The sequence below is a fragment of the Rhodoplanes sp. P11 genome, assembly GCF_964266735.1.
Taxonomy (GTDB): domain Bacteria; phylum Pseudomonadota; class Alphaproteobacteria; order Rhizobiales; family Xanthobacteraceae; genus Rhodoplanes; species Rhodoplanes serenus.
Window position 1 is genome coordinate 279,970 of sequence record NZ_CAXWGY010000001.1, and the last position, 55,304, is coordinate 335,273.

A 55,304-nucleotide genomic window follows, 5' to 3' on the forward strand; every position below is an offset into this window, starting at 1 on the left:
CCGAACAGCACCGGGCGAGAGGAGATTGCGTCCGACATGATCATGTTAGCGCGACGACGCGCCGGAGCCAGCGCCGTGCGGCGCCCGCCCGGGTCGGATCGACAGATCGGCGCGCGACAAATCAGCGCGACGGCGCCGCCACGCCGTGCCGACGATCACGCGATGGCGCCGGCAGGGGAGCCGATCCGTCGCGATGTATACATGGTGTGGCAAGCTCGGAGCTGGCCGCCCCGGCTCCGCTTTCACTGCGGGCGCAGCATGCCCCAGCCGATCCGCACCAGCGGCAGCCGGCCCTGGATCGGGCGGACGAAGGTGCGCGGCACCTCGGCGACCAGATCGGGGAAGCGCGCCTTGATGTCGGGCGGCACCGTGGTCGAGGTGTCGGCCGCTGGCCACACCACGAGAACGCCCCGGCGGCGCAGCTCCTCCGGCGTCACCCAGGGGGTGCGCTCGGGCGCCGCGTCGACATAGAAGCTCGGTCGCGACGGCGCCGCGATCGCCACCAGGCTGGCGAGCCGCGGCTCGCCAGCCACGATGGCGAGCGGCTTGCCGGTGCGCCGCTCGAAGGTCTCGCCGAAGAAGCGGCCGATGGCGTTCGCCGGCTGGGCGATCGGCACGTCGGTGGTCACCACGAAGGGCAGCACCGCCACGGCGGCCGCGGCGATCACCGGCGGGGCGACGAGGAGCACGCTCCAGGCGGCACTCGTGAGCCCCTGGCGCTGGAGCACAACGGTGTTGCCGGCCAGCACGACGAGCGCCAGGCCCGACAGCACCACATAGGGGCCGAGCCCGCCGATCGGGCCGTGGTCGCCGACGACCGCCCCGGCCAGCACGGCGGCGAGCGGCAGCGCCGTGGCGAAGAACAGCACGAAGCGCCGCTCCAGCGCCGTCACCGGCTTGCGCACGAAGGTCGGCGCCTTCTCGCGCGGCGGCCGGAAGCCGACCGCGATGGCGATCAGCACCAGGGCGCCCGCATGGGCGAGAACGAGGCCGCCGAGCAGCCGGCCGAGCTCGGTGACGATGTCGACCGCGGTGGCGGCGGCATCGCCCCGGCGGGCCGCCCACACCTCCCAGATGCCCGAGAGGTCCACCCACAGGAGGTGCGGGAACACGATGACGGCGATCAGGAACAGCGCCACCCACGGCTCGATGCCGAGCAGCATCTCGCGGCCGCGCCGGCTCGCCACGGTGAACACCGCGACGGCGGCGAGCAGGATCAGGCCCGCATAGGTGGTGAGCAGCAACAGCGACAGACCCACCGCCAGGACGTACCAGGCGCTGCGCCGCCCCTCGCCGATCACCCGCCAATAGTGGCGCAGCACGAACACGGTGAGCGGCATCGCCAGGATCGGCGGGCCGAAATCGGGCGTCGGCACGGTGAGCACCACCACCCCGACCATCAGCAGCACCGCGAAGGCGGCATGCTGCGGCCCGACGATCACCCGCCCGAGCGTGAACACACCCCACCAGGTCAGCACCACGCAGACCTGCGACAGCAGGTAGACGCCCGGCGCGCCGGCGATCACGAAGGCGATCTCGGCGAGCCAGCTCGCCAGCGGCGGCCCCCAGAACGAGCCGAGCTGAAATTCGTGGCCGACCGCGATGATCAGCGGCAGGTTGCCGGGCGGCGCCGCATAGAACAGCGTCGGCACGAGCCACCACAGCAGCGCCTGCACCAGCGCCGCCGCCAGCACGACGAGGCGGGGATTCGCCCGCACGAGTTCGACGAACAGGGAGACGTGGAGCATCGGTGGCGGATCGGCGGGTTGGACGTCGGACCGGGCGGCGATCACCGGAGCCGGGCGACGTCGACGTCCCGCAATCCGGCTGCGTGGGGCCGTCGGGAGAAGCCGGCCGTGCCCAGGGTGGTAGCAAACCGCGCTGCGCCGCGGAAGCGATCCGGTGGGTCGGCGCCCGAAAGATCCTCACGGGGGGCCGTGCGCGCCGCGCCGTCACCCACGTCTCGGTCGGCAGCTCTCAGTCGGCAGCCGCCACGAGGGCCGGCTCGGGCACGGTCGCCTCGGCCGCCGCCGCGGAGATGTCCGCCTGTGCGGCCGCCGCCACCGCGGCGGGCGGGCGGCCGCAGACGGCGGCCACCGGGGCGAAGGAGCGCCGGTGATGCACCGTCGCCCCGAGCCGGACGAGTGCGCGGCCGTGCTCCGGCACCCCGTAGCCCATGTGGCGCTCGAAGCCGTAGCCCGGATGCGCCGCGCCGACCTGCGCCATCAGGCGGTCGCGGGTGACCTTGGCGACGATCGAGGCGGCCGCGATCGACAGCACCAGGGCGTCGCCCGACACCACCGCCTCGCAGTCGCAGCCGGCCTCGATGCGGTCGCAGCCGTCGACGAAGACGAGGCGCGGCGTCACCGGCAGGGCCCGCACCGCCCGCGCCAGGGCCCACAGCGAGGCGCGGCGGATGTTGTCGCGATCGATGCGGGCCGGGGCCGCCAGGGCGACGCCGACCTCGGCGACCGCGCAGATGCGCGTGTAGAGCGCGGCGCGCTTCTCCGCCGTCAGCTTCTTCGAATCGTCGAGACCGCGCGGGATGCGCTTCGGATCGAGAATCACGGCGGCGGCCACCACCGGGCCGGCGAGCGGGCCGCGGCCGGCCTCGTCGCAGCCGGCGACCGGCCACACCCCGCGCCTGAGCGCCGCCCGCTCGCGCGCGAAGGTCGGCCCCGGCGGCGGCTCGGTGAGCGGCAGGCGGGGCGCGGCATCGACGGAGCGGCGATCGGGTCGGCGACTCATGGCCGGCATGGTGGCGGCTCGGCGCCGCCGCCGCAACTGGCCGCCCAGGGTGGTGGATGAGAGGTCGTCGATCCTATATGGTGTACGGTCACTGGAGTGGTGCGATGACAACCAAGGCGCGCAGCGGCGAAACGCTCCGTCCGGCCGGCGGCGAGCCGGTGATCATCCGGCGTGAGCTGCCCGGCAAGGTCGTGGTCCGCACCTTGCGGCCGGACGTCTTCCGCAGTGCGCTCAGGGCCGCCGAGACCACATTGCGGGCCCAGCGCCGAGCGCCCCGCCTCACCGACAAGAAATGAGCGGTCCAGACCGGAAGTCATACAACACCGTCTACGAACGGCTGGTTCAGCGAGACGACGACCTTGTCGGCCTGATCGCCTACGCGCTCTACAAGCAGCACAAGCGGGATTGGCTGGTCGAGCACCGCGAGCGTCAGGGACGCGACCCGAACGACGACGAGCTGAAGGCGTATCTCACGGCCCAGCAGCTCGACCGCATGATCCAGATGTATCGAGAACGGGCGGAAACCGTACTGAACGAATTCGGCGATCAGATCCTCCAGGAGGCCACCCCCGAGATTCAACGGGCGGCTATTTCGGCCGAGATCGCCACGTCGCTCGCATGGTGGCGGCAGCTTCCGACCGGCATCGCGTCCGCATTCGCCTACTCGCTCCTGCTTGTCGGCCTCACCCTCGTTCTGCGTTTCGCCGGCGTGGACGTGCTCGGCATTCTGACCGCCGTCGGCCGTCCCTGACGGACCGATCGTGCCTCGCGTGGGACTGCGATCGGCTCGGCCGGAACCACGGCCCCCCGCGCCGGGTTGGTTCCTCCGCGGCCGGCACCCTCCCCCCGCCGCTCCCCGCCCGGAGGCCCGCGTGACCACCGACCGACCGCTCCGCCTGTTCGAGACGACGTCGCGGCTGGTGTTCGCGGCGATCGCGGCCGTGCTGATGATTCTCGCGCTGGTGCTGGCCGGAGACGCCATCGTGCAGTGTCTCCTGGCGTTCGCACGCGGCGAGGACGTCGGCGATGCCGCCCTCGCCGGCATCGGTTACGCGGTGGTGGCGGTCGCCACCTTCGAGATCGCCAAGTATCTGGTCGAGGAGGAGGTGATCCGCGGCAGCGAGAAGCGGGTCGCCGCCGAGGCACGGCGCAGCCTCACCCGCTTCATCGCCACCATCGCCATCGCGATCTTTCTGGAGGCGCTGGTGGTGGTGTTCCGGGTCGGCAAGGAGCAGGTGCCGCAGCTCGTCTACCCGACCCTGTTGCTGATCGCCGGCATCGTGGTGGTGGTCGGCCTCGGCGTCTATCAGCGGCTCAGCGCGTCGGTGGAGGACGCAGTCGAGGCGCGCGACGCCGCCGAGGAAGACGCCGAGACCAGCACGGCGGAGAGCCGTGGGGCGGAGCGCACCGCCGGGCGGGGGCGCGCGCCGGCCCGCGGCAGGCGGGCGTGAGCCGGGCGCGCAGCGTCAACGCAAGCGGCCGTCATCGGACGCCGTCATCCCGCATCCCGGCCGCCGTCAGCGCGTCTCGTGCAGCACCGGCGAGCTCGGACCGCCTCGGTATCGGTGAGCATTGCGCGGCGTCGCCTTGGGCTGCTCGGCCGCCGGCTTCTGCGGCTGGCTCGTCATGGTGTGAGTCATCGTGTGCGGCACCGGGGTCTTCGGGCCGCCCTGATACTGATGCGCGTTCTGCGCCATCGCCGGCAGCGTCAGCAGGCCCGACACCAGCACGGTCGTCACCACGGTCGATATCTTACCGATCATTGTCTGATCCTCCTCGATCGCCCGATGGCGATCATCAAGGAGTTCGCGGCCGGCCGCCGTAACGTTACAGCGAGTCTCGACACGGCCGACCGGCGGACTGCGGTGCGGCCCGAGGATCAGAACAGCTCGAGCTGGCGCGCCGTCGGATCGCGGGGCGGCACGAAGTGCTCGGTGGTCAGCGGCGTGCGCGACAGGTTGAGGCCGAGGCGCGCGCAGGCGGTCTCGAAGCGGCGGCCGAGCATCCAGGCATAGGGGCCGGAGCCGGTCATCCGGCGCCCGAAGGTCGCGTCGTAGTCCTTGCCGCCGCGCATCTGGCGCATCAGGGTGAACACCCGTCGCTCGCGATCGGGATAGTGGGTGCGCAGCCAGTCCTGGAACAGATCGCGCACCTCCAGCGGCAGCCGCAGCAGCACATAGCCGGCGCTCTCGACGCCGGCGGCGGCCGCCGCGTCCAGGATGCGCTCGATCTCGGCGTCGTTGATGGCCGGGATCACCGGCGCCACCATCACGGTGGTGGGCACGCCCGCCTCGGCGAGCCCGCGCAGGGCTGCGAGCCGCCGCGGCGGCGTCGGTGCCCGCGGCTCCATGGTGCGGGCGAGACCGCGATCGAGAGTGGTGACCGACAAAGCGACCCGCACCAGCCGGCGCTCGGCCATCCTGGCGAGAATATCGACGTCGCGCAGGATCAGATCCGACTTGGTGACGATGCCGACCGGATGGCCCGCCGCCTCCAGCACCTCCAGGATGCGCCGCATCAGCCCGGTCTTGCGCTCGATCGGCTGATAGGGGTCGGTGTTGGTGCCGATCGCGATGGTCTTCGGCGCGTAGCCCTTGGCGGCGAGCTCACGCGCCAGCAGCTCCGGCGCGTCCGGCTTCATGAACAGCTTCGATTCGAAGTCGAGGCCCGGCGACAGGCCCAGATACGCATGGGTCGGCCGCGCGAAGCAGTAGACGCAGCCGTGCTCGCAGCCGCGATACGGGTTGATCGAGCGGTCGAACGAGATGTCGGGCGACTCGTTGCGGGTGATCACCTTGCGGGCGGTATCGGTGGCCACCGTGGTGGTGAAGGGCGGCAGCTCCTCCAGGCTCTGCCAGCCGTCGTCGAAGGCGACGCGGGCGAGCGGCTCGTAGCGGCCGGTCGGGTTCGACACCGCGCCGCGGCCGCGGCGCCGCTCGGGCGCGATGGCCGGGACCGGCCAAGCCGGATCGAGACCAGCCGGATCAGGGCGAGCCGGATCGGGGCGAGCCGGATGAAGACCGGCCGGATCGGAACGACGGCGAAGGGCGGGGGCTGCGCTCATGGGCTCAATGTAGGCGACGACCTGAACAAAGCAAGAACAAATCCGTGTGAGCGTTGCCTCGTGCGCACCCTCTACGTTCAGCCGGCCCAACAGTGCAGAGCCGGCGTGATCTCCCGGCGTTACCGTGCTACGGACGGCGCAGAGAGGTCGCACCCCACCATGCTGAGCGTCGTCATCCCGGCCCGTGACTGCGAACGGGCGCTGGTCCGCACCCTCTCGGTGCTGGTGAGCGGCGCCGTCGCCGGCACGGTCCGCGACGTGGTGGTGGCGGAGGGCGGCTCGCGCGACGAGACCGCCAAGGTGGCCGAGATCGCCGGCTGCACCGTGCTGGTTTCCACGGCGCCGCTCGATCATCGGCTGCGCGAGGCGGCGGCCGCGGCCCGCTCGGCCTGGCTCATGTTCCTGCGCCCCGGCACGATGCCGGACGGCGGCTGGATCGAGGAGACGACCCGCTTCGTCGAGGCTGCCGAGCGGCGTGGCCAAATGGAGACCGCCGCGGTGTTCCGGGCCGAGCCGGCCGCACCCGCCGGCTCCGTCACCGGCCAGGCCTGGGCGGTGCTGCGCGACGCCCTGCGGCGCCGTCCGTCGCCGGATCAGGGATTGCTGATTCACCGCCGGCTCTACGACGCGGTCGGCGGCCACCCGGCGGCGGACGATCCCGAGGCCGCGCTGCTGGGACGGCTGGGCCGGCGGCTGGTGCGGCTGCGCAGCACAGTCATCCGTCCACCGGACGAGCCGATCGAAGTTAGTTGACCTGGTCAACTATTGATGGGACGCTCACGGCCTTCCTTCGCCCGGAGGGCCGCCATGACCGTGCTCCCGACCACCATCGCCCCGTCCACCACGCCGCCGACCACTGCGGCGCCGGCCGCCGCCCGAATCGACTCCGTGCGGCGCTTCAATCGGGCCTACACGCGCCGGATCGGCCTGCTCCAGAGCGGCATGGTCGGCACCGCGTTCTCGCTCACCGAGGCGCGCGTGCTCTACGAGATCGGCCGCGCCCCCGGCACCACGGCGACCGCGATCGCCGGCGCGCTCGGCCTCGACCACGGCTATCTGAGCCGCATCCTCAAGCGGTTCGAGAAGGCCGGCCTGGTCGCCCGCAACCCGTCGCCGGACGACGCCCGCCGCAGCCTGCTGACGCTCGGCCGGGCGGGCGAGACGGCGTTCGCCACCCTGGATCACCGCTCCGCCGCGAAGGTGGCGAGCCTGCTGGCCCCCCTCGCCGAAGCCGACCAGCAACGGCTGGTGGAGGCGATGGACACGGTCGAGAGTCTACTGGCGTCGGAGCCGCCCGCGTCCCCGGCCCTCGTCCTGCGTTCCCACCGGGCGGGCGACATGGGCTTCGTGCTGGCGAGCCACGGCGCCAGCTACGCGGCGGAACGCGGTTGGGGTCCGGCTTTCGAGGCGCTGGTGGCCGACATCGTCGCGACGTTCCTGCGCAACTTCGAGGCGGAGCGCGAGCGCTGCTGGATCGCCGAGCGCGACGGTGTCCCGGTCGGCAGCGTGTTCCTGGTCGACGGCGGCGGCGGCGTTGCCAAGCTGCGGCTGCTGTTGGTGCTGCCGCAGGCACGCGGGCTCGGCCTCGGCCGCCGGCTGGTGGACGAATGCGTCCGCTTCGCCCGCGCCTGCGGGTACCGCAAGGTCTCGCTGTGGACACAGAGCATTCTCGACGAGGCACGCGGTCTCTACGCGGCGGCGGGCTTCACGCTCGTGCGGCAGGAGCCGCACTGCACCTTCGGCCACGATCTGCTGGGCGAGACGTGGGAACTCGATCTCGGCGCACCGGCCGAAGCGGCGCCGCCCCCGCCCATGCGGCGGTGATCGACAGGGTGGGGTCCTCGCGCGCTGCCGACATCGCGCCGGCGTGGCGACCCGCCGCTCACACGGTGGCGCCCTTGGCCTTCGGGCGGCGCAGATGCTCGTCGAGCCGCGGCATGATCTCGACGAAGTTGCACGGCCGGTAACGGAAATCGAGCTGGTGCACCAGGATGCCGTCCCACGCATCCTTGCAGGCGCCCGGCGATCCCGGCAGGCAGAACACATAGGTGCCGCGGGCGACGCCGGCGGTGGCGCGGGTCTGCACTGCCGAGGTGCCGATCTTCTGGAAGCTGATCAGCAGGAACAGGCTGGCGAACGCCTCCATCCGCTTCTCGAACAGCGGCTCGATCGCCTCCGGCGTCACGTCGCGGCCGGTGAAGCCGGTGCCGCCCGTGGTGATCACCACGTCGATCTCCGGATCGGTGATCCAGGTCTCGACCCGGCTGCGGATGGCCGCGATATCGTCGATCACGATGGCGCGCGCCGCCACCGTGTGGCCGGCCGCCGTGATGCGCTCGACGAGGGTCGAGCCGGACTTGTCGTCCTCGGGCGTGCGGGTGTCCGAGATGGTCAGCACCGCGATGCGGAGCGGCACGAACTGTCGCGAGTCGTCGAGGCCGGGCATGCGTTCCTCCGTGGCGGCGCCACGATGGCGTCCGCGGCGGCACCCGTCAATCGCGCCGAGACGAGCGACCTGGACACGACCAGGTCGTGAACCAGATCCCGACCCGGAGCGTGTACGAGTTCGGGGAGCGGCGAATCGCCGTGTCGGCAGCCCGCTACAGCGTGGCGGCCCGGAAGGTGTTGCAGGCGGCGACCGAGCCCTGCTTGAGGCCGATGTCGAACCAGCGCTGGCGCTGCGCCGAGGAGCCGTGGGTGAACGAGTCCGGCACCACGCGGCCACGCGCCTGCATCTGGAGCTTGTCGTCGCCGATCGCCGCGGCGGTGCGCATCGCCGCCTCGACGTCGCCGGGCTCGATCAGGTTCCACTTCTGATCCGAGAAGTGCGCCCACACGCCGGCGAAGCAGTCGGCTTGCAGCTCGACCCGCACCTGGAGCTGATTCGCCTCGACCTTGGAGAGGCCGCGCTGCGCCTCCTGCACCTTGGGCAGGATGCCGAGCAGGTTCTGGACGTGGTGGCCGACCTCGTGGGCGATCACGTAGGCCTGGGCGAACTGGCACGACTTGGAGCCGACATCGCAGCCCTTGAAGCGGCGCTCGATCTCGCGGAAGAACGACGTGTCGAGATAGATCTTGCGATCGGCCGGACAATAGAACGGTCCCATGGCGGCCTGGGCGACGCCGCCGCACGCCTGATTGGTGACCTCGTTGTAGAGCACCAGCACCGGCGCCCGATAGCTCTTGCCGTCCTTCGTGAAGATGTCCTTCCACTGCACCTCGGTGCTGCCGAGCACACGGGCCACGAACTTGCCCATCTGGTCCTCGGGGCTGCCGGTGCGGCCCTGGCTCTGCGCCGGCGGCGCGGCCTGCTGGCCGCCCGTCACCATCTCGGCACCGCCGATGAGCAGCCGCGGATCGATGCCGAGCGCCCAGCCGATCAGGCCGAGAATCACGATGGTGCCGATGCCGAGGCCGCCGCCTCCCATGCCCATCGGCAGGCCGAAGCCACCGCCGCCGCGCCCGCCGTCGTCGCCGCGACGGTCCTCGACGTTCTCGCTTTCCGGCAGGTTTTCCCAGCGCATCGACTTCGCTCCGTCACTGAGACGCGGCCTCGCGCCGCCGCCTCGCGCAACCTGCGGCGGGCCGCCGCATGCCGTCCATGAATATGGTCCAGGACAATTTTCGGCGCCAGACCGTCCCGGGGATTAAGCCGATTTTTACCTTGCCGGGCGATGATCCCCTTGTCGGTTGAAGGTCTCGCGTCGCCGATCGCGTCGCTCAAGTACGAGTTCCGAGTCATGGGTGTTGCGCGTCGCGGGGCGTCCGTCAGGACGCCCCGCTTAACTCCCCGCCCCGCGTCGTCGTTCCGTGTCGTCACCGGCGACTGCGTGGCCGAGATGGCCAAGCTGCCCGCCGCGTCGGTCGACCTCGTGTTCGCCGATCCGCCCTACAATCTCCAGCTCCAGGGCGATCTCAAGCGCCCGGACGACTCGCGCGTCGACGCCGTCGACGATGCCTGGGACAAGTTCGAGAGCTTCGAGGCGTACGACGCCTTCACGCGCGCCTGGCTGCTGGCGGCACGCCGCGCCATGAAGCCGTCGGCGACGCTGTGGGTGATCGGCTCCTACCACAACATCTTCCGGGTCGGCACCATCCTTCAGGATCTCGGGTTCTGGATTCTGAACGACGTGGTGTGGCGCAAGTCGAACCCGATGCCGAATTTTCGCGGGCGCCGCTTCACCAACGCGCACGAGACGCTGATCTGGGCGGCGCGCGAGCCCGGCGCCAAGGGCTACACCTTCAACTACGAGGCCCTCAAGGCCGGCAACGAGGACGTCCAGGTCCGCTCCGACTGGACGCTGCCCTTGTGCACCGGCGAGGAGCGGCTGAAGGACGCGGCCGGCAAGAAGCTGCATCCGACCCAGAAGCCGGAGGCGCTGCTCGCCCGCGTGCTGCTGTCGTCGTCGCGTCCCGACGATCTCGTGCTCGACCCGTTCTGCGGCACCGGCACCACCGGCGCGGTGGCGAAACGGCTCGGCCGCCGCTTCCTCGGCATCGAGCGGGATCACGACTACGCGGCCGCCGCCGCCGAGCGCATCGCCGCGGCCGAGGCGCTGCCCGAGGCGAGCCTCGCCCCGTTCCGCACCGCCCGCGAGGCGCCGCGCGTGCCGTTCGCGGCCCTCATCGAGCGCGGCTTCGTGGCGCCCGGCACGACGCTCGTCGATGCCAAGCGGCGCGTCAGCGCGCTGGTGCGCGCCGACGGCGCCGTCAGCTTCGGCGACACGGTCGGCTCGATCCATCGCATCGGCGCGCTGGCGCAAGGGCTCGACGCCTGCAACGGCTGGACCTTCTGGCACGTCGAGACCGACACCGGGCTCGCCCCGATCGACACGCTGCGCGCGGCGTTCCGCGCCGAGCAGTCGGTCGCCGCCGAGTAGCGTTTCGCCTCGCACCACGGCCGGCACCGGGCCGGCCGCGCCATGCTGGCCGGCGCCGCGCGCACCGTGCGCTGCGCGCACCGTGCGCGCCGCGCATCAGCTCTTCAGATCGTCCGGCACCTTGCCGCCGTTCTCGGCGAGCTTGCGCATCACCTGCTTGTGCAGCCACACATTCATGGCGGCCGAATCGCCGGTGTCGCCGGTGTAGCCCAGCTCCTTCGCCAGCTCCTTGCGGGCCGAAAGGCTGCTGTCGAGATCGAGCAGCTTCATCAGGTCGACGATGGAGCGCCGCCAGTCGAGCTTCTCCTTGTTCTTGGCGGCGAGGTCCGTGAGAATCGCGGCGACGTCGACGGGCGCCTTGCCGCCGGTGGCCGCGGTTGCCGCGCCCCCGCCGGCCGCAGATGTCGTCGCTCCCGGTGCCGTCGCTCCCGGCGATGCTCCGGCCGGTGCCGGCTCGGCCGCCTGGGCGCGGCCGAAGATGGACGACATGATCTTTCCGAAGATGCTCATGGGAGGCTCCGTGGTGGGTCGACATCGCGCCCGCGGCGCCTGGGTGTACCCCGCGGACCACTACAGCGATCGAACGCAGCGACCTGACACAGCGTTCGACCGCGGCGAGAATGGGCCGACAATTCGGCGCCGGTCGGTCACGCGATGATAACGAATGCGTGAGTTCGGGCGTCCGCACACGGCTAGTTCGGTCCCTCACCGTCACATTCGATCGTCCTCGATTCTTCATGCGGGCGAACGAGGAGCGACGAGAATCGGCATCACATGCCTGCATTAACCCCGCCCGCGGGCCGTGCAGAAGAACCGGCAGCGCACGCTGCGGCCGTGAGTCTCAGCCATGTTTTCGCCCGCGGCGTCGCGGACCGCTCGGCACGGCAGCACCGGCGAGACGCCTTCCTCATCACCTCGTACGGTCGTCGGAGCGTCAGCCGTCCTGTCCTCACGCCCTCCGCCGACAACCGTACTCGAAGGAAACACATCATGGATGCGCGCAAGCTCGTCGCCGAGGCGATCGGCACGTTCTGGCTCACCTTCGGCGGCTGCGGCAGCGCCGTCCTGGCGGCGGCGTTTCCGGAGGTCGGCATCGGCCTGCTCGGCGTCTCCTTCGCGTTCGGCTTGACGGTGCTGACGATGGCCTACGCCATCGGCCACATCTCCGGCTGCCATCTCAATCCCGCCGTCACGGTGGGCCTGGCGGCGGGTGGCCGGTTTCCGGCCGGGCACGTCGTGCCCTACATCGTCGCCCAGGTGATCGGTGCCGTGATCGGCGCCGCGGTGCTCTACGCGATCGCCAGCGGCAAGGCGGACTTCAGCCTTGCCGGCGGCTTCGCGGCCAACGGCTACGGCGACCACTCGCCCGGCAAGTACGGCCTGGTCTCGTGCCTGGTCGCCGAGGTGGTGCTGACCATGATGTTCCTGTTCATCATCATGGGTTCGACCCACGGCAAGGCGCCGGCCGGCTTCGCCCCGATCGCCATCGGGCTCGGCCTGACGCTGATCCATCTGATCGGCATTCCGGTCACCAACCTGTCGGTGAACCCGGCCCGCAGCACCGGCCCGGCGGTGTTCGTCGGCGGCTGGGCGCTGGCGCAGCTCTGGCTGTTCTGGCTGGCACCGCTCGTCGGCGGCGCCGTCGGCGGTGTGCTCTATCGCTGGCTGAGCAGCGAGCCGTCCGCGCAAGTCACCGGCACGGCGGCCGCCCGCGGGTGATCAGCCGCGTCGCGGTCGGGACGGCGGCGCCGCCGGGCCGACCGCGACGCCGGCGTGAGCCAGCACCTTACGCATGACGTTGGGAAAGGCCGCGCCGGCGATGTCGCCGGCCGCGATCCAGCGGCAGCCCGCCGGTGCCTCGGCACCGTGCGGCGCCCGCGCGACCAGCACGACGAGCTCCAGCGGAAAATGCGTGAACACATGGGTGACGACGCCCGGCACGCGACGCCAGTCGCTCGGCCCGAGCCCAAGCATCGGCGCATGGTCGCGCGCGGTGCGCGTCTGGAAGTCGGCCGACCAGTCGGTGGTCGGCACCTCGGTCATGCCGCCGAGGAGCCCCGAGGGCGGGCGGCTGCGTGCCAGCACGGCGCCGTCCGCCCGCACCGCCACGAAGGCGGCACCACGGCGCAAGGTCCCCTCGCGCTTCGGCGCCTTGCGCGGAAACGTCTCGGGATCGCCGCGGCGGCGTGCGGCGCACGGCTCCGCCCACGGGCACAGCACACAGGCCGGCGCCTTCGGGGTGCAGATCGTGGCGCCGAGATCCATCAGGGCCTGGGCGACGTCGCCGGGCCGCGGCGCCGGCATCAGCGCCGCCGCCAGCGCCTTCACCCGGGGCTTGGCGGCCGGCAGCGCCTCCGCCACGGCGTGGAGCCGCGTCATCACCCGCTCGACATTGCCGTCGACCGGCACGACGGGCGCATCGAAGGCGATCGCCGCCACCGCCTTGGCGGTGTAGTCGCCGATGCCGGGCAGCGCCCGCAGCGCCGCCTCGTTGTCCGGGAAGACGCCGCCGTGCCGCTCCACCACGGCGCGCGCGCAGGCATGCAGGTTGCGGGCGCGTGCGTAGTAGCCGAGCCCCGCCCACAGCCGCAGCACCGCGTCGAGATCGGCGGCGGCGAGGTCCCGCACCGTCGGGAACGCCGCCGTGAACCGCAGGAAATACGGCACCACCGCCTTGACGGTGGTCTGCTGGAGCATGATTTCCGACAGCCACACCGCATAAGGATCGCCGCGTGCGCCGGGCGGCGCCCGCCAGGGCAGCACGCGGCGGTGGCGGTCGTACCAGGCGAGCAGCGCCCCGACGGCGGGTGGCGCCGCGGCGGCGGGCTGCGGCTCGGGACGGGACGGCTTCCGCGCGGGGGTCGGCGCTGCTACGGTCATCCGCCTCCTCTGACAGAGCCGCCCGCGATGAACAAGCCGGCCCGGTCCCGCCCGCGCCCCCTCGCCGACCTGGTCGGCCCGTGCCTGTCGCCCGCCTTCCGGCGGCGCGGCTTCGCCACGGCCGAGATCGTCACCCACTGGGACGACATCGTCGGCGCCGAGGTGGCGGCGATCGCCGAGCCGATGAAGATCGAGTGGCCGCGCAGCCGCGACGGCGAGGCCCCCGACCCCGCCACCCTGGTGCTGCGGGTGGAGGGGCCGGCCGCCATCGAGGTGCAGCACATGGCTGGGGTGATCGTCGCGCGCCTCAACCAGTTCTTCGGCTGGCCGGCGATCGGCCGGCTGGCGCTGCGCCAGGCGCCGCTGCAACGGCGCACCCGGCGGCGGCCGCGCCCGACCCTCGATCCGGTCGCCGTGGCGGCGGTCGCCGACAGCCTGGCGGTGACCGACGACCGCCTGCGGGCGGCGCTCGCCCGGCTCGGCGCCGCGGTCAGGCGCGGCTGACGGGCCACGGCCCGACGGCCCCGGCGAACCGGCGAACCGGCGGACCGACGGCTCTCGCGGGCCGGTTCTCGCAGGAACGTGACCATGGCAATCTCGCCACAAATCGCGGTCAGATTGCCTCGGCGCTGCAAACCCGCTAGCCAACCGCGCGACGCGCGAGCCGGCGGCCCGACCCGTGGTCACGCCGTCCGAGGCCCGCCCGGCGCGCGGCTCGGCCGGTCGACCCGATCGATGCCCGACCAATCGAGACCCCGAGTTCCCGCGACCCCGAGACCCGAGCCGAAGAGGATGACCGTGCCCGTCACTCGCCGCCAACTCGTCACCAGCGCCTCCTGTGTGGCCGCCGCCGCCGCCATCGGCCTTCCCGTCGCGGCCCGCGCCGACACGGTCGACGTGGCGGAGCTGATGAAGCCGAGCACCCTCGGCGACATCTATATCGGTCCCGACACCGCGCCGGTGACCATCGTCGAGTACGCCTCGATGACCTGCAATCACTGCGCCGCGTTCACCACCCAGGTGCTGCCGAAGATCAAGGAGCGCTACATCGACACCGGCAAGGTGCGCTACGTGCTGCGCGAATTCCCGCTCGATCCGCTCGCCGCCGGCGCCTTCATGCTGGCGCGCTGCGCCGGCAAGGACAAGTATTACGCGATGGTCGACACGCTCTTCCATCAGTTCGGCAAGTGGGTGGTGCAGAACCCCATCCCGCCGCTGCTCGCCATCGCCAAGCAAGCCGGCTTCACCCAGCAGACCTTCGAGGCGTGCCTCCAGGATCAGAAGCTGCTCGACGGCCTCGACGAGATTCGCAAGCGCGGCTCGCAGCAGTTCAAGGTCGAATCGACCCCGACCTTCTTCGTCAACGGCGAGCGCGTCGTCGGGGCCGTCCCGTTCGAGGAGTTCGCCAAGATCATCGACCGCCATCTCAAGGCTTGATATCTCAAGCCGGACAAGGGCTTGACTGGGGCGCCACGGCGCCCCGCCGGGCCGCCGCGCAGCCCGCCGGCGGCCACAAAGGTCTGGACAAGCCGGCCGGGCCGGTTGCTTTCGCGGCCGCGATCGATTCATTCTCCGGCCCGATGCGGCAGACCTCGACCCGACCGGGCCCGAGCCATCACGCCATGTGCACGCCGACGATATCCACGTCCAGGATGTCGGTCGCGTTCGATTCGTCGTGTCTCGCGCAGGGACCATTCCGAGCATGAAGTTCAAGCGGCTGCGCCTGATCGGCTTCAAGTCCTTCGTGGAGCCGACCGACTTCGTCATCGAGCCGGGCCTCACCGGGGTCGTCGGCCCGAACGGCTGCGGCAAGTCCAACCTGGTCGAGGCCCTGCGCTGGGTGATGGGCGAGGCGTCGCACAAGGCGATGCGCGCCGCCGACATGAACGACGTGATCTTCTCGGGCAACCAGAAGCGCCCGGCCCGCAACACCGCCGAGGTGTCGATCCTGATCGACAACGGCAGCCGCACCGCGCCGGCCCAGTTCAACGGCGACGACACGCTGGAGGTGTCGCGCCGCATCGAGCGCGAGCAGGGCTCGCTCTATCGCGTCAACGGCCGCGAGGTGCGCGCCCGCGACGTGCAGATCCTGTTCGCCGACGCCTCCTCGGGCTCACGCTCGCCGGCCCTCGTGCATCAGGGCCGCATCGGCGAGATCATCCAGGCGAAGCCCGAGCAGCGCCGCCGCGTGCTGGAGGAGGCCGCCGGCATCTCCGGCCTGCACGCCCGCCGCCACGAGGCCGAGCTGCGCCTGCGCGCCGCCGAGCAGAACCTGACGCGGCTCGAGGACGTCATCGGCCAGCTCGTCAACCAGGTCGAATCGCTCAAGCGCCAGGCCCGCCAGGCGGTGCGCTACCGCGCCCTGTCGGGCCATGTGCGCAAGGCCGAGGCGACGCTGTTCCATGTCCGCTGGCGGCAGGCGAGCGACGAGGTGGTGGCGGCCGAGCAGGCGCAGACCGCGAGCGTCGGCGACGTCGCCGAGCGCACCCGCGTGCAGGCCGAGAGCGCCACCCGGCAGGCGCTCGCCGCCGCCGCGCTGCCGTCGCTGCGCGACGCCGAGGCGAAGGCCGCCGCCGCGCTGCAACGGCTCGTCTCGGCGCGCGACGCGCTGGAGCGCGAGGAGGCGCGCGCCAACGAGCGCATGGCCGAGCTCGATCGCCGCCTGCAACAGATCGGCGTCGACCGCGAGCGCGAGGCGCGCCTGCTCGCCGACGCCGACGGCACCATGGCGCGGCTCGACGCCGAGCGCGAGACGCTCGAGGCCGATCTCGAAGCGGCGGCCGAGCGCCGCGCCGCCATCGACGAGCGGGTCGCCGAGGCCGATGCGGCCGTCGCCGTGGTGGAGAAGCGCCTGGCCGAGCTGACCGCGGCGCTCGCCGACGTGTCGGCCAAGCGGCGCCAGCTCGAAGGCGCGGTGCGCACCCACAGCGAGCGGGCGAGCCGCACCGAGACCGAGCTTGCGAGCGTCACCGCCGACCTCGATCGGATGATGGCCGAGGCGGCCGGCGCGGTCGACATCGAGGCCCTCGCGGAAGCCGCCGAGATCGCCCAGGCGGCACTTGCCGAGGCGGACGCCGCCTCGCTGCGCGCCGAGGCCGCCCATTCGGCCGCCCGCCAGGCGCTCGACGTCGCCCGCCAGCCGCTCGCCGAGGCCGAGCGCCGCGTCAACCGCCTGGAGACCGAGGCCAAGACCCTCGCCAAGGTGCTCCAGGTCGACGCCAAGCAGCTGTGGCCGCCGGTGATGGACCAGCTCACCGTCGAGAAGGGCTACGAGACCGCGCTGGGCGCCGCCCTCGGCGACGATCTCGACGCCCCGGTGGAGCCGACCGCGCCGATCCGCTGGACGCTGTCGCCCGGCGACGGCGGCGACCCGGCCTTGCCGGACGGCGCCGAGCCGCTGGTCGCCCGGGTCACCGCGGCGCCCGACGCGCTGCGCCGCCGCCTCGCCCAGATCGGCGTCGTCGCCCGCGCCGACGGCCCGCGGCTCGCCGCCCTGCTGAAGACCGGCCAGCGGCTCGTCTCACCCGAGGGCGACCTGTGGCGCTGGGACGGCTTCGCGGTCGCGGCGCACGCGCCGACCAGCGCGGCCCGCCGCCTCGCCGAGCGCAACCGCCTCGCCGACATCGAGGCCGAGCTGGAGATGGCGCGCGCCGAGCTGGAGACCCGCCGGGCCGCCGTCGAGACCGCCCAGGCCGAGGTGCGCGCAGCGGCCGAGCAGGAGACCGCGACCCGCGCGGCAAGACGCGACCAGCAGCGCGCCGTCGACGCCGCCCGCGACCGCCAGGCCGCCGCCGAGCGCGAGCTGTCGCGGCTCACCGCCCGCCGCGCCGGGCTGGTGGAGGCACAGTCGCGCCTCGCCGCCACCCGCGACGAGGCCCGGGCCGCCGCCGAGGAGGCCGCCGCCGCGCTGGAGGGGCTCGATCCGACCGACGTGCTGGACGCCGAGCTCGCCGAGGTGCGCAGCCGCGCCGGCAGCGAGCGCGCCGCCCAGGCCGAGGCCCGCGCGGCCGCCCAGGCACTCGCCCGCGAGATCGACATGACCACCCGCCGGCTCACCACGGTGACCGGCGACATCGCGGCTTGGCGTGACCGCAAGGGCAGCGCCGCCTCCCAGATCGAGACGCTGGCGGCCCGCCTGGAGGAGACCGCCGCCGAGCGCGAGGAGCTGTCGGAGGCACCGGCCCAGTTCGCCCTCAAGCGACGCTCGCTGATCGGCGAGGTCGAGGCCGCCGAGGCGGAGCGCCGCGCCGCCGCCGACGCGCTCGCCGCCGCCGAGACCGCCCAGCGCGAGGCCGACAAGGCCGCCAACGCGGCCCGCGACGCCATGGCGTCGGCACGCGAGCAGGCGGTGCGCGCCGAGGAGCGCCACGAGGCGGCCAAGCGCCGCCTCGCCGACGTCGCTCGCGAGATCCACGAGGTGCTGGAGGTCGAGCCCGCCGCCCTGCCGGCCATCGCGGAGCTTACGCCCGACGCGCCGTTGCCCGAGCTGGCCGCCGTCGAGGAGAAGCTGGAGCGGCTGCGCCGCGAGCGCGAGCGCCTCGGCGCCGTGAACCTGCGGGCCGACGAGGAGCTGCGCGAGATCGAGCAGCAGCACACGACGCTCACCGCCGAGCGCGAGGATCTGACGGCCGCCATCAAGCGGCTGCGCCAGGGCATCCAGAGCCTCAACAAGGAGGCGCGCGAGCGCCTGGTCGCCTCCTTCGAGGTCGTCAACGAGCACTTCAAGCGGCTGTTCACGACGCTGTTCGGCGGCGGCACCGCGGAATTGCAGCTCACCGAGAGCGACGACCCGCTGGAGGCCGGCCTCGACATCCTGGCGAAACCGCCCGGCAAGAAGCCGGCGACGCTGTCGCTGCTCTCCGGCGGCGAGCAGGCGCTGACCGCGATGGCACTGATCTTCGCGGTGTTCCTCACCAACCCGGCGCCGATCTGCGTGCTCGACGAGGTCGACGCCCCGCTCGACGATCACAACGTCGATCGCTTCTGCGACCTCCTCGACGAGATGACGCAGTCGACCGATACCCGCTTCGTGATCATCACCCACAACCCGATCACCATGGCACGGATGAACCGGCTGTTCGGCGTCACCATGGCGGAGCGCGGCGTGTCGCAGCTCGTCTCGGTCGATCTCGAGGCCGCCGGCAAGATCGTCGACCAGCAGGTGGCCTGACCGCCAGCAGCGGCCCGACGCCGACGCTGTGCAGGCCGACCGCGCCACAAGCGACCTCGCCACCAGCCAACATCGCCGCAAAGTCGGCACGATGGCCGATCATCGTCGGCCGCACGGTCGAGGTGCGTGTGCACGTTCGGCCGGGGCTCCGCCGCTCCCGCGAACGTGACTGGCGAGGAACCGAGTCGTTCAGTCCGGGTTCAGTCGGGTGTGGCAGTGTGCCCGTGGGCGAGGCGTGAACCCTCGGAGACGACGAGCGATGACCTTCTGGTACAGGCAGCTACGCGGTGGGTTGGCGGTCGCGGCGGCGATCGCGGCCATGGTGCTGGTGTTCGGCACCACGGCGGAGGCTCAGCGGATGGGTGGTGGCGGCTTCCACGGTGGTGGCGGCTTCCGAGGCGGCGGCTTCCACGGCGGTGGCGGTTTCCGGGGCGGCGGATTCGTGGGTCGACCCGGCGGCTTCGTCGGCGGCCCGCGCTTCTACGGCGGTGGCGCCCGCTTCGTCGGGGGACCCCGCTTCTACGGCGGCCCGCGCTTCTATGGCGGTGGCGCGCGCTTCGTCGGCGGTCCCCGCTTCTATGGCGGCCCGCGCTTCTACGGCGGCCAGCGCTTTTATCGGCCCGGCATCTACCGTCCGATCTACGGCCCGGGCTGGCGGCGCGCCTATTGGGGCCAGCCCTACTGGCGCTATCGGCGTCCGTGGATCGGCCCGGCCTTCGTGGGTGCCGGCTTCTACGGCGCCAGCTACTACGGCTCGTGCTGGCGTTGGCGGGCGACCCCGTGGGGCTGGCGGCGCGTCTATGTCTGCGGCGCCCCCGCCTATCCGTACTGGCGTGCAGCCTATCCTTGGGGCTGGTGATCGGCTCGAGAGGATCGCAGCGAAGACGATCGTAACGAAGGCGATCGCATCGGAACCCCGCCGATCCGGCCGGCGGACCTCGTCCGGCTCGGGCGAGGCCGGATCGGTGGGGATCTGATACCAACGGCAACACTCTCGGACTGCACCTCCGTCATGGCGGCCAGAAGGCCGGGCATGGCGGGCCAATCAGCAGCCGTCGGTATGAGAGAGCATGTCGTGAGGCCTCGTGCCCCGGACGCGGCGCGCAGTGCCGCGAGCCGGGGCCCAGAGCCGCAGGCTCCGCAATCGCCCCCCTGGGTCTCGGGTCTCCGGCGCGTCGCGCCTCCGCCCGGGACACGCCACCCCCCGACCAAATTGCACCGACGCAGCATTCTCGGAGAGCCCGTGGGGCTCCCCTTGTTTTCAGCCACCGAGTTTGGCGCCCGCCGCGCCCGGGTGCCACCCGGTCCATGAACCTTCCCGCCGGCGCGCATCACCAAGGACCGTCCACACCGCCGTGCGGTTGTCGCGGGCATGCCGATCCCACTCGTCACGTCATTGCGGTATGCTGACCCGGCGCCGGCCGGAATGCCGCCCGCTCGGCGGAGTCGGTCCGTCCTGTCCGGTGACCGATCTCTCGTCGGCCGATTTCTCGTCGGCCGATCTCTCGTCGGCCGATTTCTCGTCCGCCGATCCGTCCTTCGCCGCCGTTCCCATCGTTGCCCCTCGTCTGGAGGCCGTTGATGTCCACCACCGCCTGGATCGTCCTCGGAGTGCTCGTCGTCCTCGTCCTGTGGGTCATCACCGTCTACAACGGGCTCGTCGCCATGCGACAGCGCGTCGGCCAGTCGTTCGCCGATGTCGACGTGCAGCTCAAGCAGCGCCACGACCTGATCCCCAACCTGGTAGAGACCGTCAAAGGCTACGCCACCCACGAGCGCGGCACCCTCGAAGCGGTGGTGAACGCCCGCAACCGCGCGATGGCGGCACAGGGACCCGAGCAGCAGGTGGCCGCCGAAAACCAGCTCACCGGCGCGCTGCGCCAGCTCTTCGCGCTGTCGGAAGCCTATCCGGACCTCAAGGCCAACCAGAACTTCCAGCAGCTCCAGACCGAGCTGTCCGACATCGAGAACAAGCTCGCGGCGGCGCGGCGCTTCTTCAACAACGCGGTGAGCGAGTACAACACCGGCATTCAGCAGTTTCCGGCGGCGCTGTTCGCCGCCTCGATGGGCTTCCATCCGCAGACCTTCTTCGACGTCGGCGAGGAGCGCCGCACGCTGGAGCAGGCTCCGCAAGTGAAGTTCTGAACGCCTCCGCCGGGCCGCACGGTCCGGCGTCTCCGCCGGTTCCGATCCGAGGACCGCCATGGCCTACGGGCTCTACAGTCACATCCAGTCGAACCGGCGCCGCTCGGTCGTCCTGCTGATCGGGCTGTTCGGCCTCGTCTATGTGCTGGTGTTCGCCGGTGCGCTCGCCGGCGAGGCGCTGACGGTGGACGCCTCGCTGCCCTGGCTCCTCGCCAAGGCGCGCAGCGACTTCCTGGTGGCGGCGCCGTTCGCCACCGTCGCGACGGCGCTGTGGATCGCCATCGCCTGGCGCTTCCATCAGGCGATGATCGACGCCGTCACGGGCGGCCGCGACGTCACCCGCAAGGACGAGCCGCGGCTCTACAATCTGCTCGAGAACCTGTGCATCTCGCGCGGCATCCCGATGCCGAAGCTGAAGATCGTCGACAGCGACGCCCTCAACGCCTTCGCCACCGGCCTGAACGAGAAGCAGTACGCCGTGTCGGTGACGACCGGCCTCCTGGCGCGGCTCGACGATGCCGAGATCGAGGCGGTGCTGGGCCACGAGCTGACCCACATCCGCAACGGCGACGTCCGCCTGATGGTGATCGCGGTGATCATCGCCGGGGTGATCTCGTTCGTGGCCGAGCTGGTGTTCCGGGTCGGGCTCAACACCCGCTGGAGCGGCTCGCGCTCCGGCAGCGGTGATGGCGGTGGGGGTGGCGATCGCGGCAAGGGCGGTGGCGGCGCCGCCATCCTGATCGCCGTGGTGCTGGTGGCGGTCGCCTGGCTGCTGTCGTCGCTGATCCGCTTCGCGCTGTCGCGCTCGCGCGAATTCCTGGCCGATGCCGGCGCTGTCGAGCTGACCAAGAATCCCGACGCGATGATCTCGGCCCTGCGCAAGATCGAGGGCCGCGGCGAGCTTCCGGGCGCCACCTCGGCCGTGATGGAGCTGTGCGTCGACAACCCGCGCTCGGGCTTCGCCGACCTGTTCGCGACCCACCCCTCGATCGACGACCGGGCGGCCTCGCTGGTGAAATTCGCCGGCGGCCGCGATCCCGGCCCGCTCGCCCTGCCCGGCCCGGAGGACGAGGTGACGGGCGACCTTCCGGCACCGGACGCCGGCGCCGAGAGCCGCCACGGCCCGTGGGGCGACGCCCCCGGCCCCGAGGCCGGGCCGCCCCCCTCGCCGCCGGCCGGATCGCCACTCCCCTGGCCCGGCCAGCCGCCTGGTCCGGCGGACGGCGGACGGCCCCCCTTCCCGTTCCCGGGTCCCTGGGGTCCGCGGCGCTGATGCGCCCCCATCGGCCGCGACCCGAGCCTGCGGATCGGCGACGAATGGTGCCGCTTCCGACATGCACGCGCCGGCCGGACAGCGTAACCTTGCGCCACTGATTCGTTCACGATCCGGGACAACGCCATGGCGAGCCCAGCCGTCGTGCTGGTGGGAGCGGACAAGGGCGGCGTGGGCAAGACGACGGTCGCCCGCACGCTGCTCGACTATCTGCAAGCCCGCAAGCTGCCGACCCGCGCCTTCGACACCGAGTCGCCCAAGGGCACGCTCAAGCGGTTCCATCCCGAGATCACCGAGATCGTCGACATCACCACGGTCGCCGACCAGATGCGCGTCTTCGACTCGCTCTCGGAGGCGCAGGTCACCGTCATCGACGTGCGCGCCGGGCTGCTCACCCCGACGCTGCGGGCGCTGCGCGACATCGGCTTCACCGACGCCGCCCGCAAGGGCCAGATCAGCCTGACGCTGTTCCACATCCTCGGGCCGACCATTTCGTCGCTGGAGGAGATCACCGAGACGGCCGAGCACGTCGGCGGCACCCGCTATCATCTGGTCAAGAACTTCATCAACAACACCTCGTTCTTCGAGTGGGACCAGGCCACCTACGACAACTATTTCCGGCGCCTGGAGGGGGTGGCGGAGATCACCATCCCGAAGCTCAACGAGATGGCGGCCGAGCAGGTCGAGCTGTCCGGGGTGCCGTTCCTCTCCTTCGTGGCCAACAAGACCAGCAAGGGCGAGCCCGCCGCCTACTCGTTCGTGCTGCGCGGCTATGTGCGGCACTGGCTGAGCCACGTCTGGGCCGAGTACGACCGCATCAAGCTGTCCGACCACCTCGGTCCGCGCGACGTGGTCCCGCTGCGCGCCGGCCAGTCCGGCTGAGCCGCACGGCCCCGCACGGCGGCGCTGGGCCCCGGCCGCCCGGAGAGCCGCGACACGGCGGTGGAGAATGCGGGTTTTCCGGCCCGCCGGCGGCCCCGGCGCCTTGCCTCGCCGGCCCATCGCCGCGATAACACCCCCGTCCGCCGGGCCGCCGGGCCCGCGAGTGCCGGAGTGCGCGTCCTGGCGGGGCGCGCCCACCATTCCGCCGGACCGAACACACCGCCATGCACGATCTCCTCTACCGCCTCGCACGCCCGGCGCTCATGCGCTTCCTCGCTCCCGAGCAGGCGCACGGTCTCGCCGTCGCGGCGCTCAAGCGCGGCGTCGTGCGGGCGAGCCCGCCCCCCGACGACCCGATCCTCGCCACCCGGGTGTTCGGGCTCGATTTCACCAACCCGATCGGGCTCGCGGCCGGCTTCGACAAGCATGCCGAGGTGATCGACGCCATGCTCGGCTTCGGCTTCGGCTTCGTCGAGGCCGGCACGGTGACGCCGCGGCCGCAGCCCGGCAACACGGGCCAACGGCTGTTCCGGCTCGACGAGGACGAGGCGGTGATCAACCGCTTCGGCTTCAACAGCGAGGGCCTGCCGGCCTTCACGTCCCGACTCGCAGCCCGCCGGGCGCCCGGCGCTCAGCCGGCCCCCGGCATCGTCGGCGCCAATATCGGCAAGAACCGCACCACCGAGGACGCCGCGGCCGATTACGAGACCTGCATGGCGGCGGTGGCGCCGCTCGCCGACTACGTCACCGTCAACGTCTCGTCGCCCAACACGCCGGGCCTGCGCGGGCTGCAAGCGCGCGAGCCGGTGGAGGCGCTGCTGTTCCGCGTGCTGGCGGCCCGCGAGCGCGCCGTGCCGCCGCCGCGCCGGCCGCCGCCGCTGCTCCTCAAGGTCGGCCCCGATCTCGACGACGAGCAGATCCGCGACATCGCCGAGGTGGTGGTCGACACCAAGGTCGACGGCCTGATCGTCGGCAACACCACGGTGACGCGGCCGCCGACCCTCAAGAGCCGCTGGCGCGACGCCGAAGGCGGCCTCTCCGGCCGGCCGCTGATGGGGGTCGCCACCGAATGCCTGCGCGCCATGTATCGCCACACCGGCGGCCGGGTGCCGATCGTCGGCTGCGGCGGGGTCTCGAGCGGCGCCGACGCCTACACCAAGATCCGCGCCGGCGCCTCGCTGGTGCAGCTCTACTCGGCGCTGGTGTTCCGCGGCCCGGGCTTCGCGGCGACCATCAAGCGCGATCTCGCCCGCCTGCTGCGCCGCGACGGCTTCGCGTCGGTCGCCGAGGCGGTCGGCGCCGACCATCGGTGAGGCGCAGCTTCGCGCCGCGCCGCCTCAGCGCGGCGGGGTGCCGTTGGCGGCGAGCACGTCGCCGGCGAGATAGAGCGAGCCGGTGATCAGGATGCGGGGCGACGGATCGAGACCGAGCCCGCCGATGCGCGCCAGCGCGTCCGGCACGTCGGTCGCCGTGTCGGCGGCGAGCCCCAGGCCGCGCGCCGTGGCGGCGATCGCCTCCGCCGGCAGGCCCTTCTCCTGGCGGAGCGGCACCGCGATCAGCCGCAGCGCGAGGCCGACGAAGTTCTGCACGAAGGCGGCGACGTCCTTGGTGGACAGCATGCCGACGATCAGCACCAGCGGGCGCGACACCCGCTCCTCCAGGTCGCCGAGCGCCGCCGCCACGGCGCGGCCGCCTTCGGCGTTGTGGCCGCCGTCGAGCCACAGCTCGCTGCCGGGCGGTGCCGCGGCGACGAGCGCCCCGGCGACGAGACGCTGCATGCGGGCCGGCCACTCGGCCTTCACCAACCCCTGCTCGTAGGCGGCCGTCGGCAGGCCGAGCCCGGCGGCCCGCAGCGCCGCGATGGCGGTGCCGGCATTGTCGAACTGATGGCGACCGAACAGCCGCGGCGCCGGCAGGTCGATCAGCCCGTCTCCGTCCTGGAACACCAGGCGGCCGCGCTCCTCGCCGGCGACCCAGTCCTGGCCGGCGACATGGGGCCGCGCCCCCACCGCCTCGGCCCGCTCGATCAGGGTGTCGCGGGCGACGTCGAGCTGACGGGCGATGACGGCCGGGACGCCGCGCTTGAAGATGCCGGCCTTCTCGGCCGCGATCTTGGCGACGGTGTCGCCGAGGAACTCGACATGATCCATCGACACCGGCGTCACCACGGTGGCGAGCGGGTGCGCCAGCACGTTGGTGGCGTCGAGCCGGCCGCCGAGCCCTACCTCGAGCAGCAGCACGTCGGCCGGATGGCGTGAGAACAGCACGAAGGCGGCCGCCGTCTCGATCTCGAACACGGTGATCGGCGCGCCGGCATTCACCTGCTCGCAATGCTCCAGCACCTCGGCGAGCTCGGCGTCGGAGACCAGCTCGCCGCCGCCGGCGCGGCCGAGCCGGAACCGCTCCGCCAGCCGCACCAGGTTGGGCGAGGTGTAGACGTGGACGCGGCGGCCGTCGGCCTCCAGCATGGCGCGCATGAAGGCGACGGTGGAGCCTTTGCCGTTGGTGCCGGCCACATGGATCACCGGCGGCAGCCGCCGCTCCGGATGACCGAGCGCCACCAGCATCCGCCACATGCGGTCGAGGGTGAGATCGATGCGGCGCGGATGCAGAGCGAGCAGCCGCGCCAGGATGGCGTCGACGGGAACGGTCATGCGGCCGGCCGAGGCTGCCCAACCATCATGGCCCGACACCCCGCGGCCGTCACGGCACCGGCTCGGCCGGCTGCTGCGGCGGCTGCTCGGCGACCGCCGGCAGGTTGGTGGGCGGCTCCGGCGCCGGCGCCTTGGTGAGCAGCCGGCAGATGCGCGCCACGGTGGCGCGCATCTCGTGGCGATGCACCACCATGTCGACCATGCCGTGCGCCTTGAGATACTCGGCCTTCTGGAAGCCGTCGGGCAGCCGCTCGCGGATGGTCTGCTCGATCACCCGCGGGCCGGCGAAGCCGATCAGCGCGCCCGGCTCGGCGATGTGGACGTCGCCCAGCATCGCGTAGGAAGCGGTGACCCCGCCGGTGGTCGGGTTGGTGAGCACCACGATGTAGGGCTTCTTCGCCTCGCGCAGCCGCTGCACCGCGACCGTGGTGCGCGGCATCTGCATCAGCGACAGGATGCCCTCCTGCATGCGGGCGCCGCCCGAGGAGACGAACAGCACGAAGGGCGTCTGCTTGTCGATGGCGGTCTCGATGCCGGCGATGATCGCCTCGCCGGCCGCCATGCCGAGCGAGCCGCCCATGAAGTCGAACTCCTGGGCGCCGATCACCACGGCCAACCCTTCGAGCTTGCCGTAGCCGAGCTTGACCGCATCGCCGAGCCCGGTCTTGGCGCGGGCATCCTTGAGGCGGTCGGTGTAGCGGCGGGCATCGCGGAACTTGAGCGGATCGGTCGCCACCGCCGGCACGCCGATGTCGAACCAGGTCTCGCCGTCGAACATCGACTTGAGGCGCGCGGTGGCGCCCATGCGCATGTGATAGTTGGAGCCCGGGATGACGAACTGGTTCGCCTCCACGTCCTTGTAGAAGACGAGCTGCCCCGTCTCCGGGCACTTGATCCACAGATTCTCCGGCACCTCGCGGCGGTTGAGGAAGCCGCGGATCTTCGGCCGGACGACGTTGGAGATCCAGTTCATGGCATGGCCTTGCTGTTATTCGGCGGCGGTCCGCCGGGCGGCGCGCACGCCGCCGGCGAGCTCGCGCACCAGAGCGGTGGCGGCCTCGACGGTCGCCGGCGTCGCGGCGTCGTTCGCGTCGAGGCTCGCCTTGATGGCGGACACGATGGCGGAGCCCACCACCACGGCATCGGCGTAGGCCGCGATGGCGGCGGCGTCGGCGGCGGTACGCACCCCGAAGCCGACCGCGACGGGCAGCGGCGTCTTCGCCTTGACGGCGGCGACCGCGCGGCCGACCGCGGCGAAATCGGGCTTGGCGGTGCCGGTCACCCCGGTGATCGACACGTAGTAGAGAAAGCCCGACGTGTTGGCGAGCACCGCCGGCAGGCGCGCCGCGTCGGTGGTCGGGGTGAGCAGGCGGACGAAGCTGAGGCCGGCCTTCATGGCCGGCACGCACAGCTCGGCGTCCTCCTCGGGCGGCAGGTCGACGACGATCAGGCCGTCGACGCCGGCGGCGTGCGCATCGGCGAGGAAGCGGTCGACGCCGTAGATGTAGATCGGATTGTAGTACCCCATCAGCACGATCGGGGTGGCGTCGTCGCCTTCGCGGAAGGCCCGCACCAGGGCGAGTGTGCCGGCCAGCGTCTGGCCGTGCTTCAGGGCGCGCTGCGACGACGCCTGGATGGTCGGGCCGTCCGACATCGGATCGGAGAACGGCATGCCGAGCTCGATCACGTCGGCGCCGGCGGCCGGCAGCGCACGCACCAGCGCCAGCGAGGTCTCGGGATCGGGATCGCCGGCGCTCACGAAGGTGACGAGGCCGGCGCGGCCTTCGCGCTCGAGCGCGGCGAAACGGGCATCGATGCGGGTGGTGGTCATCTGTCGGTTCTCATCGCGGGCCACGACCCGTGCTACACCTCTCCCCGACGGGGAGAGGTCGGCCGGCTGAGCGGAGCGAGGACGGCCGGGTGAGGGGGATGGAGCGCTTCAGGACATCGGCAAAAACGCTACGCGCAAACCAGACCAGCGCGGAGGCTCGGCTGTGGGCGGCGCTGCGCGGCCGGCGGCTGGCCGGGTGGAAATTCCGTCGGCAGCATCCGATCGACCGCTTCATCGTCGACTTCGTGACGCTCGACGGCAAGCTGATCGTCGAAGTCGATGGCGCGACCCACGGCGAGCGGTCGGCGGTCGAGCGCGACGAGGGCCGGACCCGTGTGCTCGCCTCGCTCGGCTTCCACGTGGTTCGGGTGACCAACACCGAGGTGTACGAGAACATCGACGGCGTGCTGGAGATGATCGCCCGCACGCTGCGCCCGCACTGAGGGCGGCTCCCCCTCACCCGGTTCCGGCTGCGCCGAAACCGACCTCTCCCCGTCGGGGAGAGGTGATGGCCGACGCCCTGCCGGTCCAGCCGGAACGACACGACGGAGTTGCTGTTCGCCACGCCTGCCAGGAGCACCGTCACCTCTCCCCGTCGGATAGAGGTCGACCGCCGCGGCGAAGCGGCAACGCGGGTCGGAATGCTGCCTTGCGTCACAGCGCTCCTCCGAGATGGCGGGCGACGGCGTCGAGGTCCTTGTCGCCGCGGCCCGACATGTTGACCACCATCAGGTGGTCCTTGGGCTTCTGCGGCGCCAGCGCGAACGCCTTGGCGAGCGCGTGCGCCGGCTCCAGCGCCGGGATGATGCCCTCCATCCGCGAGCACAGCTTGAAGGCGTCGAGCGCCTCGTCGTCGGTGGCGGACAGGTAGGTCACCCGGCCGACATCGGCGAGCCACGCATGCTCCGGCCCGACGCCCGGATAGTCGAGACCGGCCGAGATCGAGTGCGCCTCGGCGATCTGGCCGTCGCGGTCCATCAACAAGTAGGTGCGGTTGCCGTGCAGCACGCCGGGCCGGCCACCGGTGATCGAGGCGGCGTGCTGCTCGGTATCGACGCCGTGGCCGGCCGCCTCGACGCCGTAGATCTCGATCCCGGTGTCGTCGAGGAACGGGTGGAACAGCCCCATGGCGTTGGAGCCACCGCCGATGCAGGCGAACAGCGAGTCCGGCAGGCGGCCTTCCGCCTCCTGCATCTGGGCGCGGGTCTCGATGCCGATCACCGACTGGAAGTCACGCACCAGCATCGGATAGGGATGCGGCCCCGCCACCGTGCCGATGCAGTAGAACGTCGTCTCGACATTGGTGACCCAGTCGCGCAGCGCCTCGTTCATGGCGTCCTTGAGGGTCGCCGAGCCCGAGGTGACGGGCCGCACCTCGGCGCCGAGCGCCTTCATGCGCAGCACGTTTGGCTGCTGCCGGTCGATGTCGACGGCGCCCATGTAGACGATGCAGTCGAGCCCGAACTTGGCGCACAGGGTCGCGGTGGCCACCCCGTGCATGCCGGCGCCGGTCTCGGCGATGATCCGCCGCTTGCCCATGCGCACCGCCAGCATGATCTGGCCGAGCACGTTGTTCACCTTGTGGGCGCCGGTGTGGTTCAGATCCTCGCGCTTGAAGTAGATCTTGGCGCCACCGAGATGCGCGGTCAGCCGCTCGGCGAAGTAGAGCGGCGACGGCCGTCCCACATAGGTGGCGAGATGGTGGTCCATCGCCTGCTTGAACGCCGGATCGGCCTTGGCGGCCGCATAGGCGCGCTCCAGGTCGAGCACCAGCGGCATCAGGGTCTCGGCCACGAAGCGACCGCCATAGAGGCCGAAACGGCCGCGCTCGTCGGGCCCGGTCCGGAACGAATTGAGAGGCTGCGGCGTGCTCATGCGGGTCCTGGCGTGCGGTCCTGAAGTGAAATCCCGGCGAAAGGTCTGGAGTAAGGTTCTGGCGGGTGCGATCCCAGCCTCTGCGGTCTCGGGCTCTGCGGTCACGGCGGAAACGGTCTCTCGGCGCGTCCGGCTCCCGACGGGACGGCCCCCCGGGGGCTCGGGCGCGACGATGCTGTGTGATCGGCGGCCGACTGCGAGGCGAGGCGGCACGCTCCATGCGCGAGCCCACCCGTCGCCGGCGCGCGGTCGCGCCGCCGTCACGATCGGCCCCTTGCTAGCACCAAGCCGGCCGTTAGGGGAGAGGCAAGGCGGCCGCGGCCTCGCGCGCCGCACGCACGAAGGCGGCGATCTTGTCCGGGTTCTTGTCGCCCGGCGCCTGCTCGACCCCGGACGACACGTCGACGGCCGGCGCGGCGGTGATCCGCAGGGCCTCGGCCACGTTGGCGGCATCGAGGCCCCCCGACAGCATGAAGGCGAGGCCGGGGTCGAGGCGTTCGAGAAGGTGCCAGTCGAAGGGCTGGCCGAGCCCGCCCGGCCGGGTGGCGTCCTTCGGCGCCTTGGCGTCGAACAGCAGCCGGTCGGCCACCGCCGCATAGGCCGGCACCACCGCGAGGTCCGCCGCCGTGGCGACCGGCAGCGCCTTCATGACCGGGCGTCCGAACCGCGCCCGCACGGCGGCGACCCGCGCGGGGCTCTCGCGGCCGTGGAGCTGGAGAATATCGGGGACGATCTCCGCGACGATGTCGCCGAGCAGCGCGTCGTCGGCATCGACCGTCAGCGCCACGATGGCGATGCGGCCGCGGGCCCGCGCCGCCAGCGCCCGCCCGGCAGCGAGATCGACATGCCGGGGCGACGGCGGAAACACCACGAGGCCCGCCAGGTCGGCGCCGGCCGTGATCGCGGCGTCGAGCCCGACGGCGGTGCTGAGGCCGCAGATCTTGATCTCGAGGGTCATGGATCTTGCAGGTGAATCAGGGCGATCAGCTCGTCGAGCTGGTCGATCAGCGGCCCGATCCGGTTGTCGATCACGTCTCCGATCATGTCCAAGTCGATCTGACAATACGAATGCACGATGATGTTCCGCAGAGCGATAACGGATCGCCACGGTATCGCGGGTGCCGCGGCCTTGATCTCCGGCGAGACCTTGCTGAAAGCCTCTCCAAGGACCACGAGATCGTAGAGTGCCGCGTGCCGATGCCGATCCGCTCCCAGCAACCCGATCGGACCGAGCCCTTCGGCATTGTCTTGCGCATGCCGGGCGAAATCTCGCGCGTCCCGTAAACGATCGATATCCGAGCGGCTCACAGCGGCCGCGCCAAGCGCGGGAAGTCGACCGCTTCCGATCCCGTCAAGCCGCTCACCAGGACGATCCCGACGTGGCGCCCGAGCAAGTCACCGAGATCGACCTCGGCCTGGGCCAGGCCGAGCAGATCGAGCCCGGGCCGCTTCTCGGCGAGAAACTCCAAGGCGTCGTCGGCGGAGACGTGACCGATGCTGCCCCGCGGCAGCAGCCCGAGGATTTTCAGCGGGTGCTTCGCCTCGATGGCGGCGACGTGCATGCGCAGGATCGAGCGGTTGATGTCCGGGGCGTTCACGGCACCACCTCCAAACCGAGGACGGGTTCACCACTGCGCCGACCCTGAGCGCCTCCCCCGAGAGGCGGTCGTGCCGTCGCTGCCGCAAGGGGGCGGCAACGACGCTCGTGACCGTCGACGGACCTACGGCGTCCGACCTGCGGCTTCCCTCGCCTCAGGCGGCCGGGCGCTGGAGGGCGCGCGGCGGCCAGCGGCGGCCTTCCTCCTCGGCGTCGACGAGGCGGGCCTTGAGCTGGGCCACCTCGGCCTTGGCGGCGGACAGCTCCCACTCGGCGCGGCGCGCGGCGCGGCGCCACTTGCTCTGCTTGAGCCAGGCGCCGACGCCGCCGAGCACCACGCCGACGGCGAGGACACCGAACACCAGCAGGAACAGCGGCACCTGCACCGCATGGGTGAGATCGCCGGCGTTGAACGGATCAATGGCGATCGGCACGCCGTGACGGTTCACCAGGGCGAGCGCCACGATGGCGATCATCAACGGGACGAGGACGACGGCAGCCAGGATTCGACGGATCATTTGAAAACGCTTTCGGTCAATCAGGCTTGGGGTTCCGGGCGGTTCAGCCGCTCGCGCATCTCCTTGCCGGTCTTGAAGAACGGCACACACTTCTGGTCCACGTCGACGTGCTGCCCGGTGCGCGGATTGCGGCCCGTGCGGGCCGGCCGCTGCTTGACCGAGAAGGCGCCGAAGCCGCGCAGCTCGACGCGGTCACCCCGCGCCAGCGCCGCGGTGATCTCGTTGAGGATGGCGTTGACGATGTTCTCGACGTCCCGCTGATAGAGGTGCGGGTTCTGTGCCGCGATGCGCTGGACCAGTTCCGATTTGATCATCTTCGCCTTCCACCGATCAGCGCCGGGACCACGCTTCCCCGGCACACCTCCGCCAGGAGGCTGCCGTGTCCCGATCGAGCCGCCCGCGGGCGCCGGCGGCGCATGCGGACGACGACGGCGGGTGCGGCCGCCGGCCCGCCGCTCAATCTGCCGCCGCAGGGTGCCAAAGCGCCAGCAGGCCGTCAAGATTAAGGCGTTCAAAAGACTGGATTGTCCCCGTTTCGGCGAGGGTCCGGGCGAGCCCCCCGAGGCCGACCGCGTCGAGCACGGAGGCGGCCGCGAGGTGGAGGAACGACAGGTCGCCGATGCGCGCCTTGAGCTCCCAGTCCTTGACCGGCAGCTTGGGGTCGATGCCCTTGGCCTTGGCCAGCCAGGCGATCGCCGTCTCCTCGGTCCCGAGGGCATCGACGAGCTTCAGCTCGATCCCCTGGCGGCCGGTGAACACCCGCCCGTCGGTGACCCGGGCGAGCAGCTCGCCGTCGATGCCACGCCGCTCGCGCACCATGCCGCGGAACCAATCGTAGGAATCGGCGACCAGCGCCGCGATGGCGGCCCGCGCCTCCGGGCTCGTCGGCTCGAAGCCGTTGGGGGCGGCCTTGAGGGGCGACGACTTCACCTCCTCCATGCGCACCCCGAGGGTCTTCAGGAGGTCGGCGACGTTCGGATATTGGAACATCACCCCGATGGAGCCGACGATCGAGTTGCCTTGGGCGATGATGTGCTCGCCCGCCATGGCGGCGATGTAGCCGCCCGAGGCCGCCATGCCGTCGACCACGATCACGGTCGGCTTCTTCTCGGCCAGCCTGCGCAGCGCGGTATGGAGCTGCTCGGAGCCCGCCGTGGTGCCGCCGGGGCTGTCGATGTGCACGACCACGGCCTTGGCGGCGCGCGACTTGGCCAGCTTCTCCAGCGCCTCGACCCGCTCCTGATCGTTGCGGATCACGCCCCGGATGGCGATCCGGGCGATCTGGCTGCCATCGCCGAAGCCGAGCTCGGGGCGGTCGCGCAGCGCCGAGCCGGCGACCGCCACGCCGGCCACCGCGACCAGCACGGCGGCGACGCGCCAGAAGGTGAGCTTGCGCCGCAGACGGCGGCGGTCGACGAGAGCATCGGCGTCGAGCGACATCGGTTCTTCCTGATCTGCCGGGTTCCGGCGGCGCCAGCGCCAGGGCCGGGCGGCACGGGGGCTGCACGGCGTCGGGGCCACGGTCCGCCATTATGCACGAATCGGGCGCCGAAAAGGCGAAACCGGCCGCTCGCGCGGCCGGTTCCCAAACGATTCGTTGATCGGCTCCCGGGGTGGACATTCCGGACACGCGCATGAGCGCATGGACCCGGACTCCAGCCGAGAAGAACGCGCCCGCCACTGGATTCCGGGTTCGCGGCTTCGCCGCGCCCCGGAATGACGGCACCGCGGTCCGATCAGTCCTTCTTCTCGTTGGCGCGCTTGAGCGCGGTGCCGAGAATGTCGCCGAGCGTCGCGCCGGAGTCCGACGAGCCGTACTGGGCGATCGCCTCCTTCTCCTCGGCCACCTCGAGCGCCTTGATGGAGACCTGCACCTTGTGCGACTTGCGGTCGAACTGGGTGACGCGGGCATCCACCTTCTGGCCGACCGCGAAGCGATCGGGACGCTGCTCGGAGCGGTCGCGGGCCAGCTCGGACCGCTTGATGAAGGCGGTCAGGTCGGTACCGACGATCTTCACGTCGATGCCGCCTTCCTTCACCTCGATCACCTCGCCGGTGACCACGGCGCCCTTGCGGACGTCGCCGGCCTCGGCGAAGGGGTCGCCCTCGAGCTGCTTGATGCCGAGCGAGATGCGCTCCTTGTCGACGTCGACGTCGAGCACCTGGGCGCGGACGTGATCGCCCTTCTTGAACTCCTCGATCACCTGCTCGCCCGGACGCTTCCAGTCGAGATCCGACAGGTGGACCATGCCGTCGACGTCGCCGTCGAGGCCGAGGAACAGGCCGAACTCGGTCTTGTTCTTGACCTCGCCTTCGACCACCGAGCCGGGCGGGTACTTCTCGACGAAGACCTCCCACGGATTGCGCATGGTCTGCTTGAGGCCGAGCGAGATGCGGCGCTTGACCGGATCGACCTCGAGCACCTGCACCTCGACCTCCTGAGAGGTGGAGACGATCTTGCCCGGGTGGACGTTCTTCTTGGTCCACGACATCTCGGAGACGTGGATCAGGCCCTCGATGCCCGGCTCCAGCTCCACGAAGGCGCCGTAGTCGGTGATGTTGGTGACGCGGCCGTTGAGCCGCGTATGGACCGGATACTTCGCCTCGATGCCCTGCCACGGATCGGCCTGAAGCTGCTTCATGCCGAGCGAGATGCGGTGGGTCTCGTGGTTGATCTTGATGATCTTGACCTTGACCTGCTGGCCGATGTTCAGCACCTCGGACGGGTGGTTGACACGGCGCCAGGCGATGTCGGTCACGTGCAGCAGGCCGTCGATGCCGCCGAGGTCGACGAACGCACCGTAATCGGTGATGTTCTTGACCACGCCGTCGATCACCTGCCCCTCTTCGAGGTTCTGGACGAGCTCCTGGCGCTGCTCGGCGCGGGTCTCTTCCAGCACGGTGCGGCGCGACACCACGATATTGCCGCGGCGTCGATCCATCTTGAGGATCTGGAACTGCTGCGGCACGTTCATCAGCGGGGTGACGTCGCGGATCGGACGAATGTCGACCTGCGAGCGCGGCAGGAAGGCGACGGCGCCGTCGAGATCGACCGTGAAGCCGCCCTTGACCTGGTTGAAGATTACGCCCTGGACCTTCTCGTTGTTCTGGAAGGCCCGCTCGAGCTTGCCCCAGCTCTCCTCGCGGCGCGCCTTGTCGCGCGACAGCACGGCCTCGCCGAGCGCGTTCTCGACGCGCTCCAGGTAGACCTCGACGGTGTCGCCGACCTTGACCTCGTTCTGCCGTCCGGGCCCCATGAACTCGCGGAGCGCCACGCGCCCCTCGGTCTTCAGCCCCACGTCGATGACCGCGAGATCCTTCTCGATCGCGACGACGGTTCCCTTGATGACGGTGCCTTCGTGCAGGTTGCCCTGGGTGAAGGATTCCTCGAGCATGGCCGCGAAGTCTTCGCGCATGGGCTGAGTTTGAGCGGTCTGAACCATGAAGTCTCCTGACGGGACAGCCGGCGGGCTGGTGTTGACAACCGTCCTGTGACCGCTCGGGCCGAAGGCCCCGTAGCCTTCGGCTGCCACCACCGCCCGCCTCCCCCTGAGGGGACGGCAGAGCGCGAGATGGGCCGGCCCGATCAACCGAGCGGTCGGGACGAATGCAGAGTGCCCGGGGCGCCGCGGCGCCAGGCGTCGCGGGAGCCGGACCGATCCCGCAGACCGGGATGCGATCCATCGAACGGCCATAGCCGGCCTTGTCCGGAGGCGTCTCCGGACAGGTCGGCAGCGACGGTTCGGCTCGGGCGGCTTCGAGGTTGTCGGCAGCCCGGACTGCGGCGTCTATATCGTATCGGGCAGGGCCGGAGCAAGGCCGCCGCCACGGCAGCCGGAGCCCGGCGACTCGCGACCCAGGCGATCCCCGCCGCCGGCACCGGAAATGGTATGGGATGGTAGAACGAGCGTCGCCGCGCCGCGCGTCTGCCGCCAGGACCGACCATGACGACCTTGTTCGTGCGCCACCTGACGACCTATCGGTACCGCCGGCCGGTCGCCTTCGGCGAGCACCGGATGATGTTCCGGCCGCGCGATTCCTTCGATCAGCGCCTGATCGACGCCTCGCTGCGCATCGCGCCGGCCCCGCGCAGCCTACGCTGGGTGCACGATGCGTTCGGCAACGCGGTCGCCTTCGCGGGCTTCGAGGCCGAAGCCGACACCCTGGAGTTCGAGAACCGCATCGCGGTCGAGCATTTCCCCGATCCGGTCGAGTTCCGCATCGAGGATTACGCCCTCACCTACCCGTTCGCCTATGCGGCCGACGAGCAACCCGATCTCGCCCCCTTCATGACCCGCCAATGCCGCGATCCCGCCGGCGAGCTGGAGCGCTGGGCCCGCCGGTTTCTCCGCCAGGGCCAGGCGACGCCGACCGGCCGGCTGCTGATGACCCTGACCACGGCGATCGGCGAAAGCTTCGTCTACAAGCGCCGCAGCGAGGCCGGCACCCAGGACCCGCTGGCGACGCTCCATCTCGGCCGCGGCACCTGCCGGGACTTCGCGCTGTTCATGATGGAGGCGGTGCGCAGCCTCGGCTTCGCGGCCCGCTTCGTGTCCGGCTATCTCTACGTGCCGACCCGCGACGGCCCGCGCCATCTCGGCGGCGGCTCCACCCATGCGTGGTGCCAGGTCTACGTGCCCGGCGCCGGCTGGGTGGAGTTCGACCCGACCAACGGCATCATCGGCAACCGCGACCTGATCCGCGTCGCGGTGGCGCGTACGCCGGCCCAGGCGGTGCCGCTCTCCGGCACCTTCCACGGCAGCCGCGCCGACGACCTCGGCATGACGGTGGACGTGCGGGTCACCTCCGGGGCCGGCCCGGGCGACGACTGAGGCCGGCCGGTCGACGGCCGGCGCGGGCCCTCAGCGGCGGGCCGCCTCGACCAGCGCGATGGCGGCGGCGACCGACGCCTCGACGTCGAGCGCGGTGGTGTCGAGCAGCCGGGCGTCGGCGGCGGGCCGCAGCGGGGCCACCGCGCGGCCGGTGTCGCGGGCGTCGCGGCGGCGGATGTCGTCGAGCACCTCGGCCTCGGTGACCGCGAGCCCGCGGGCGCGGAACTCGAGGAAGCGGCGGCGGGCGCGCTCCTCGGCCGAGGCGGTGACGAAGATCTTCACGTCGGCATCCGGGCAGATCACCGTGCCGATGTCGCGGCCGTCGAGCACCGCGCCGGGCGGCGCCGCGGCGAACCTCCGCTGCACGTCGAGCAGGGCCGCCCGCACCTCCGGGAAGGCCGAGACGATCGAGGCCCCCTCGCCCGCCGCCTGGGTCTTCAGCGCATCCTCGTCGAGCCGGCCGGGATCGAGCGCCGCCGCCGCCGCGGCGGCACGGACGCGGTCGTCGGCCGGATGACCGGCCGACAGCAGCACATGGGCGACGCCGCGATAGAGCAGCCCGGTGTCGAGATGGCGGAGCCCGTAGTGGGCCGCCAGGCGCTTGCCGAGAGTGCCCTTGCCGGAGGCGGCCGGCCCGTCGATGGCGATGATCATGCGCGTCGTCTGCCTCGGGCCGTCGCGCGGGAGCGGATGGCCTGCCGGGCGGGAACCGCCCTTCGGGGCGGCAGCCTATTCCATGCCGGCCGCACTTCTGCAATATCCCGCCCGACCGGACCGACATGCACCCGACGGGAGCGAGGACACCGATGACCGCCGCCGCACGACGCCTCGACAGCTTCCGCCGGCTGCTCGCCCATGCCCGCGAGCGCCTCGCCCTCGACGTCGGCTTCGTGCTGTGGGACGGCTCGCGGGTGCCGGCCAACCTGGCCGACGGCGCGCTCGCCGTCAGGCTCGCGGACGAGGGCGTGGTGGCCGCGATGGTGCGCCGGCCGAACCTGGAGACGCTCGCCAACCTGTGGGCGGCAGGCCGCGTCGCCCTCCTCGGCGGCACCCTCTTCGACCTGGTGCGGCAGCGCCCGAAGGTGCGCACCAAGGACTTCCTCAAGACCCTCGACAAGCGGCTGACGCTGGAGACGGTGCGGCGGTTCCTGTTCGTGTCGCGCGGCGGCCCGTGGCCGCTGGAGGCGCAGCCGAGCGAGCGGCCGAGCAGCGGCGCGCCCAGCGAGAACAAGCAGAACATCGCCTATCACTACGACGTATCGAACGCCTTCTACGCGCTCTGGCTCGACCGCGAGATGGTCTACACCTGCGGCTACTGCACCGACTGGGACAACGACATCGACACGCTCCAGCGCGACAAGCTGGAGCATATCTGCCGCAAGCTGCGGCTGAAGCCGGGCGACACGCTGCTCGATGTCGGCTGCGGCTGGGGCGCGCTGTCGTGCTACGCGGCCGAGCATTACGGCGTCACGGCGCACGGCGTCACCCTGTCGGAGCAGCAGGTCGCCTTCGCGCAGGAGAAGATCCGGAGGCTCGGCCTCGAGGACCGGGTGAGGATCGAGCTGCGCGACTACTCCACCGTCGACGGCCAGTACGACAAGGTCGCGGCGATCGGCATCCAGGAGCATATCGGGATCGACAACTACCCGACCTATTACGACACGGTGCAGCGCGTGCTGAAGCCGGGCGGCCTGTTCCTGCATCACGCCATCACCCGGCCGGCCAAGCGCGACGACCGCAGCTTCCGCCGCAAGCGGCCGGAGTTCGCGCTGCTCACCAAGTACATCTTTCCGGGCGGCGAGCTCGACCACATCGGCAACACGGTGACGATGCTGGAGCGGCACGGCTTCGAGGTGCACGACGTCGAGCAGCTCCGCGAGCACTATTGGCACACCTGCCGGCTATGGCACGACCGCCTGCTCGCCAACGAGGCGGCGGCCATCGCCGAGGTTGGCGCGGTCAAGACGCGGATGTGGATCGCGTATCTCGCGGCCTGCGCCATCGCGTTCGAGCGAAACACCGTCGGGCTCTACCAGACGCTCGCCTCGAAGCGCAGGCGTGGCCCCGCCGGCCTGCCGCCGACCCGCGCCGACCTCTATCGCGACCGGCCGGCGACCGCCGGCGCGCCGGCGGTCGGAACATCGGCCGCACCCGCTCCGGCCGAGGCCCCGGCCCTGGCTTCAGCCGAATTGCCGCTCCGGACCCGTCCCGAGGTGCCGACCCCCGTGCGGCCGCGAGGCCGCACGCGCTGAGTCCAGCGGCCGCGAGGCCGCACCCGTTGAACCCTGCGGCCGAGAAGCGCGCGCGAAAAGCCCGGCGGCCGCGCGAAGACGGGCGCCGGGCTCGCTTCACGAGGCTCGGGGCGTCCCGCCCCGAGCGTCAGGCTCAGTGCGACACGGCGCCGGCGGCACCGTAGCCGGTCTGGGCGCGCACATACTGGTCCTCGAAGGCCCGTTTCTCGGCCTCCGCGGCGCGGCTGCGATCGAGCAGCGACACCACGATGGTGACCAGGAAGGCGAGCGGCATCGAGAACAGCGCCGGCTGGTCGTAGGGGAAGATCGGCGTCGCGTAGCCGAGCACCTGCACCCAGACGAGCTTCGACAGCACCACCAGCACGACCGCGCAGACGAGCCCGGCATAGCCGCCGGCGACGGCGCCCTTGGTGGTGAGGCCGCGCCAGTACATCGACAGGATCAGCACCGGGAAGTTGGCGGACGCCGCGATCCCGAAGGCGAGGCCGACCATGAAGGCGACGTTCATCCGCTCGAACAGGATGCCGAGCGTGATGGCGACGATGCCGAGGCCGATCGACGCGAACTTGGAGACGCGCAATTCGGTCTGCTCGGTCGCCCGCCCCTTCATGATCACCCGGGCGTAGAGATCGTGGCTGATCGCCGAGGCGCCGGCGAGCGCCAGGCCCGACACCACCGCCAGGATGGTGGCGAAGGCGACGGCCGCCAGGAAGCCGAGCAGCAGATCGCCGCCGACCGCGCTGGCGAGATGCATCACCACCATGTTGCCGCCGCCCACGATGCGGCCGCCGATCTGCCCGCCCTCGAAATAGGCCGGGTTGGTGCCGACGATGACGATGGCGGCGAGCCCCATCAGGAAGATGACGTTGAAGAAGTAGCCGACGAAGCCGGACGCATAAAGCACCGACTTGCGGGCCGCCTTGGCGTCCGACACGGTGAAGAAGCGCATCAGGATATGCGGCAGGCCGGCGGTGCCGAACATCAGCCCGATGCACAGCGACACCGCATTGACCGGATCGGCGAGCAGCGCGCCCGGCTGGAACAGCTTGAAGCCGAGCTTGTGGGTGGCGGTGGCCTCGGTGACCAGCGTCGCGTAGCTGAAGCCGAACTGCTGCAAGGCCAGGAGCATCACGAAGGTGCCGCCGGCGAGCAGCATGCAGGCCTTGATGATCTGCACCCAGGTGGTGGCGATCATGCCACCGAAGGTGACGTAGATCATCATCAGGCCGCCGACGATGAACAGCGCGATGACGTAGTCGAGCCCGAACAGCAGCTTGATGAGCTGGCCCGCGCCCACCATCTGGGCGACGAGATAGAAGCACACGACGGTGAGCGACGACACCGCCGCCATGGTGCGCACGCGGCCCTGATCGAGCCGGTACGAGGTGATGTCCGCGAAGGTGTAGCGCCCGAGATTGCGCAGCCGCTCCGCCATCAGGAACAGGATGATCGGCCAGCCGACGAAGAAGGCCATCATGTAGATGTAGCCGTCGTAGCCGGTGGTGTAGACCATGGCGGTGAGGCCGAGCAGCGTCGCCGCCGACATGTAGTCGCCCGCGATGGCGAGGCCGTTCTGAAGGCCGGTGATGCCGCCGCCCGCCGTGTAGAAGTGCGAGGCCGAGCGGGTGCGCTTGGCGGCCCAGTAGGTGATGCCGAGCGTCAGCAGCACGAAGGCGACGAACATCGCGATGGCGTGCCAGTTGGTCGCCTGCTTGGCGGCGTCGCCGACGGCCGGGCCGGCCGCCAGCGCGGGACCGGCGAGCATCGACGCGATCGTCGACACGAGGCCGGTCAGCGCGCGAGAGAGCCGGAACGGACGGGCCGGCGGGGTGATGGTGGTGCGGTGGGTGCTCATCGCGCGGCTCCCGAGGCTTCCTTGACACGCTCGACGGCGGGCGCGGCGGGCGGTGGGTCACGGTTCGATGCCACCTCGGCGGCGACCGCGTCGGCCACCACCTCGGCCGTCATCGCATCGAAATCGCTGTTGGCCTTGCCGACATAGACGGCGGTCAGCACCCAGAAGAACACGAACTGGAACAGCCCGGCCGCGATGCCGACCGACAGGGTCGAGCCCTCCATGACACGGCTGCCGATCACGCCGGGCGCGAACGCGATGGTCAGCACCAAGGCGTAGAACAGCACGAACACCACGGCGGCGAGCGTCCAGGCCAGCCGGCCCCGGCGCTCGACGAGCTGCACGAACTTCGGATTGGCGCGGATGCGCGCGTACACTGCCTCACTCATCGACATTTCCCCCTGGTGCCGCCGGTCGACTCCGTCGGGGGTCGGGTCGCAGGGACGAGCCTCCGGCGATCAGCAAACGGTTGCATGGGACCAGATCGCGCTACCGCCGGCTTTGCGTTTTGTCATGACCATGACAAGTCGCGTCGCTTGTTGCGAACTTCGCAACGTGGCCATGCCTCGCTCGGACGAACACCGTCACTCCATACCATCATGCGTGTGGCGCCCGGCGATGTCGGGTTCGGCTACCCCCGAACGTCCTCGGAGCGACCGTAAGATGCGGTCCGGCGCCCGGGGACCCGCGGCCGCCGTTCTCGACGGCAAGGGGAGACCGACATGAAGGTGATGGTGATCGTCAAGGCGAGCCAGGACACGGAAGCGGGCGTGATGCCGAGCACCGAGGAGCTCGCCGCCATGGGCCGCTTCAACGAGGAGCTGGTCCGGGCCGGCATCATGCTGGCCGGAGAAGGCTTGCACCCGAGCGCCCGCGGCGTGCGGGTCGCCTTTCCGGACGGGACCGTGATGGACGGCCCGTTCGCCGAGACCAAGGAGCTGATCGCCGGGTTCTGGCTGTGGCAGGTGACCTCGATGAAGGAGGCGGTCGACTGGCTGCGGCGCGCCCCCTTCCGCGACGGCACGGTGGAGATCCGGCCGGTGTTCGAGGCCGACGACTTCGGCGAGGCGCTGACGCCCGAGCTGCGTGCCCAGGAGGAGCGTCTGGCCGCCCGGCTGGCGACCCGGTCGGCATGAGAAAAGGCCCCGGCGCGCTGCGCCGGGGCCTTCGAACCGTCCAGTCCAGCGGATCGATCTCAGAACCGCAGCGCGCGGGCCTGCTGCACGTTCGGAATCTTGCCGACCCGCTCCAGCACCTCGGCCGGCACCTCGCCGTCGACCTCGACCAGCGCGATGGCGTTGCCGCCTGGCGCATCACGGCCGAGATTGAAGGTGGCGATGTTGAGACCGGCCTCGCCGAGCAGCGAGGCGAAGCGGCCGATGAAGCCCGGCGCGTCGTCGTTGGTGACGTAGAGCATCGACTTGCCGAACTCGGCGTCGACCCGGATGCCCTTGATGTTGACGATGCGCGGACGCCCGTCTGCGAACACCGTGCCGCACACCGAGCGGGTGCGCCGCTCGGTCTCCACCGTCACGGTGATCAGGCTCTCGTAGTCGCCTTCGTGCTCGCGGGTGACCTCCTCGACCACGATCCCGCGCTCGCGCGCCACCACGGGCGCCGAGACGAAATTGACGTCCTGGAGCATCGGCCGCAGCAGCCCGGCGAGTGCCGCCGAGGTCAGCGCCTTGGTCTTCATCTGGGCGACGTGGCCCTCGTAGGTGATCTGCACCTTGACCAGGCCGGTCTCGGTGAGCTGGCCGGCGAACGAGCCGAGCTTCTCGGCCAGCTCCACCATCGGCTTCAAGCGTGGCGCCTCCTCGGCGGTGATCGAGGGGAAGTTCACCGCATTGGAGATCGCTCCCTGGAGCAGGTAATCCGACATCTGCTCGGCGACCTGAAGCGCGACGTTCTCCTGCGCCTCGGTGGTCGAGGCGCCGAGATGCGGCGTGCAGATCACGTTGGGGTGGCCGAACAGCACGTTCTGGGTCGCCGGCTCCTCGGTGAACACGTCGAAGGCCGCACCCGCCACCTGTCCGGCGTCGAGCGCGGCGCGCAGCGCCGTCTCGTCCACCAGGCCGCCGCGAGCGCAGTTGATGATGCGCACGCCCTTCTTCATGGTGGCGATGGCATCGGCGCTGATGATGTTGCGGGTCTTCTCGGTCAGCGGCGTGTGCAGGGTGATGAAGTCGGCCCGGCGGAACAGCTCGGGCAGCTCCACCTTCTCGACGCCGAGATCCACCGCCCGCTCCGGCGACAGGAACGGATCGTAGGCGATCACCTTCATCTTGAGGCCATGGGCGCGGTCGGCGACGATCGAGCCGATATTGCCGCAGCCGATCACGCCGAGCGTCTTGCCGGTGATCTCGACCCCCATGAAGCGGTTCTTCTCCCACTTGCCGGCCTGGGTGGAGGCGTCGGCCTGCGGAATCTCGCGCGCCAGCGCCAGCATCATGGTGATGGCGTGCTCGGCCGTGGTGATCGAGTTGCCGAAGGGCGTGTTCATCACGATGATGCCCTTGGCGGTGGCGGCCGGGATGTCGACATTGTCGACGCCGATGCCGGCGCGGCCGATCACCTTCAGGTTGGTGGCCTGCTCGATGATCTTCGGCGTCACCTTGGTGGCCGAGCGGATGGCGAGGCCGTCGTAGTTGCCGATGATGGCGGCGAGCTTCTCCTTGTCCTTGCCGAGATTGGGCTGGAAGTCGACCTCGACGCCGCGATCCTTGAAGATCTGCACGGCGGCGGGCGACAGCGCATCCGAGATGAGAACGCGAGGAGCCATGGTGAGTATCCTGGAAATGAGGCGTTTCGGTTCGTCACCTCTCCCCTGTGTGGAGAGGTCGCGAGCGAAGCGAGCGGGTGAGAGGGAAAGAACGCCAGAGCACGAGCCCCCTCACCCGGCTTCCTCGCGTTGCGCGGAAGCCGACCTCTCCCCGCAGGGGAGAGGTTAGGAGGAAGCTCACGCCGCCTTGGACAGCGCCGCCTTGGCCTTGGCGAAGGCCCAGTCGAGCCAGGCCGTCAACGCGGCCACGTCGTCGCGCTCGACGGTGGCGCCGCACCAGATGCGCAGGCCGGGTGGCGCATCGCGATAGGAGCCGATGTCGTAGGCGACGCCCTCCTTCTCGACCGCCGAGGCGAGCGCCTTGGCGAACGCCGCCTGGGCATCGGCCGGCCGCGCCGTGATCTCCGGATCGACCACCTTCAGGCACACCGAGGTGTTGGAGCGAATCGCCGGCTCCGCCGCGAGGAAGTCGACCCACGGAGTCCTCGCCACCCAGTCGGCGATGGCGCCTGCGTTGGCATCGGCACGCCCCATCAGGGCGGCGAGCCCGCCGATCGACTCGGCCCATTCGAGCGCATCGATGTAGTCCTCGACGCACAGCATGGACGGCGTGTTGATGGTCTCGCCCTGGAAGATGCCCTCGATCAGCTTGCCGCCCTTGGTCATGCGGAAGATCTTCGGCAGCGGCCAGGCCGGCTTGTAGGTCTCCAGCCGCTCGACGGCGCGCGGCGACAGGATCAGCATGCCGTGCGCGGCTTCGCCGCCCAGCACCTTCTGCCAGGAGAAGGTGACGACATCGAGCTTGGCCCAGTCGAGCGGTTGCGCGAAGGCGGCCGAGGTGGCGTCGCAGATGGCGAGGCCGGCGCGATCGGCGGCGATCCAGTCGCCGTTCGGCACGCGCACCCCCGAGGTGGTGCCGTTCCAGGTGAACACCACGTCGTTCGACCAGTCGACGGCGGCGAGGTCCGGCAGCGCGCCGTAGGGCGCCGTCATCACCGTCACGTCCTTCAGCTTGAGCTGCTTGGTCACGTCGGTGACCCAGCCCTCGCCGAACGACTCCCAGGCCAGCATGGTGACCGGGCGGGCGCCGAGCAGCGACCACAGTGCCATCTCGACGGCGCCGGTGTCGGAGGCCGGCACGATGCCGATGCGATAATCCGCTGGAACCTGGAGCACGGTCCGGGTTAGCGCGATGGCACGCTCCAGCCGCGCCTTGCCGATCTTGGCACGGTGCGAGCGGCCGAGCGGCGCGTTCTTCAGATTGTCGAGGGACCAGCCGGGGCGCTTGGCGCAGGGGCCGGACGAGAAATGGGGCACGCGCGGACGCGCGGCGGGAGCGTCGGTCATGGTGTCTACCCTTTCAGATAGGCGCCCCTCGGTGGGGAGGGGTGTCCCGCCACCGGACTTAGAAAACACCGACGCGCAAGTCAACCCTCGGTCGCGCTTATGTGTGAGAAAGAGTGAAGCAAGTTGTAGAGGGCGGCAAACGCCAGCGCCGGCGAGGCCCGTCCGACATCGATATCGGACCCGCGCCTCGGCGAGGCCGAACCCCGCTCTCCGGTCGGCACGCCGCCGACGCAGCGACGCGCACCCCACCCGGACCGCAGCTCCACCGAGCCGTCGTAGTGACCGCAGATCTGGCCACAGAGCTGACCGCCGATCTCGACCGCGGTCGTGATCAGAACTTGGCGCCGACGGCGCCGCGGATGGAGCTGATGCTGACGCTGATGCCCTCGACCGAGCCGAACTGCACCCACTCCCACTCACCACGAAGGAAGATGTTCTCGGTCAGCGCCACGTCGAGGCCGAGACCGGCGGTCCAGCCGTAGATGAAGACGCCGCTCTTGTTCTCGCCCTTCTGGCCCGGGACGAGCGAGTAGGTGTCGCGGCGCGGGTCGAGAATCGGAAAGCCGCCGGGGCCGATGATGGTGACGAAGTAATCGTCGTCGAGCGTGCCCCAGAACGAGGCCGAGCGCGAAACATCGGCGCGGCCCACCGCAGCGCCGACGAAGGCGTAGGGCATGTAGGGGCCGGCCGCCCAGCCGCCGCGCGCCCGGAAGGTCGCGACATCGGTGACGTTGATGGAGGCCGCCGCCTGCGTCGCAACGTTGTAGGTATAGGTGTGGCCCGGCGGCGGCGTGCTGCCGGACGGGTTGGTCAGCGAGCGGGCGAGGGAGCCGGCGGACGACACCTTGAAAGAGGTGCGGTTATAGTTGGCCTCGACGCCGAGCACCGCGTCGTCCCACTGAAAATTGTAGCCGACGAAGCCCCCATAGGTGATCGCCGTGGCGCTGCCCTTGCCGAGCAATTCCCAGCCCGACACCGGCCCGGCGAGCACACTTTCGCGCAGCAGATACTGGAGCTGAGGTTGGGCGGCGCGAGAGAGATCGGCGCTGCTCGAGGCGTAGCCGGCCTGCCCTCCGACATAGACGCCCTGCCAGCGGAAATAGACCGGCTCGCTCGGGAAGACATCCTGGGACCCGCGCAGGATCGGCATGTCGGCGGCGACCGCCGGAACCGAGAGTGCGACCAGGGCGACAGCGCAAAGGCCGACAGAACGCATGGGACTGATCCTCGATCGGCAGCCGCGGTTCTCCACGGCCTCGATCTCATCATCGAGCATTAACCTTAATGCCCCGTTACTCGCGACGTGCATCGCGCTGTGTTTGATCGGAACACGAGACGCGCGTCGTCGATCCATGAAACGCAAACGGCGCGGAGCATGCTCCGCGCCGTTGATGACCGCCGGTGCCGATACGCGAGACCTGATACGGCCCGGCGGATTCGCGTTGTCGAGCGCGTCTCAGCCCTTCCGCATCAGCGGCGGCGCATAGACCGGCTCCGGCGCGTTCAGCATCCAGCGCACGCCGAGCTTGATGTCGTGCGAGGTGATGTCGCGGAAGTTCTGCGGGTTCACGACGTTGCTCACGCCCGTGTAGGTGACGATGTCGCCCGACACGGCGTCGCCCAGATCGAGATAGCGATAGGCGAGCTCGACCGTGAAGCCGGGCGTGACCTTGTAGGCGAGGCCGGCGTGCAGCGCCCAGGCGAAGTTCCACTTGCCGGTATCGGCCGCGTAGGCGACGCCCAGATTGGGCGTGTTCACGTCGACGAAGCTGCCGATGTGATTGTACGAGGCGCCGAGACCGACGCCGACGAACGGCGTGACGGACCACCAGGTGCCGAGATCGACGTACACATTGGCCATCGCCAGCCACTCGGACTTGATCGCCGTGTACTCGTCGGTGCCGACCACGGCGCCGTTGAACGAGATGATCTGAAGGCCGTGGTAGTTGGCGCCGGAGCGATACTCGCCGGTCACGTCGGCCCGCAGCCAGCTGTTGAACTGATAGCCGACGCCGAGACCGAAGAACGGCGCGCCATCGAACGACGAGTGGACGGTGGCCACCGAGGTTCCGGGCGTGGTGTCGAGCACGTTGTCGATGCTCTTGACCTTCTGGTTGCTGAACCCGATGTCGCCCCGCAGATACCAGCCCGAAAACTCGGGGACCACCGGCACCGGCGGCGGCAGGGACAGGTCGGCGGCGCCGGCGGCGCCGAGGGAGAGGATCACGGCCGACCCCGCGACTACTAACATCTTCACGCTTGCCATGACATCGTCCTTCCGTGTGGCAGGGCGCGGCGGACGCGACCCGATAACCGACTGGCGAGAACGATCCTGACAACTGAGGGTTAAAAGGGACTTAACCTTAAAACTTAACCCTAATGATTAATGTCGATTAAGCATTTTGGCAGGCCGCGCTCCTTCGACCTTAACCTTGGATTAACGACCTGGACGGGGCCGGGCCGGCGCGAAAACGCCCGGCGCCGAGCCGGCACCGGGCGTGAAGCACGACAGACGGGACGGCGCCGTCGACCCCGAGGGCGCCGCCGACGCGGCGAGACGATCAGGCTGCCGACACCGCCGTGATGGCGTCGACGATATCGTCGACCACCGCCTCGACCAGCTCGGGATCGTCGCCCTCGCCGGTGACGCGGATCACCGGCTCGGTGCCGGAGGGGCGAACGATCAGGCGGCCGTGGCCGTCGAGCCGCTGCTGGGCGTCCGCGATGGCGCCGAGCACCTTGGCGTGCTCGGTCGGCTTGCCGCCGGTGCCGTTCTTGTAGCGGACGTTCTTGGTCACCTGCGGCAGCGGATCGAAGCGGTGGCACACCTTCGACAGCGGCTGATCGAGCTTCTTCATCACTGCGAGCACCTGGAGGGCCGCGACGAAGCCATCGCCCGTGGTGGCGTAGTCGGACAGGATGATGTGGCCGGAGGGCTCGCCGCCGACATTGTAGCCCTGCTCGCGCATCTGCTCGAGCACGTAGCGATCGCCCACCGCGGTGCGCAGCAACGACAGGCCCTTGCCGGCGAGATGGCGCTCGAGCCCGAGATTGCTCATCACGGTGGCGACGATGCCGGGCTTCGACAGCCGGCCGTCCTCCTGCCAGCTCTCGGCGATCACCGCGAGGAGCTGGTCGCCGTCGATGAGATGGCCCTGCTCGTCCACCATGACGACACGATCGGCGTCGCCGTCGAGCGCGATGCCGACATCGGCGCGCAGCTCGCGCACTTTTTCGCGCAACGCCTTGGGGGCGGTGGAGCCGCACTCGTGATTGATGTTGAAGCCGTCCGGCTCGACACCGACCGAGATCACCTCGGCGCCGAGCTCCCACAGCGCCTCCGGCACCACCCGGTAGGCGGCGCCGTTGGCGCAGTCGACGACCACCCGCAGGCCGTCGAGCGACAGGGTTCGCGGCAGCGTGCGCTTGGCGAACTCGATGTAGCGGTCATGCACGCCTTCGATGCGCTTGGCGCGGCCGAGCGCCGCCGACTTGGCGAGCTTCTTGGACAGATCGGAATCGATCAGCGCCTCGATCTCCAGCTCGTCGCCGTCGGAGAGCTTGTAGCCGTCCGGGCCGAACAGCTTGATGCCGTTGTCATCGAACGGATTGTGCGAGGCCGAGATCATCACGCCGAGATCGGCCCGCATGGAGCGGGTCAGCATGGCGACGGCGGGCGTCGGCATCGGGCCGAGCAGCAGCACGTCGAAGCCGACCGAGGTGAAGCCCGCCACCATGGCGGTCTCGATCATGTAGCCGGACAGTCGGGTGTCCTTGCCGATCACCACCCGGTGGCGGTGCTCGCCGCGGCGGAACACGAGGCCGGTCGCCTGGCCGACCCGCAGCGCGAGATCGGCCGTGATGACGCCGTTGGCGCGGCCGCGGATGCCGTCGGTGCCGAAGTATTTGCGAGACATGAGCCCCCTGGAGAGACGCTTGCTTTTGCGAATCAGGATGGGTCCGGTGGCGCGCGCCGCGCGGCCGGACGAGGCTCATTCTAGAGCCTGCCGGGGCCGGACGCTGTAAGAAAATGATCTTATGATTAGGGCGTCAGTGGGGGGGCGCGCGTCGCTCAGCCGCCCGCGCGAGTCTCGACCACATTTTCTCGCACAAAGGCGATGTAACCGGGCTCATCCAGGACGCCGGCCGCGATGCCGGCCGTGTAGGCGATCGCCAGGTCGATCAGATCGGCCTGCTCGCCGTAGGCGGCCAGATGTCGAGGACGCGCAAGCGCCGACAGCAGCAACCCTCGGTCCCGGAGTCCGGTCGGGCCGCCGTGCAGAGCCAAGAGGCGGTCATGCAGCGACGACCTGGCGCGCGTGCCGGCGGGTCGATGTCCGCGGATCAGGTCTGGTCCTTGTCGGGCGCGCTCGGGGCCGGCTGGCTGATCGACACTGGATCGGAGCCCGGAAAGCTCTCCTCCAGGGCCTCGTCGAGCTTGCGGTCGAGATGCTGCTTGGCCTTGTCGTCCGGCCGGTTCTCCTTCTCGCGCCGGGAGAGCGTCTCGTCGCGCTCGCGCGTCTCCTCGGCGCGTGCCTGCGCGTCGCTCTGGGCGGGGGCCTGGGCCATGAGAAAACCTCCATTTGGCGCGCGCCGCCCCCGCGGGGGCGGCGGCCACGCTTGCGGGTGTCCCGAGCCCAACGCGGGACCGACGGGATGGTTTCGGAGTGCGGCCAGGCGGTTCCTGGTCAAACGGACGGCTCGCCCACCACCAGGACGTGCAGCCGGCGCGGCCCGTGGGCGCCGAGGATCAGGGTCTGCTCGATATCGGCGGTACGCGACGGGCCGGTGATCAGATGGACCGCCCGCGGCAGCCCGGCCGGCTCCCCCGCCCCACGCGGCGCCCGCAGCATCGCCAGCGCGGTTTCGAGATCGCCCGCCACCGTGTCGGCGGCCACCACGACGAGGTGATGGTCGGGCAGGAAGTTCAGGGTCGTCGGGTTGTCGGGGCCGGAGCGCAGCATCAGGGTGCCGGTCTCCGCCACCGCCGCCTCGGCATGGGACAGGCCGACGAGATCGTCGCCGCGCGAGGCGCCGACCGCGACGGCGAGCGCCGGCTCGCGCTCCCACGGCAGCCCGGCGAGGCGCGCATCGGCGCCGCGGCGAAGGGCGAGCGGCAGGTTCTGGCCGCGCAGATAGTCGGCGATGGCGGCTGGAACGGCGGCGGCCGTCGGCAGCCGGACGACGGAGCCGGCGGCCGCCTCGATCTTGCGCATCAGCAGCTCGACGCGGGCCGCCGGCGGCAGACGCCCGCGCTCCGGGATGACGCCCTGCGGATGATCGGCCAGCCGATCGGCCACGATCTTGCGTCGCGACGCCTCCTCGCCGCTCACGCCGAGAGCGCGGCGGATGCTCGCGAACATCTGGTCGCGCGCCGTCACGGCCTCGTCTCCGACTCGGCTCGCGCCGGCTCGGCTCGCACCGGCTCGGCGACCGTCGGCTCGCTGGCGCGCCCGTGTGGATTGCCGGATGGCACCGTGCGGGGTGCCGTGGGCTTGGCGGCCGGCGCAGGGGTGCGACGTGCCACGACGGGATCGCCGGCCGCGCGGCGGCGCCACTGCGCCTGGAAGGTCGCGCCCTGCGGCGCCGCCAGGTCGCGGGTCGCCGTGAAGCCGCCGGCGAGCGGCAGGGTGGAGAAGCGCCCGCGGCTCCGCCCGAGGCGGGCGAGCAGCCGCATCGCGACCCCGGTGACGGCCCGATAGAGCCACGGCCGCTTCGCCAGCACGCCCCAGACGGCGAGGCCGGCGCGCGAGACCGTCGATCCGAGCCCGCGTGAAAAGGCGCGGTCGCGCCAGAACCGCATCAGCCGCGGCAGTGGAATCCGCACCGGGCACACCGCCTCGCAGCGGCCGCAGAAGGTCGAGGCGTCGGGCAGGCTGCCGGCGCGCTCGACGCCGAGCAGGCTCGGCGTCAGCACGGCGCCCATCGGCCCCGGATAAACGAAGCCGTAAGCGTGGCCACCGACCGCGTGATACACGGGGCAGTGGTTCATGCAGGCGCCGCAGCGGATGCAGCGGAGCATGTCGCGGAACTCGCCGGCCAGCATGGCCGAGCGGCCGTTGTCGACGATGACGACGTGATACTGCTCCGGCCCGTCGGGATCGTCCGGCCGCCGCGGCCCGGTGAAGATCGTCGTGTAGACCGACATCTCCTGAGCGGTCGCCGAGCGCGCCAGGACGCGCAGGAGCTGGGCCATGTCGTCGAGCGTCGGCACCAGCTTCTCGATCGAGGCGAGCACGATGTGGACACGCGGCAGCGTCGCGGTGAGATCGCCGTTGCCCTCGTTGGTGACGATCACCGAGGAGCCGGTCTCGGCGATCAGGAAGTTGGCGCCGGTGATGCCGACATCGGCGGCGAGGAACTTTTCGCGCAATGTCGTGCGGGCTTCCGTCAGCAGCGCCGCCGCGGTGCCGAGGTCGCGGTCCGCCGGCAGCCCGGCATGGACGCGGCGGAAATCGGCGGCGATCTGCTGGCGGTCGAGATGCACGGCCGGCATGATGATGTGCGACGGCAGCTCGTCGCGGATCTGGATGATGTACTCGCCGAGATCGGTCTCCACCGGCACGATGCCGTGCGCCGCCAGATGCTCGTTGACGCCGATCTCCTCGCTCACCATGGACTTGCCCTTGGTGACCGTGCGGGCGCCGGCGGCGCGGCAGATGTCGAGCACAATGCGGTTGGCGTCGGCGGCGGTCGGGGCGAAATGCACCTGCCCGCCGCTCGCCCGCACCCGCGCCTCGTAGGCTTCGAGATAGAGATCGAGATGGGCGAGCGTGTGGGCCCTGATGTCGCGTGCGGAGTCGCGCAGCGCATCGAACTCGGGCAACGCCTCGACGACGGCGCGCCGCCGCGCCGGAAAGTTCGTCTCGACAAACCCGAGGGCGCCTTGCAACGCGGTGTCGGCGAGCGCCCGGCGGGCATTCTCGGCGAATTTCTCCGAGGTCGCGGCGCGGCTCATGCGGCGCCCCCGTGATCGAGTGCCGTCATTCCGGACGCCTCGCAGAGCGAGGCGATCCGGAATCCAGCAGCAGACACGGTGCGCGTGGCTGGATTCCGGGCTCGCCGCTGCGCGGCGTCCCGGAATGACCGGAGCATGAAAGCGGCGCGGCTCACGGCGTCGCCTTCTCGCGCGAGGACGGCGACGGCGCGCCGAGCGGCGGCGTGTCGAGATCGCCGGCCAGGACCTCGGCGACGTGCCGCACCTCGACCGGAGCGCCGTCGCGGAGCAGCTTGCCGGCGATGTTGATCAAGCAGCCGAGATCGGCGGCGAGCAGCATTCCGGCGCCGCTCGCCGTCACGGCGGCTGCCTTCTTGCCGACCATGCGGTCGGAGATCTCGGGATACTTGACGCAGAAGGTGCCGCCGAAGCCGCAGCAGACATCGGTGTCCACCGACTCGGCGAGCGTCAGGCCGTCGACGCGCGCCAGCAGCGCCCGCGGCTGATCACGAACGCCGAGCTCGCGCAGGCTGGAGCACGAGTCGTGATACGTCACGGTGGCATCGCAGCGCGCCGCGACCGCGTCGACGCCGCAGACATCCACCAGGAACTGGGTCAGCTCGAAGGTCTTGGCCGCCACCGCGTCGGCGCGCGGCTGCCAGGCGGGATCGCCCTGGAACAGCTCGGGGTAGTGCAGCCGCACCTGCCCGGCGCACGAGCCGGACGGCACCACCACATAGTCGAACGGCTCGAACGCGACGATCACCTGCTCGGCGATGCGTCGCGCCGTGCTCCGGTCGCCGGCGTTGAAGGCCGGCTGGCCGCAGCAGGTCTGCGACGGCACGTCGACCGTGCAGCCGGCCTCCTCCAGGAGGCGCACGGCCGCGAAGCCGACCGACGGCCGGATCAGATCGACCAGGCATGTGACCAGGAGGCCGACACGCTTCGGCAAGACCATGGGCGGCTCCTCGTGGGCGGAGAGCCAGGATGGCCGAAAGGCTCGCCCTCCGCAACCGGCGGGTGAACAGCAGCCGGCGCGGCCCGGTGACGCCGGCTCCTACCCGGCGGAACCACCGCGCGCCACCGCCGGCGGTGTCGCCGCAGCGCCGAGGAGATCGGCCTCGATCAGCCGCCGCAGCTCCGGCGTCACCTCGGGGGTGACACCGAACCACAACGCGAAGCCGCGCACCGCCTGATGCAGCAGCATGCCGAGGCCGTCGGCCCGGCGCAGCCCCTGCTCGCGCGCCGCGGCGAGCAGGCCAGTCTCCAGCGGCGTGTAGACGAGATCGGCGACCACCGCGTTGGCGGGCAACCGGCTGATTCCCATCTCCAGCGGTGGCTGACCCGCCATGCCGAGCGTGGTGGCGTTGACCAGAAGCTGCACGGCGCCGAACAGGCCGCGCGCCTCCTCCCAGCGGATCGGATGCACCGAGCTGCCGAAGCGGCGCCCCAGCTCCTCGGCCCGCGCCGGGTTGCGGTTGGCGACATAGATGCGCGGCACGCCGCGGCCGACCAGGCCATAGACGACGGCGCGCGACGAGCCGCCGGCGCCGAGCACCATGGCGGTCTCGATGCCACGGTCCCATTTCGGCACCGCGGCGTCGAGATTGGCGATGAAGCCCTCGGCGTCGGTGTTGGTGGCCCGCAGCCGGCCGCCGTCGAGCCACAGGGTGTTGGCGGCCCCGATGGCGCGGGCGCTCTCGTCCGGGGAGGCGGCGGCGAGGGCCGCCTCCTTGTGGGGCACGGTGACGTTGGCGCCCACATAGCCGCGGGCGGCGAGATCGCGCACGAAGGCCGGGAAGTCGTCGGGCGGCACCGCCTCGACGCGGTAATCGCCCTCGATCCCGTAAGTCGACAGCCAATGCCGATGGATCAGCGGCGAGCGGGAATGCGCGGCCGGCCACCCGATCACGCAGGCGGCCGGCAGCGAGGAAGCAACCTCCGTCATGGCTCGTCCACGACCTCGTTGCGTAGAACGCCGATCTCCGGCACCGCGATCTCGACCACGTCACCGGGCTCGAGCCAGCGCGGCGGCTCGAAGCGCGCGCCCGCCCCCACCGGCGTGCCGGTGACGATCACGTCGCCCGGCACCAGGGTGGTGAAGGTGCTGACATAGGCGATCAGCTCGGCGAAGCCGAAGATCATGGCCGCCGTGGTGGCGTCCTGGCGCAGCTCGCCGTTGACCCGGGTCGTGAGGCGCAGCGGCTGGCCGGGGTCGATCTCGTCGGCGGTGACGATCCACGGGCCGAGGCTGCCGGAGGCATCGAAGTTCTTGCCAGGCGTGATGTTGCGCGAGCCGTGGCGCAGCCAGTCGCGGACCGTGCCCTCGTTGCACAGGGTGTAGCCGGCGACGTAGGCCAGCGCCTCCTCGACCGGAATGCGCCGGCCGCGGCGGCCGATCACCAGCGCGATCTCGCCCTCGTAGTCGAGCTGCTCGGATTCGCGTGGCCGCACCAGCGGTTGCAGGTGCCCGACCAGGGAGCCCGGAGCCCGGAAGAACAGGTTGGGGAACTTGGAGTCCTCGGCCGGGTCCTGGAACTCGCCGGAGCGCCCGGTGTAGTTGACGCCGACGCAGATGATCTTCTCCGGCCCCACCACCGGCGGCAGGAACCGCACGTCGGCCAGCGGATAGTCGGGACGCACGCCGGCGGCGCCGGCCCGCAGCTCGTCCAGCGCGCCCTCGCGCAGCACGTCGAGCAAGGTCGGGAAGCGCGGTCCCATGCGCAGCCGCATGTCCACCACCCCGTTCCCGACGACCGCGCCGAAGCCCGACCGGCCGTGGGTGATATAGCTCGCGAGTCGCATGCCCCTCCCCCGATTCGATCGAAGGCACACAACACCGGACCTCGCCCGGGCGCAAGGCGGGGCACCCCCGCGGTCCCGGGGATTCGCGACCGCCCGCCGCCCCGGCGCTCCTCGCGGCTCCTGCGGTTTCCGCACAACCCCTTCGAAAACCGGCGCGTTCGCGCTATGACGACGGCCCCGCCCTCCCCGAGCCGACGACCGGAGCCCATGACAGCCCTGTTCATCGACTGCAACCACCAGCTCGAGCCCGTCTTCCATCGCGTCCATCGGCCGGACGACCCGCCGATCGCCGTCAACACGGCGCCGTTCTCCTCCGCGGACCTGCCCCGCCTGCTGGCCGGCCGCGCCATCTGCCTGGACGACCACTCCTATCTGCCGACCGAGCAGGTGGCCGCCTGCCCGGATCTGCGCCACGTCGTCTTCCTCGGCACGGGCGCGGCCAGCTACATGGACATCGCGGCCCTGAAGGGGCTGGGCGTCACGGTGCACACCATCAAGGGCTACGGTGACACCGCGGTCGCCGAGCACACGGTGGCGCTGATGTTCGCCTGCGCCCGCGACCTCGCCCGCATGGACCGCGACGTGCGGGCCGGCACCTGGAAGCCCCTGGAAGGGCTCCAGCTTCTCGGCAAGACGCTCGGCGTGGTGGGTCTCGGCGGCATCGGCCGCGAGGTCGCCCGCATCGCCGCCGGCCTCGGCATGACGGTGATCGCCTGGAACCGCACGCCGCGACCCGAGATCGCCGTGCCCCAGGTCGCGCTCGACGAGCTTCTCGCCCGCGCCGACGTGGTGTCGCTCAACCTGACCCTGTCGGACGAGACCCGCGGCCTGATCGATGCCCGCCGGCTCGGGCTGATGAAGCCCGGCGCCATCCTGGTCAACACGGCGCGCGGCGCGCTCGTCGACGAGGCGGCGCTGATCGACGCGCTGACCAGCCGGCGGCTCGCCCATGCGGGGCTCGACGTCTTCCATGCCGA

At 71.0% G+C, this 55,304-nt stretch carries 54 protein-coding genes (1 of these 54 running past the window's edge); 20 read left to right on the forward strand and 34 right to left on the reverse strand.

Going from position 1 to position 55,304, the window contains the following annotated elements; translation table 11 throughout:
* Positions 1-242: 242 nt before the first annotated feature.
* The gene (locus ACFQUV_RS01305) at positions 243-1,748 is read right to left on the reverse strand and encodes a glycosyltransferase family 39 protein (RefSeq protein WP_129611357.1); all 1,506 of its coding nucleotides are present in this window, start codon (positions 1,746-1,748) and stop codon (positions 243-245) included.
* A 229-nt stretch (positions 1,749-1,977) separates the two neighbouring features.
* Entirely contained in the window at positions 1,978-2,757 is a 780-nt protein-coding gene (locus ACFQUV_RS01310; RefSeq protein ID WP_129611358.1) for a ribonuclease HII, read from the reverse strand.
* Between the two features lie 95 nt (positions 2,758-2,852).
* Here ACFQUV_RS01310 and ACFQUV_RS01315 point away from each other — a divergent pair, with 95 nt between their 5' ends.
* From ACFQUV_RS01315 to ACFQUV_RS01325, 3 genes are all read left to right on the forward strand, one after another.
* The gene (locus ACFQUV_RS01315; RefSeq protein ID WP_129611359.1) at positions 2,853-3,044 is read left to right on the forward strand and encodes a hypothetical protein; all 192 of its coding nucleotides are present in this window, start codon (positions 2,853-2,855) and stop codon (positions 3,042-3,044) included.
* Positions 3,041-3,499, forward strand: coding sequence for a hypothetical protein (locus tag ACFQUV_RS01320; protein WP_129611360.1), 459 nt, complete (start codon positions 3,041-3,043; stop codon positions 3,497-3,499). The genes ACFQUV_RS01315 and ACFQUV_RS01320 overlap by 4 nt, the downstream gene beginning before the upstream one ends.
* A 121-nt stretch (positions 3,500-3,620) precedes the next feature.
* Positions 3,621-4,199, forward strand: a complete 579-nt coding sequence (locus tag ACFQUV_RS01325; RefSeq protein WP_244601768.1) for a GNAT family acetyltransferase — start codon at positions 3,621-3,623, stop codon at positions 4,197-4,199.
* A gap of 66 nt (positions 4,200-4,265) precedes the next feature.
* On the opposite strand, the gene ACFQUV_RS01330 is transcribed toward ACFQUV_RS01325, so the two are convergent.
* Positions 4,266-4,511: a hypothetical protein gene (locus ACFQUV_RS01330; RefSeq protein ID WP_129611639.1), complete on the reverse strand. Its 246-nt coding sequence runs from the start codon at positions 4,509-4,511 to the stop codon at positions 4,266-4,268.
* 116 nt (positions 4,512-4,627) lie between these two features.
* Positions 4,628-5,812, reverse strand: a complete 1,185-nt coding sequence (locus tag ACFQUV_RS01335; RefSeq protein ID WP_129611640.1) for a PA0069 family radical SAM protein — start codon at positions 5,810-5,812, stop codon at positions 4,628-4,630.
* A gap of 159 nt (positions 5,813-5,971) precedes the next feature.
* On the opposite strand from ACFQUV_RS01335, the gene ACFQUV_RS01340 reads away from it, so the two are divergent.
* Both ACFQUV_RS01340 and ACFQUV_RS01345 read left to right on the forward strand, forming a co-directional pair.
* Complete coding sequence (locus ACFQUV_RS01340; protein WP_129611641.1) at positions 5,972-6,565, forward strand: glycosyl transferase; 594 nt, start codon at positions 5,972-5,974, stop codon at positions 6,563-6,565.
* Positions 6,566-6,619: 54 nt separating this feature from the next.
* Positions 6,620-7,636 carry a helix-turn-helix domain-containing GNAT family N-acetyltransferase gene (locus ACFQUV_RS01345; RefSeq protein ID WP_129611642.1) on the forward strand — a complete coding sequence of 339 codons (1,017 nt, stop codon included), beginning with the start codon at positions 6,620-6,622 and terminating at the stop codon, positions 7,634-7,636.
* 58 nt (positions 7,637-7,694) lie between these two features.
* Here ACFQUV_RS01345 and moaB read toward each other — a convergent pair whose 3' ends face one another.
* Together moaB and ACFQUV_RS01355 are read right to left on the reverse strand one after the other, a co-directional pair.
* Complete coding sequence (gene moaB / locus ACFQUV_RS01350) at positions 7,695-8,258, reverse strand: molybdenum cofactor biosynthesis protein B (protein ID WP_111387006.1); 564 nt, start codon at positions 8,256-8,258, stop codon at positions 7,695-7,697.
* A 154-nt stretch (positions 8,259-8,412) separates the two neighbouring features.
* A complete protein-coding gene (locus ACFQUV_RS01355) occupies positions 8,413-9,336 on the reverse strand; it encodes a neutral zinc metallopeptidase (RefSeq protein ID WP_111387008.1) in 924 nt (307 codons plus the stop codon).
* Positions 9,337-9,552: 216 nt separating this feature from the next.
* Between ACFQUV_RS01355 and ACFQUV_RS01360 the strand changes: the two genes are divergently transcribed.
* Entirely contained in the window at positions 9,553-10,692 is a 1,140-nt protein-coding gene (locus ACFQUV_RS01360) for a site-specific DNA-methyltransferase (RefSeq protein ID WP_129611643.1), read from the forward strand.
* A 96-nt stretch (positions 10,693-10,788) separates the two neighbouring features.
* Here the strand turns inward: ACFQUV_RS01360 and ACFQUV_RS01365 are convergent, their stop codons facing one another.
* Positions 10,789-11,202: a DUF3597 domain-containing protein gene (locus tag ACFQUV_RS01365; RefSeq protein WP_129611644.1), complete on the reverse strand. Its 414-nt coding sequence runs from the start codon at positions 11,200-11,202 to the stop codon at positions 10,789-10,791.
* 480 nt (positions 11,203-11,682) lie between these two features.
* Here ACFQUV_RS01365 and aqpZ point away from each other — a divergent pair, with 480 nt between their 5' ends.
* The gene (gene aqpZ / locus ACFQUV_RS01370) at positions 11,683-12,411 is read left to right on the forward strand and encodes an aquaporin Z (RefSeq protein ID WP_129611645.1); all 729 of its coding nucleotides are present in this window, start codon (positions 11,683-11,685) and stop codon (positions 12,409-12,411) included.
* Here aqpZ and mutY read toward each other — a convergent pair whose 3' ends face one another.
* Complete coding sequence (gene mutY / locus ACFQUV_RS01375) at positions 12,412-13,572, reverse strand: A/G-specific adenine glycosylase (protein WP_129611646.1); 1,161 nt, start codon at positions 13,570-13,572, stop codon at positions 12,412-12,414.
* A gap of 27 nt (positions 13,573-13,599) precedes the next feature.
* On the opposite strand from mutY, the gene ACFQUV_RS01380 reads away from it, so the two are divergent.
* The 8 genes from ACFQUV_RS01380 to ACFQUV_RS01415 all read left to right on the forward strand — a co-directional run bounded on the left by ACFQUV_RS01380 (position 13,600) and on the right by ACFQUV_RS01415 (position 24,355).
* On the forward strand, positions 13,600-14,076 hold the full coding sequence (locus ACFQUV_RS01380) for a DUF721 domain-containing protein (protein WP_129611647.1): 477 nt from the start codon (positions 13,600-13,602) through the stop codon (positions 14,074-14,076).
* A 288-nt stretch (positions 14,077-14,364) separates the two neighbouring features.
* Complete coding sequence (locus ACFQUV_RS01385; RefSeq protein ID WP_129611648.1) at positions 14,365-15,009, forward strand: DsbA family protein; 645 nt, start codon at positions 14,365-14,367, stop codon at positions 15,007-15,009.
* A 265-nt stretch (positions 15,010-15,274) separates the two neighbouring features.
* Positions 15,275-18,742 (forward strand): chromosome segregation SMC family protein, encoded by a 3,468-nt coding sequence (locus ACFQUV_RS01390; RefSeq protein ID WP_129611649.1) that lies wholly within the window; start codon positions 15,275-15,277, stop codon positions 18,740-18,742.
* Between the two features lie 259 nt (positions 18,743-19,001).
* Entirely contained in the window at positions 19,002-19,601 is a 600-nt protein-coding gene (locus ACFQUV_RS01395; protein WP_129611650.1) for a hypothetical protein, read from the forward strand.
* Positions 19,602-20,323: 722 nt separating this feature from the next.
* Positions 20,324-20,887, forward strand: a complete 564-nt coding sequence (locus ACFQUV_RS01400; protein WP_111388366.1) for a LemA family protein — start codon at positions 20,324-20,326, stop codon at positions 20,885-20,887.
* Positions 20,888-20,945: 58 nt separating this feature from the next.
* The gene (locus ACFQUV_RS01405) at positions 20,946-22,160 is read left to right on the forward strand and encodes a M48 family metallopeptidase (protein ID WP_378394007.1); all 1,215 of its coding nucleotides are present in this window, start codon (positions 20,946-20,948) and stop codon (positions 22,158-22,160) included.
* A 126-nt stretch (positions 22,161-22,286) separates the two neighbouring features.
* Entirely contained in the window at positions 22,287-23,042 is a 756-nt protein-coding gene (locus tag ACFQUV_RS01410; protein ID WP_111388809.1) for a hypothetical protein, read from the forward strand.
* 224 nt (positions 23,043-23,266) lie between these two features.
* Positions 23,267-24,355, forward strand: a complete 1,089-nt coding sequence (locus ACFQUV_RS01415) for a quinone-dependent dihydroorotate dehydrogenase (RefSeq protein ID WP_129608198.1) — start codon at positions 23,267-23,269, stop codon at positions 24,353-24,355.
* A 24-nt stretch (positions 24,356-24,379) separates the two neighbouring features.
* Here ACFQUV_RS01415 and ACFQUV_RS01420 read toward each other — a convergent pair whose 3' ends face one another.
* The 3 genes from ACFQUV_RS01420 to trpA are packed head-to-tail and all read right to left on the reverse strand — an operon-like array spanning position 24,380 to position 27,527.
* Complete coding sequence (locus ACFQUV_RS01420; protein WP_129608197.1) at positions 24,380-25,696, reverse strand: folylpolyglutamate synthase/dihydrofolate synthase family protein; 1,317 nt, start codon at positions 25,694-25,696, stop codon at positions 24,380-24,382.
* 49 nt (positions 25,697-25,745) lie between these two features.
* Positions 25,746-26,669, reverse strand: coding sequence for an acetyl-CoA carboxylase, carboxyltransferase subunit beta (gene accD, locus ACFQUV_RS01425; protein ID WP_129608196.1), 924 nt, complete (start codon positions 26,667-26,669; stop codon positions 25,746-25,748).
* A 15-nt stretch (positions 26,670-26,684) separates the two neighbouring features.
* Positions 26,685-27,527, reverse strand: a complete 843-nt coding sequence (gene trpA, locus ACFQUV_RS01430) for a tryptophan synthase subunit alpha (protein ID WP_129608195.1) — start codon at positions 27,525-27,527, stop codon at positions 26,685-26,687.
* A 98-nt stretch (positions 27,528-27,625) separates the two neighbouring features.
* Here trpA and ACFQUV_RS01435 point away from each other — a divergent pair, with 98 nt between their 5' ends.
* Complete coding sequence (locus tag ACFQUV_RS01435) at positions 27,626-27,970, forward strand: endonuclease domain-containing protein (RefSeq protein ID WP_111385939.1); 345 nt, start codon at positions 27,626-27,628, stop codon at positions 27,968-27,970.
* A 211-nt stretch (positions 27,971-28,181) separates the two neighbouring features.
* On the opposite strand, the gene trpB is transcribed toward ACFQUV_RS01435, so the two are convergent.
* The 8 genes from trpB to rpsA form a co-directional block, all read right to left on the reverse strand.
* Complete coding sequence (trpB, locus tag ACFQUV_RS01440) at positions 28,182-29,402, reverse strand: tryptophan synthase subunit beta (protein WP_129608194.1); 1,221 nt, start codon at positions 29,400-29,402, stop codon at positions 28,182-28,184.
* A gap of 295 nt (positions 29,403-29,697) precedes the next feature.
* The gene (locus tag ACFQUV_RS01445; protein WP_129608193.1) at positions 29,698-30,360 is read right to left on the reverse strand and encodes a phosphoribosylanthranilate isomerase; all 663 of its coding nucleotides are present in this window, start codon (positions 30,358-30,360) and stop codon (positions 29,698-29,700) included.
* Entirely contained in the window at positions 30,357-30,710 is a 354-nt protein-coding gene (locus tag ACFQUV_RS01450; protein WP_165363806.1) for a DUF86 domain-containing protein, read from the reverse strand. Before ACFQUV_RS01450 ends, ACFQUV_RS01445 begins: the two co-directional genes overlap by 4 nt.
* On the reverse strand, positions 30,707-31,000 hold the full coding sequence (locus ACFQUV_RS01455) for a hypothetical protein (protein ID WP_111385943.1): 294 nt from the start codon (positions 30,998-31,000) through the stop codon (positions 30,707-30,709). The genes ACFQUV_RS01450 and ACFQUV_RS01455 overlap by 4 nt, the downstream gene beginning before the upstream one ends.
* Positions 31,001-31,154: 154 nt before the next feature.
* Positions 31,155-31,517 carry a lipopolysaccharide assembly protein LapA domain-containing protein gene (locus ACFQUV_RS01460; protein ID WP_129608191.1) on the reverse strand — a complete coding sequence of 121 codons (363 nt, stop codon included), beginning with the start codon at positions 31,515-31,517 and terminating at the stop codon, positions 31,155-31,157.
* Between the two features lie 20 nt (positions 31,518-31,537).
* Entirely contained in the window at positions 31,538-31,831 is a 294-nt protein-coding gene (locus ACFQUV_RS01465) for an integration host factor subunit beta (protein ID WP_111385945.1), read from the reverse strand.
* Positions 31,832-31,973: 142 nt separating this feature from the next.
* Positions 31,974-32,957, reverse strand: coding sequence for a signal peptide peptidase SppA (gene sppA, locus ACFQUV_RS01470; protein WP_111385946.1), 984 nt, complete (start codon positions 32,955-32,957; stop codon positions 31,974-31,976).
* A gap of 296 nt (positions 32,958-33,253) precedes the next feature.
* Entirely contained in the window at positions 33,254-34,960 is a 1,707-nt protein-coding gene (gene rpsA / locus ACFQUV_RS01475) for a 30S ribosomal protein S1 (RefSeq protein ID WP_129608190.1), read from the reverse strand.
* 501 nt (positions 34,961-35,461) lie between these two features.
* Between rpsA and ACFQUV_RS01480 the strand changes: the two genes are divergently transcribed.
* Positions 35,462-36,349, forward strand: coding sequence for a transglutaminase family protein (locus ACFQUV_RS01480; protein WP_129608189.1), 888 nt, complete (start codon positions 35,462-35,464; stop codon positions 36,347-36,349).
* Between the two features lie 30 nt (positions 36,350-36,379).
* Here ACFQUV_RS01480 and cmk read toward each other — a convergent pair whose 3' ends face one another.
* Positions 36,380-37,003, reverse strand: coding sequence for a (d)CMP kinase (gene cmk / locus ACFQUV_RS01485; RefSeq protein WP_129608188.1), 624 nt, complete (start codon positions 37,001-37,003; stop codon positions 36,380-36,382).
* 152 nt (positions 37,004-37,155) lie between these two features.
* Between cmk and ACFQUV_RS01490 the strand changes: the two genes are divergently transcribed.
* Positions 37,156-38,601 (forward strand): cyclopropane-fatty-acyl-phospholipid synthase family protein, encoded by a 1,446-nt coding sequence (locus ACFQUV_RS01490; protein ID WP_129608187.1) that lies wholly within the window; start codon positions 37,156-37,158, stop codon positions 38,599-38,601.
* 133 nt (positions 38,602-38,734) lie between these two features.
* Here ACFQUV_RS01490 and ACFQUV_RS01495 read toward each other — a convergent pair whose 3' ends face one another.
* Together ACFQUV_RS01495 and ACFQUV_RS01500 are read right to left on the reverse strand one after the other, a co-directional pair.
* A complete protein-coding gene (locus ACFQUV_RS01495; protein ID WP_129608186.1) occupies positions 38,735-40,456 on the reverse strand; it encodes a cation acetate symporter in 1,722 nt (573 codons plus the stop codon).
* The gene (locus tag ACFQUV_RS01500) at positions 40,453-40,845 is read right to left on the reverse strand and encodes a DUF485 domain-containing protein (RefSeq protein ID WP_207211405.1); all 393 of its coding nucleotides are present in this window, start codon (positions 40,843-40,845) and stop codon (positions 40,453-40,455) included. Before ACFQUV_RS01500 ends, ACFQUV_RS01495 begins: the two co-directional genes overlap by 4 nt.
* A 333-nt stretch (positions 40,846-41,178) precedes the next feature.
* On the opposite strand from ACFQUV_RS01500, the gene ACFQUV_RS01505 reads away from it, so the two are divergent.
* Positions 41,179-41,592, forward strand: a complete 414-nt coding sequence (locus ACFQUV_RS01505; RefSeq protein WP_111387317.1) for a YciI family protein — start codon at positions 41,179-41,181, stop codon at positions 41,590-41,592.
* Positions 41,593-41,651: 59 nt separating this feature from the next.
* On the opposite strand, the gene serA is transcribed toward ACFQUV_RS01505, so the two are convergent.
* From serA to ACFQUV_RS01565, 12 genes are all read right to left on the reverse strand, one after another.
* Positions 41,652-43,238, reverse strand: a complete 1,587-nt coding sequence (serA, locus tag ACFQUV_RS01510) for a phosphoglycerate dehydrogenase (RefSeq protein WP_129608185.1) — start codon at positions 43,236-43,238, stop codon at positions 41,652-41,654.
* Positions 43,239-43,415: 177 nt separating this feature from the next.
* The gene (locus ACFQUV_RS01515) at positions 43,416-44,585 is read right to left on the reverse strand and encodes a phosphoserine transaminase (RefSeq protein ID WP_129608184.1); all 1,170 of its coding nucleotides are present in this window, start codon (positions 44,583-44,585) and stop codon (positions 43,416-43,418) included.
* A 331-nt stretch (positions 44,586-44,916) separates the two neighbouring features.
* Positions 44,917-45,801 (reverse strand): outer membrane protein, encoded by an 885-nt coding sequence (locus ACFQUV_RS01520; RefSeq protein WP_165363805.1) that lies wholly within the window; start codon positions 45,799-45,801, stop codon positions 44,917-44,919.
* 240 nt (positions 45,802-46,041) lie between these two features.
* Entirely contained in the window at positions 46,042-46,851 is an 810-nt protein-coding gene (locus ACFQUV_RS01525; protein ID WP_129608182.1) for an outer membrane protein, read from the reverse strand.
* A gap of 295 nt (positions 46,852-47,146) precedes the next feature.
* Positions 47,147-48,502 (reverse strand): phosphoglucosamine mutase, encoded by a 1,356-nt coding sequence (glmM, locus tag ACFQUV_RS01530; RefSeq protein ID WP_129608181.1) that lies wholly within the window; start codon positions 48,500-48,502, stop codon positions 47,147-47,149.
* Between the two features lie 155 nt (positions 48,503-48,657).
* Positions 48,658-48,831, reverse strand: a complete 174-nt coding sequence (locus ACFQUV_RS01535) for a hypothetical protein (RefSeq protein ID WP_371851688.1) — start codon at positions 48,829-48,831, stop codon at positions 48,658-48,660.
* A 98-nt stretch (positions 48,832-48,929) separates the two neighbouring features.
* Positions 48,930-49,154, reverse strand: coding sequence for a hypothetical protein (locus tag ACFQUV_RS01540; RefSeq protein ID WP_165363802.1), 225 nt, complete (start codon positions 49,152-49,154; stop codon positions 48,930-48,932).
* Between the two features lie 119 nt (positions 49,155-49,273).
* Complete coding sequence (locus tag ACFQUV_RS01545) at positions 49,274-49,966, reverse strand: lactate utilization protein (protein WP_244601490.1); 693 nt, start codon at positions 49,964-49,966, stop codon at positions 49,274-49,276.
* Positions 49,963-51,543, reverse strand: a complete 1,581-nt coding sequence (locus tag ACFQUV_RS01550; RefSeq protein ID WP_129608180.1) for a lactate utilization protein B — start codon at positions 51,541-51,543, stop codon at positions 49,963-49,965. The genes ACFQUV_RS01545 and ACFQUV_RS01550 overlap by 4 nt, the downstream gene beginning before the upstream one ends.
* A 151-nt stretch (positions 51,544-51,694) precedes the next feature.
* Positions 51,695-52,480, reverse strand: coding sequence for a (Fe-S)-binding protein (locus ACFQUV_RS01555; protein WP_129608179.1), 786 nt, complete (start codon positions 52,478-52,480; stop codon positions 51,695-51,697).
* A gap of 99 nt (positions 52,481-52,579) precedes the next feature.
* The gene (locus ACFQUV_RS01560) at positions 52,580-53,470 is read right to left on the reverse strand and encodes a shikimate dehydrogenase (protein ID WP_129608178.1); all 891 of its coding nucleotides are present in this window, start codon (positions 53,468-53,470) and stop codon (positions 52,580-52,582) included.
* Entirely contained in the window at positions 53,467-54,327 is an 861-nt protein-coding gene (locus tag ACFQUV_RS01565) for a fumarylacetoacetate hydrolase family protein (RefSeq protein ID WP_111386202.1), read from the reverse strand. The genes ACFQUV_RS01560 and ACFQUV_RS01565 overlap by 4 nt, the downstream gene beginning before the upstream one ends.
* A 207-nt stretch (positions 54,328-54,534) precedes the next feature.
* On the opposite strand from ACFQUV_RS01565, the gene ACFQUV_RS01570 reads away from it, so the two are divergent.
* Positions 54,535-55,304, forward strand: partial view of a 2-hydroxyacid dehydrogenase gene (locus tag ACFQUV_RS01570; protein ID WP_129608177.1) — the 5' portion only. Its footprint extends 145 nt past the window's final position; only the first 770 of its 915 coding nucleotides appear in the window; its start codon is at positions 54,535-54,537; the stop codon falls past the right edge of the window.

Bases quoted from the DNA above. Each gene is read 5' to 3' on its own strand.
- ACFQUV_RS01315 (WP_129611359.1), top strand. From the start codon at position 2,853: ATGACAACCAAGGCGCGCAGCGGCGAAACGCTCCGTCCGGCCGGCGGC.
- ACFQUV_RS01560 (WP_129608178.1), bottom strand. From the start codon at position 53,470: ATGACGGAGGTTGCTTCCTCGCTGCCGGCCGCCTGCGTGATCGGGTGG.
- accD (WP_129608196.1), bottom strand. From the start codon at position 26,669: ATGAACTGGATCTCCAACGTCGTCCGGCCGAAGATCCGCGGCTTCCTC.
- ACFQUV_RS01445 (WP_129608193.1), bottom strand. From the start codon at position 30,360: ATGACCCTCGAGATCAAGATCTGCGGCCTCAGCACCGCCGTCGGGCTC.
- trpA (WP_129608195.1), bottom strand. From the start codon at position 27,527: ATGACCACCACCCGCATCGATGCCCGTTTCGCCGCGCTCGAGCGCGAA.
- ACFQUV_RS01385 (WP_129611648.1), top strand. From the start codon at position 14,365: ATGACCGTGCCCGTCACTCGCCGCCAACTCGTCACCAGCGCCTCCTGT.
- ACFQUV_RS01400 (WP_111388366.1), top strand. From the start codon at position 20,324: ATGTCCACCACCGCCTGGATCGTCCTCGGAGTGCTCGTCGTCCTCGTC.
- ACFQUV_RS01410 (WP_111388809.1), top strand. From the start codon at position 22,287: ATGGCGAGCCCAGCCGTCGTGCTGGTGGGAGCGGACAAGGGCGGCGTG.
- ACFQUV_RS01365 (WP_129611644.1), bottom strand. From the start codon at position 11,202: ATGAGCATCTTCGGAAAGATCATGTCGTCCATCTTCGGCCGCGCCCAG.
- ACFQUV_RS01520 (WP_165363805.1), bottom strand. From the start codon at position 45,801: ATGCGTTCTGTCGGCCTTTGCGCTGTCGCCCTGGTCGCACTCTCGGTT.
- ACFQUV_RS01420 (WP_129608197.1), bottom strand. From the start codon at position 25,696: ATGACCGTTCCCGTCGACGCCATCCTGGCGCGGCTGCTCGCTCTGCAT.
- ACFQUV_RS01435 (WP_111385939.1), top strand. From the start codon at position 27,626: ATGGAGCGCTTCAGGACATCGGCAAAAACGCTACGCGCAAACCAGACC.
- ACFQUV_RS01555 (WP_129608179.1), bottom strand. From the start codon at position 52,480: ATGGTCTTGCCGAAGCGTGTCGGCCTCCTGGTCACATGCCTGGTCGAT.
- ACFQUV_RS01415 (WP_129608198.1), top strand. From the start codon at position 23,267: ATGCACGATCTCCTCTACCGCCTCGCACGCCCGGCGCTCATGCGCTTC.
- ACFQUV_RS01465 (WP_111385945.1), bottom strand. From the start codon at position 31,831: ATGATCAAATCGGAACTGGTCCAGCGCATCGCGGCACAGAACCCGCAC.
- ACFQUV_RS01345 (WP_129611642.1), top strand. From the start codon at position 6,620: ATGACCGTGCTCCCGACCACCATCGCCCCGTCCACCACGCCGCCGACC.
- ACFQUV_RS01500 (WP_207211405.1), bottom strand. From the start codon at position 40,845: ATGAGTGAGGCAGTGTACGCGCGCATCCGCGCCAATCCGAAGTTCGTG.
- ACFQUV_RS01480 (WP_129608189.1), top strand. From the start codon at position 35,462: ATGACGACCTTGTTCGTGCGCCACCTGACGACCTATCGGTACCGCCGG.
- ACFQUV_RS01310 (WP_129611358.1), bottom strand. From the start codon at position 2,757: ATGCCGGCCATGAGTCGCCGACCCGATCGCCGCTCCGTCGATGCCGCG.
- aqpZ (WP_129611645.1), top strand. From the start codon at position 11,683: ATGGATGCGCGCAAGCTCGTCGCCGAGGCGATCGGCACGTTCTGGCTC.
- ACFQUV_RS01490 (WP_129608187.1), top strand. From the start codon at position 37,156: ATGACCGCCGCCGCACGACGCCTCGACAGCTTCCGCCGGCTGCTCGCC.
- ACFQUV_RS01355 (WP_111387008.1), bottom strand. From the start codon at position 9,336: ATGCGCTGGGAAAACCTGCCGGAAAGCGAGAACGTCGAGGACCGTCGC.
- ACFQUV_RS01565 (WP_111386202.1), bottom strand. From the start codon at position 54,327: ATGCGACTCGCGAGCTATATCACCCACGGCCGGTCGGGCTTCGGCGCG.
- ACFQUV_RS01495 (WP_129608186.1), bottom strand. From the start codon at position 40,456: ATGAGCACCCACCGCACCACCATCACCCCGCCGGCCCGTCCGTTCCGG.
- ACFQUV_RS01390 (WP_129611649.1), top strand. From the start codon at position 15,275: ATGAAGTTCAAGCGGCTGCGCCTGATCGGCTTCAAGTCCTTCGTGGAG.
- ACFQUV_RS01540 (WP_165363802.1), bottom strand. From the start codon at position 49,154: ATGGCCCAGGCCCCCGCCCAGAGCGACGCGCAGGCACGCGCCGAGGAG.
- ACFQUV_RS01525 (WP_129608182.1), bottom strand. From the start codon at position 46,851: ATGGCAAGCGTGAAGATGTTAGTAGTCGCGGGGTCGGCCGTGATCCTC.
- trpB (WP_129608194.1), bottom strand. From the start codon at position 29,402: ATGAGCACGCCGCAGCCTCTCAATTCGTTCCGGACCGGGCCCGACGAG.
- ACFQUV_RS01320 (WP_129611360.1), top strand. From the start codon at position 3,041: ATGAGCGGTCCAGACCGGAAGTCATACAACACCGTCTACGAACGGCTG.
- ACFQUV_RS01330 (WP_129611639.1), bottom strand. From the start codon at position 4,511: ATGATCGGTAAGATATCGACCGTGGTGACGACCGTGCTGGTGTCGGGC.
- ACFQUV_RS01340 (WP_129611641.1), top strand. From the start codon at position 5,972: ATGCTGAGCGTCGTCATCCCGGCCCGTGACTGCGAACGGGCGCTGGTC.
- ACFQUV_RS01395 (WP_129611650.1), top strand. From the start codon at position 19,002: ATGACCTTCTGGTACAGGCAGCTACGCGGTGGGTTGGCGGTCGCGGCG.
- ACFQUV_RS01460 (WP_129608191.1), bottom strand. From the start codon at position 31,517: ATGATCCGTCGAATCCTGGCTGCCGTCGTCCTCGTCCCGTTGATGATC.
- ACFQUV_RS01335 (WP_129611640.1), bottom strand. From the start codon at position 5,812: ATGAGCGCAGCCCCCGCCCTTCGCCGTCGTTCCGATCCGGCCGGTCTT.
- sppA (WP_111385946.1), bottom strand. From the start codon at position 32,957: ATGTCGCTCGACGCCGATGCTCTCGTCGACCGCCGCCGTCTGCGGCGC.
- moaB (WP_111387006.1), bottom strand. From the start codon at position 8,258: ATGCCCGGCCTCGACGACTCGCGACAGTTCGTGCCGCTCCGCATCGCG.
- ACFQUV_RS01505 (WP_111387317.1), top strand. From the start codon at position 41,179: ATGAAGGTGATGGTGATCGTCAAGGCGAGCCAGGACACGGAAGCGGGC.
- mutY (WP_129611646.1), bottom strand. From the start codon at position 13,572: ATGACCGTAGCAGCGCCGACCCCCGCGCGGAAGCCGTCCCGTCCCGAG.
- rpsA (WP_129608190.1), bottom strand. From the start codon at position 34,960: ATGGTTCAGACCGCTCAAACTCAGCCCATGCGCGAAGACTTCGCGGCC.
- ACFQUV_RS01305 (WP_129611357.1), bottom strand. From the start codon at position 1,748: ATGCTCCACGTCTCCCTGTTCGTCGAACTCGTGCGGGCGAATCCCCGC.
- ACFQUV_RS01550 (WP_129608180.1), bottom strand. From the start codon at position 51,543: ATGAGCCGCGCCGCGACCTCGGAGAAATTCGCCGAGAATGCCCGCCGG.
- ACFQUV_RS01515 (WP_129608184.1), bottom strand. From the start codon at position 44,585: ATGACCGACGCTCCCGCCGCGCGTCCGCGCGTGCCCCATTTCTCGTCC.
- ACFQUV_RS01380 (WP_129611647.1), top strand. From the start codon at position 13,600: ATGAACAAGCCGGCCCGGTCCCGCCCGCGCCCCCTCGCCGACCTGGTC.
- ACFQUV_RS01360 (WP_129611643.1), top strand. From the start codon at position 9,553: ATGGGTGTTGCGCGTCGCGGGGCGTCCGTCAGGACGCCCCGCTTAACT.
- ACFQUV_RS01405 (WP_378394007.1), top strand. From the start codon at position 20,946: ATGGCCTACGGGCTCTACAGTCACATCCAGTCGAACCGGCGCCGCTCG.
- serA (WP_129608185.1), bottom strand. From the start codon at position 43,238: ATGGCTCCTCGCGTTCTCATCTCGGATGCGCTGTCGCCCGCCGCCGTG.
- cmk (WP_129608188.1), bottom strand. From the start codon at position 37,003: ATGATCATCGCCATCGACGGGCCGGCCGCCTCCGGCAAGGGCACTCTC.
- glmM (WP_129608181.1), bottom strand. From the start codon at position 48,502: ATGTCTCGCAAATACTTCGGCACCGACGGCATCCGCGGCCGCGCCAAC.